Genomic DNA, 55,048 nt, shown 5'->3' with positions numbered 1-55,048 from the left:
CCACAATGACCTTGCCGAGACACACGCCCTGCACGAAGTATTCGGTGGCGTATCGCCCGGACCGTGGATCACCTCCATCAAATCCGGTGCGGGCCATACCTGTGGCGGTTCCGGACTGCTCAGCCTCACCACCGCGGTGCAGGGGCTTCGGCACGGTGCGGTGCCGCCGATCCGCAAACTGAGCCGGCCGATTCCGGAAGCAGAAGGACTGCGACTTGTCAGCGGCGCACCGGCGACCGGCGCACTACGCACCGCGCAGATCAATGCAATCGGATTGGGCGGAATCAATGCCGTCGCGATCGTGGAGGCGGCGTGACATGAGTGCAATGATCACCGGAACTGGTTGGGCGATAACAGGTCTCGCCGGTGGTGCCGATCTGCTGGCGCCCGGCTCGGATAACGGCCCGGCATTCGAACCTGACCGCGACATCACCGGGCGGGGATTACGGCACAAGGATCGCGCCTCACGCCTGGCTTTGGGTGCCGCAGAGCGGGCGCTGCGCACAGCGGGCCTGCTTGACGCCGACCTGGACACCGCAGCGGTCGTCGTGAGCAGCAACTTCGGCAATCTGGACACGGTCTGCGACTTCGTGGACACCATCGATGCGGACACGGTGACCGAGATCAGCCCGATCCGCGTGCCGCACATGTCGAGCAATGTGACCGCCTGCTGGGTGGCGCTGGCGCACGGTCTGCGCGGCCCGAATCTCACCCTGTGCAGCGGTACACCGAGCGGCCTGGACGCGGTCGCCTGGGCGCGCGCACTCATCGCAGCCGGGCGGACGGAAGTGGCCTTGGTCATCGGAGTCGAACCGGACACCGCTCCGGTGGCGCGGCTGCACCGGGAGAGCGGCGCCGATCGGTGGCTCGACGGCGCCGTTGCGCTGGTTGTGGAATCCAGTGGTCATGCCCGAGCCAGGGGTGCCGTCGTGTACGCCGTGATTCGCGGCTACGGCCGCACCCTCGACTCGGAATCGGCCGTCCGAGCCGCATTGTCGGAGCCTGGACCGGAATCCTGTGCCAGGGTCGGGCTGCGGCTCGGTGCCGGACCGAGTGACGCGTATCCACGGACGCTGGATCTGACTGCGCGACTGGGCCGTTGCTCCGGCGCACTCGGGGTACTGCAGTGCGCTGTGGGGGCCGAGTATCTGTCCGCGGAGCCGGCGCTCGACGCCGCCGTGCTCGCGGTCGCGGGTGGTCCCGACAATGAGGGCGAGGCCGGTGCGGTAGCCGCGGTGCTCTTGGAAAGTCTCTGTGGCAGAAAGGATTCCGACGGTGGACCGGAGAGCTGAGCCGGACCGGGTCGTGGTGACCGGGCTGGGCGCGATCTCCTGCCTGGGTGGCGGGCAGGCCGCTCACTGGCGTGGATTGCTCGACGGCGGTGCGACTCCGCGCGAGGTACCGCTGCCGCATCTGAACATGCGGGCCACCCGAATGTATCTGACCCCGGACACCGTCGTGCCCGCCGAGCCCGAGCAGCTGGGCGGGGTGCCGCTGGGCCGCGGGCCGCGCATGGCTGTCGCCGCCGCCCTCGAGGCTCTGGGTGATGCGGGTCTCACCGCCGATCGATGCCGGGAGCTGCCGGTGATCATGGGCGTCGAGATGGGCAACGCCGACACACACGAGGCGACCAGGGGCCCGGACGGTATGGGCGGAACAGCCTGGAGCGCACTGACACTCACCGCGGCTGCGGTCGGTGCGGCCATCGGGTCGTCGGCCGGCAATGTGAGTGTCGGCAACGCCTGCTCGGCCGGTGGTTATGCGCTCACGATCGCACTGGACATGATCCGTGCAGGGGAGACGGAGCGAGTATTGGTCGGCGGCGGAGAGGGCGTCACACGGGTCGGAATGGCCGGTTTCGACCGGCTGGGCGCGGCTGATCCGCTGCGCTGCAGGCCGTTCGACAAACAGCGGGCGGGCACCATGTTCGGTGATGGCGCAGCCATGGTGGTGCTGGAGTCGGCCACGGCGGCCCGGCGCCGTGGCGCCCGCCCGTACGCCGAATTGGCCGGGGCCGCATGGAGTTGCGACGCCTACCACCCGACCGCGCCCGATCCGGAAGGACGGCAGGTGGTGCGTGCGATCACCGAGGCGCTGGCCGCCGCGGGGTTGTCGGCGGACGACGTCGCTTGCGTCATACCGCACGGCACCGGCACCCCGGTGAACGACGTGGTGGAGAGCCGGGCTCTGCGACGGGTTTTCGGCGCGCGCACCGACCGGCTGCCACTGCTGTCGTTGAAGGCGATGATCGGGCACACTGCGGGCGCGGCCGGGGTATTCGGTTGTCTCACTGCGGCATTGATACTGCGGCATGCGACCATGCCTGCCAATGCGCCCGTCGACCAGGACCCGGATTGCGACGTCTGGTTGCCCGGCAACGCCCCGGTGCCGTTGCACGAAGGCGCGGTGCTGGTCAACACTTACGCGTTCGGTGGCAACAACACCTCGTTCGTGCTCTGCGGGGCGGGGTGGAAATGACTGTCTCGCGCATCGTTCCGGCGACAGCACACCCTGCCGCGGCTATGGTCGCGGTAACGGCGCTCGGTGTCGTCGCGCCCGGCGTGGACGGGGCCGCCACCGCACTGCGGCCCGGGCCCGTCGCGGCGGATTGGTTCGATCTCGCGACCGCGCTGCCCGGTCGTGGTTACAAGAAGGTCCCCGCGGCCGGCCAGTATCTGCTGGCTGCCGCGCGGGCCGCGCTCGCCGCCGATGACGCGGCGGTGGAGGCCGCCGGTCCCGAAGGCACCGGAGCCGTGGTCGGAACCAACAATGCCGGCGCCGAAGTGCTGGAATCGATGGATCGCACCGTTATCGACACCGGGGCGGAGGACCTGTCGCCCGCCCGCGCGCCGTTCATGGCGATGAGCCTGTTCGCCAGCCGGCTCTCCCCGGAGTACGGAATCAACGGCTTCAACTTGACCACGAACTCACCCGCCACCGCCGGTCTCGACGCCGTCGCCATCGCGGCGCGCGCACTGGCTGCGGGCCGGGCATCGGTGCTGCTGGTCGGCGCTACCGAGGAGGTGCCGCCGGCGGAACGGTTCAACGGACCGGCCGATCGCGGTGCGGCCGTGCTGATCTGTGAGTCTCCGAGTGCGGCCAGGGCTCGCGGCGCTTATGTGTACGGCTGCTGCACGGCGCGTTCCGCCTACTTGGACCCGGTCGTTCCCGAGGTCGCACCGGTGCTCGAACGGCTGCTGAGCGATACCGGGCCGGGAGAACCGGCGGTGGATGCGGTCCTCGATGATTCGCCGGTCGGTGCTGCTGTCGCGAATTGGCTTGCCACACAGGTTCCTTCCGGCCTGTTGACCGTCACCCGGACCGTCCGGGACGCCGGCTGTCTCACACCGATCCGGGTGCTTGCCGGCCGTCTCGCCACCGATTCCGGACCGCGGCGGCGGTTGATTATCGCCGCATCCGCATACGGAAATCTTGCCGCGGTCGCTGTTCTCCGCGGACCCGGCTCACCCGAGGGGAGATGAATCATGCTGGTTCCACTCGAGGGAGCCTGGGCGCTGATCTTCGGTGTCTCCAGCGGGATCGGTCGTGCCGCGGCGCGAGCGCTGGCCGCCGCGGGCTGTCATGTGGTGGGTGTGCATTTCGATCTGGCAGCCGGCGAGGAGCAGGCCGAGGAGCTGGCCGCCGAGCTGCGCGCCACCGGGATACAGGCATGTCTCCTCAACCGGAATCTCACGGATCCGGAGGCGCGCACCGAGATTCTTTCGTTGCTGAGTAATCTGACCGGTCCTGCGGGCGTGCGTGTCGTGTTGCATTCGGTGGCCTTCGGCAGCCTGGTGCCGTTCGTTCCGGCGAACGGTGCGGGACGCGGCGGGGTGATCACGCTGAAGCAGCAGGCCATGACATCGGAGGTGATGGCGCACAGTCTTGTGTATTGGACACAGGATCTGCTCGCCGCGAGCCTGATCGGGCCCGGCTCCAAGATTTTCGCGATGACCAGCGCCGGCGGTGCCCGGGTGCTGGCGAATTACGGCGCCGTCTCGGCGGCGAAGGCCGCCCTGGAGGCGCATTGCCGGCAGCTGGCAGTGGAGCTGGCACCTCGGGGCATCGCGGTCAATGCGATCCGGGCCGGTGTCACCGACACGCCTGCAGTGCGCAAGATTCCGGGTTGTGAGGAGGTTTTGGCGCGGGCCTCCGCGCTCAATCCGCACGGTCGGCTGACAGCGGTCGGCGATGTCGCGGAGGCGATCGTCGCACTGTCGCTGTCGGACTCCTCGTGGGTCACCGGGAATGTGATCGGCGTCGACGGTGGTGAGGCCGTCGTCGGGTAGCAGGGTGGCCGAGCGCCACCCGAGTTTTGAAAAGTTTTTGCTCGCAATATTTTCGAAGGGAATACCGCTCATGTCGAATATCGAAGCCACCGTGCTGGATCGGGAAGAGTTGCGGGCCTTCGTCGCCGACGAACTCGAATTGCCGGTGGAGGAGGTCACCGACACCGCCCGATTCGCCGCCGACCTCGGCGTCGACTCGTTGTCTGCGATGGAGGTGATCGTGGTGTTGCAGAAGAAGTATCGGGTGAAGTTCAGCGAGGACGAACTGCCCGAAGTGACCGGTCTGGGCACCCTGTACGATCTGCTCGCCGGCAAGCTGCGCGCGGCGCGGGGATGAACCGGACGGTCACGGCTGCGCGCCCGGTGGCCGTGGTCAGCGGCGGTTCGAGGGGCATCGGCCGCGCCGTGGCGGAGCGTCTCGCCGCGGACGGATTCGATATCGCCTTCTGCTATCACACCCGGCCCGACGCTGCCGCGGAGGTAGTGGCGGTCGCCGAGCAAGCGGGGGCCAGAGTGCTGGCGCATCGTGGCGATATTGCGGAGCCGGGCGAAGCACGCTCGCTGCTCGAGGCCGCCGAGTCCGAGCTCGGTGAGGTAGCCGCTGTGGTCGCCTGTGCGGGGATTGTGCGGGATCGGCCGCTGGCTCGGATGAGTGATGCGGACTGGACGGATGTGCTGCACACCAATCTGGGTGGCACCTATCAGTTGTGCCGGGCCGCGGCCATGCCGCTGATGCGGCACGGTGACGCCGCGATCGTCACCATGTCCTCGGTCGCCGGCGTCTACGGTAATGCGACACAGGCCAATTACGCCGCTTCGAAGGCTGGCATCATCGGCTTCACCTTGTCGCTGGCCCGGGAACTGGGCCGGTTCGGGGTCCGGGCGAACGCGGTCGCTCCCGGCTTGATCAGCACCGATATGAGTGCGGCAGTGGCCGAGAAGGCCCGTGTGGAGCTGCTGGAACGGATTTCCCTGCGTCGCGCCGGTGAGCCGGCAGAGGTCGCGGACCTGGTCTCGTTCCTGGTGTCGGCGCGGGCTCGCTATATCACCGGACAGGTAATCGGCATCGACGGAGGACTGGTGCTCTGATGATCGATCTTTCCACTACTACGGTTCGCGCAGTGGCCGAGCGGGTCGCCACCACGGTTTCAGCGACGGCGATGGCGCCGGTGGCCGCTGCTCGCCTGGCGTATCTGGTCTGTCATCCACCGCGGCTGGGCAAGCCACCGAGGCTGTCGGAGCTGCCGGTACCGGTGGACCTCACCATCTCGGTATCCGGGCAGTCCGGGATGTTGCACGGCTGGCTGTTTCACGGTGATCCGCACCGTGCAGTGGTGCTCGGGCATTCGATCGGCGCTGACAAGTCGTTCAGTCTCTCGTACGCGAGGTACCTGATCGAGGCCGGATATACGGTGCTGCTCTTCGATTTTCGCAATCACGGTCGCAGTTTCGACGATCGCAGTGTCTCCGGGTTCAGCGGTCGGTTCGCTGATGATCTGGTGGCCGCGGTCGAACATGTGCGTGCGCTGCCGGAATATGCCGAAAGCCGTTGGGCGGTCTACGGGCTGTCGATGTCGTCGTTCGCCGCAGTACATGCGCTGTCACGCTTACCACAGGTCGACGCGGTCGTATGCGACAGCGGCCCGACTGTCGATCCCGGGGTCGCGATCCGGAACCTGATGCGGCAGGGCACCCTTCCGCTGCCGGATGCGCTGACCCGCCGCCCGGCCGCCGACGTGTTCGCGGCGGTGTTCGAACCCCTGGCCGCGTTCAGCATGAGCCGACCGCGGCCGTGGCCGCCAGCGGCGAACGGTCCCGGGTCGGCGACGCCGATGCTGTTCGTCGTGGGTGAGGACGATAAGGTCGTCGATCCGGACGATGTGGCGGCGCTGGCGGCGCCGTTCCCGCGGGCCGAGGTGTTCCGGGTGCCGGGTGCCGGGCATCTCAAGGCGATGAAAGTGGATCGGGCCGGCTATCAGGCTCGAGTGCTGGGATTCCTGGCCGGCAGCCTTGGTGCGCCGGAGACGGTGACATAGTGCGCCTGGGACTCAATCTGCGCTATCTCGGTGTGCGTGGTCGTCGAGATCACGAGCGTATGGCCGGGCTGGCCCGCTCCGCCGAGCAGCTCGGCTATTCCGTGTTGTGGACCGCCGAGCAGACCGGTTCGGATGCGGCGACTCTGCTGGCCTGGCTGGCCGCGCAGACCAGCCGGATCGAGCTGGGAACCGCGGCATTGCAGATGCCGGCCCGCACTCCGGCGATGACTGCGATGACCGCGGCCACGCTGGATGCGGTGTCGGAAGGGCGATTGCGGCTCGGGTTGGGGGTGTCAGGTCCTCAGGTCGCGGAGGGCTGGCACGGGCAGTCGTTCACCGATCCGCTGCCGCGTACCCGCGAGTACGTCCAGGTGGTGCGCGCGGCCCTGGGGTCGAACGGAAAACCGCTGCTCTACCAGGGGGAATATCATCGCCTGCCGATTCCGGGCGGCTCGGGAAAGCCGCTCGGGCTGGGCTTGCGGCCGGTCCGGGAGTCGGTGCCGATCTATCTGGCCGCCATCGGCCCGCGCAATCTGGAGTTGGCCGGGGAAATCGCGGACGGCTGGTTGTCGGTGCTGTTCGAGCCGGAGTCGGCGCCCGCGGCACTGGACCGATTGCGCGCCGGGCGTGGCGGTGACCTCACCGGGTTCGACGTCGCGGTGAGTCTGCCGGCTGTGGTGGGTGACGATCTCGACGACTGCCGGGAACCGGCGCGCGTCTATACCGCACAGTTCCTCGGCGGTATGGGCAGCCGGAGCCACAATTTCTACAATCGGCTCGCCGTGCGCATGGGTTATGGCGAGGCCGCGGCCCGGATTCAGGAGCACTATCTGGCCGGGCGGCTGCGCTCGGCGGTTGCCGCGGTCCCGGATCGATTGGTGGACCGCACGGCCCTGCTCGGTTCCGTGGATCGGATCGCAGACCGCCTGCCCGCCTTTGCGGCCGCGGGGGTGACCACGTTGTCGGTCATCCTGTTCACCCGCGAGCTCGCCGCCGGTCTCGCTACCTTGCGTACGGTGGCCCAGGCATTGGAAAAATCGGGTTTGGGTGAGTGAGCCGCATGTACGACGTGATCGTGGCGGGCGCCCGATGCGCCGGTGCTTCATCGGCAATGCTGCTGGCCCGCAGGGGCTTTCGAGTGCTCATGCTGGAGCGCGGGCGTTTTCCCTCCGATACCCTCTCCACCCTGTACATCCATCAGCCCGGGGTGGCGCTGCTGGATCGATGGGGTCTGCGTGAGCAGCTGGCGGCGACCGGCTGCCCGCCCATCACGTCCGCGCTGCACCAGGTCGGTGAGGTACGGGTGCAGGGCTGGGGAGTACCGGTGGCGGGCGTGGGTGCCGCCTATGCGCCGCGCCGCATCGTGCTCGACCCCTTGCTGGCGGCCGCCGCGGTCGAAGCCGGTGTCGAGTTCCGGGAAGGCTGCGCGGTCACCGGCCTGCACACCGAGAACGGGCGGGTGACGGGCGTGCAATGTGGTCCGGACGGGACGGTGATCGGTGCGCGGCTGGTGATCGGCGCCGACGGTATGCGTTCGACGGTTGCGGCCCTGGTGGGTGCGCCGATCCTGCTGACGCGGCCGAGGATGACCTGCATCTACTACGGTTTCTGGTCCGGCGTCGAGGCCGGTTTCGAGGCGTACGGGGCTCCGGGCCGCTGGGTGGGCTGTACTCCGACTCATGGTGGGCACACCCTGATCGGTGTCTACTTTCCACAGGACGAGTTCCCGTTGGTTCGTGGCCGGGCACTGCAGGCATATCGTGCGGCGATCGCTGCCACCGCACCCGATCTGGACCGCCGGATGGCAGCCGGGCGGCTCGAGGGGCGACTGTACGGTCACGGTGCACAACGTAATTTCTTCCGGCAGCCGGGCGGGCATGGCTGGGTCTTGCTGGGTGATGCTGCGCACCACAAAGATTCGATCAGTGCGGACGGCATAACCGATGCGTTCCGGCAGGCACAGTTGCTTGCCGACCACGTCGGCGGGCTGGGGCCCGAAGGTCTGGCCGATCCGCTCGTCCTGGACGCTGCGCTGCAACGTTATTCGATCGCGCAGCATGCACTGCTCCTGCCCCGCTTCCACGTGACGATGGCGACTGCACGGCTTGCGCCGCATCGCCGGCTCGGCGCGCTGGCGATGATTGCCGACGATCCGGTCCTCACCGAGCGGTTCTTCACCGGCCTTGCCGGTGCCGACCGCCCGCTCGACGACCGCGTCACCCTTGGATGCCCCAGTGACAACGATGTCCTCGCGACTACCGGGAAGGAAGTGCCCACGTGAACGCCACCAGTATCGGAATAGTTTTCCCCGGGCAGGGAACGAAACATGATCTCGTGGAAGAGGCACTGCTGCGTTATCGCACGCACTCGCTGGTGCAGCAGCTGTTCGCCACCTTCGGCGCGTTGGAAGTGGATGATCTGGATCTGTACGACACCGCCGTGTCCCAGCCGGTGACCTACGCCCTCGGTATCGCGGCTGTGGAGACCCGGTTCGGCTCGGGCGTGCGGCTGCCGGTGTCGTTCGGGCACAGCCTGGGTGAGCTCACTGCGGCCGCCTGCGCTGGAATCATCGATGTTTCCAGCGGTTTCGAGCTCGCGCTCAAACGCGGGCGGCTATGCCGCGACCGCAATGTGCACACTCCCGGCGCCATGGTGGCGGTGGTGGCGACGTCGCTCGACGAGATCGAATGGCTGCGCCGGCGCGCCTTGGCAGAGACGCCCGGAATCCTGGAGGTCGCCGGTATCAACAGCAGGCGTCAAGCCGTCCTGTCGGGTGATGCCCCGGTGGTGGCCAAGGCCGTGGAGCTGGCCGAGGAGGATTGTCTGCGGACCGAGCTGCTGCCGATCGGGGGCGCTTTCCACAGTCCGCGCATGAGCGCGGTGTTGCCGGCCTGGCGTCGTGCGGTGGCGGCGGTGAAGTTTCGGCCGGGGCATTCACCGTTCCTGTCGACGATCGACGCGCGGCGGCATACCGATCCCGAAGAGATCCGGGAACTGCTGATCCGCGCGCTGCTGATGCCGGTGCGCTGGAGCGAAACGATGGAAACTGCTCGCAGTGCGGGGATTACCGGCCTGCTGGATGCCGGTCCCGGGCAGACCTTGCTCAAGCTGGCTCGGCGGGATCCGATCATGCCCATCGCGTCGGTGGAGGACTACCAGCCGCGCGTGGGTGTCTCCGGGGAGCGGACCCCGCCGGGGGTGATTACCGGGTGACGTCGAACGGGATCAATTCCGTCAGCGGCATCGAGTAACCGCGCTCGAATTCCGCGAGGAATTCGACTTCGTACAGTTCGGTGCGGCATTTGGCTTCGGCGTATTCGTGTATTTCCCGCCAGGCCCGTGATCCTCCGAACCAGGCCTGTCCCATGGTGTCCCAGCATTGGTGTGCCGCGCCCAGTGCGCGGGCGGCCTTGTGCCCCTGACCGAGGTCCACCAATGTCCGGGCCAGTTGTTCGAAGGCGGTGGCCAGGCCGACCATATCGCGGAACAGGTGTTTGAGCTCCAGCGATTCCAGGGCGAGTGGCAGTGCCCGTTCCAGATTTCCCAGTGAGTAGGTCGCACAGGACAAGGCATAGAGCCCGTATGAGCGTATCCAGTCGTCTTCTACGGCGACACACAGTTGCAGCGCCTGCCGGAGGTATTCGATTGCGGTGTGCGGATTTCCGGAAAGGCAGTGTGCCATGGCGAGTTGAATGCCGCACAGGGTCGACAGGCTCTGATCGCCGCCGTATTCGCGATACCTTTTGAAGGCCTCCTGCAGAACGGATCTGGCCGTGTCCACCTGGTTGCCGATCAGGTGCCCGGATCCGCCGATATGCATGATGTAGGTCATTGTGCGCTGATCGCCGAGGCTGGTGGCCAGTTGCTCGGCCTCGTCCAGTTTGGCGCGTGCCTGGACCCTGTCGCCCTGCAGGAAATCGATGCGGGCGCTGACCCATAACGCGGCGACACGAGCGGATGACCCTTCAGCGGATGCGGCCAGCGCGGTATTGAGCCAATGCTGGCCTTCGGCCGTGTAATCGCATCCCGCCCACAGGAGGTGCAAGCCGGCGGCCAATTCTTGTGCGGCCTGGGTTCGGCCCGGGTAGGTGACGCAATGATCGAAGGCCGCCCGGAGGTTTGCCAGCTCCGTCCGGATTCTGTTCACCTGCTCCACCTGACCGGGGCCGAACCAGGATCGTTTGCTGGTTTCGACGAGCCGCAGGTAGTACTCGCGGTGCCGATCCAGGATCCGGACGTCCTCGCCATACCGGCGCAGGTGTTCCCGGCCGTATTCGCTGACGCTCTCCAGCATGCGAAAGCGGACGCCGACCGAGTGGGCTTCCCTGGTGAATACGGACTTCTCGACCAGATTCGCCATGAGCACGGTGAAATCGGCCGAGCCCAGCGTGTCGTCACGGCAGACGTATTCCGCCGCGGTGAGGTCGAAGGTGCCACGGAAGACGGAGAGCCGTGCCCACAGGATTTGCTCCGCGGGCGAACACAATTCGAAACTCCAGTCGATGGTGGCTCGCAGGGTGTGATGCCGTTTGGGTGCGCTGCGGTGTCCGGAGGCCAGCGCCTGGAAGCGGTCGTTGAGCCGTTGCAGGAGATCGTCGAGGGACAGTACCCGCAGCCGGACCGCTGCCAGTTCGATGGCAAGCGGAATGCCTTCGAGGCGCCTGCAGATCTGCACGGCGAGTTCGCGGTCTTCTACACCAGGTGATTCCAGCCCGCTCACCGTGGATATCGCACGGTGCCAGAACAGTTCGACGGCGGGGTTGTTGTCGATTTCGGGCGGGCAGCTGAGCGGCGGCACCGCCAGGATATGCTCGCCCTGCAGGGTCAGTGCCTGCCGGCTGGTTACGAGCACCCGGAGTTGCGGCAGGCTGCGCAGCAGATTGTCGACGAGTTCCGCGCAGGCGTCGACCATCTTCTCGCAATTGTCCAGGAGCAGTAGCGCATCGGAGCCGGCCAGCCGACTGATCAATTGCCCCAGCAATGTCGGTGCGGTGCGGTTGCGGATATCGAGAACTTCGAGGATTTGGTGGAGGAGTAGGTCGGGTTGGTCGAGTAGGGCCAGGTCGAGGTACCAGACTCCGTCCGGGGTGGTGCCCGAGACGCGGCGACCGACTTCCATGGCCAGCCGACTTTTCCCGACACCGCCGACTCCGGTGAGGGTAACCAGGCGGGAGGATCCCAGGAGTGTCACCAGCGTGGACAATTCACATTGCCGTCCAACGAAACTGGTCGGCGGGATGGGCAGGATATTGCCGGCTTGCCGGGGCTGCACGGCCGGCGGCGCGATGGGCTCGTCCAAGATTATGGCCGGGAGTGGTGCCGAGATCCCGACGAATTCGCCGTTGAGGATCGCGGTCTGCAGACGTTGCAGGTCGTGGCCGGGTTCGATGCCGAGTTCCTCGCTCAGGATCGTACGCGCCCGCTGGTATGCGGAGAGTGCTTCCGCGCGCCGCCCGGAGGCGGCGAGCGTGGTTATCAACAGGCCCCAGAAGCGTTCCTGGAAGGGAGAGTCGGCGACGAACTGCTCCAGCTCGCTCACGATCGCTTCGTGTTCGCCGAGTAATATCTTGGCTTGGAACTTGGTTTCGAGCATGCCGGTGCGGAGTTCGGTGAGCCGGGCGGATTCGGCGCGGGCCCATTCACTGGGCCGGCAGTCGGCGAGCGGATCGCCGCGCCATACCTCCAATCCGCCGGTGATGGCGATGATCGCGGCTGCCGGGTTTCCTGCGGTGAGCAGGTCTCGGGCGGATCGAGCGGTGCCCTCGAATATGTGGGCGTCGGAGTCGATACTCGCCGGCAGCGCGTACCAGCCTCCGTCGGTGGCGGCGAGTCCCTCGAACCCGGCCGCCGACAGCTGCGCTCGTAGTCGGGTGAGATGGCTGCGCAGGGTGTTGGCGGCGGTACGCGGTGGATTGTCGTCCCATAGTGCGCGAATCATCGTTTGCCGCGAGATCGGTTCACCTGGGCGAATGCCCAACCGTGCCATCAAGGTTCGCGGTACGCTGCCCTGCAAGTCCATCGGCCCGCGCGGCCCGTCCACTTGCACCTGACCGAGCAATCGGATGATGGGATGTCTTACTGGCTCAGTCTGCGAAGTCCTGTCATTTGGTTGTGCCACCCGGCCTGGCCCCCCTGGCGCTATGTGTCGCTGCGGATCTCGGAATCGTATGCCCCATGATAATTACAACCACGGTCCGGGCAAGTCCACAGTTCAGGGGTGGTTCGGCGTCAAGATGGCGTTATCGCTGTGCCTGTCGGGTACGAGATTCGCGAGTGATTGATGTGTTTCGGGGGTCATCGTTTCACTCGGAGGGTGTTGTCGCATTGCGGATTTGGTAGATATTTCAACCGCTTCGAACTCAATTCGCTGATTGTGTGCGGCGTACCCGGTGTGGAAGCGACTATTTGGTCTGTGGTGTTCCGGTATTCCGCCGCGTCATTCACTCCCTACGTGCAGCCACCGCCTTCGCGAGGCCATGGAGCTGGGTGACAGTGGTATCCCAGCCGAGGCAGGCGTCGGTTATGGACCTCCCGTAGGCGAGCTTGTCGGCGTGCCCGAGAGCAAGGTCCTGCCGCCCCGCTATAAGGAAGCTCTCCACCATGACGCCGGCCATGCCGCCCTCGCCGCCGGCAACGCGATCGGCGATATCGGCGATCACATCGATCTGGCGGTTGTGGTCCTTGTTCGAGTTGCCATGGCTGGCGTCGATCACCACGCGTTGTGGAAGCATCGACTTCTCCAGGCGGACAAGGGTTTCGGCGACGGACTCGGCGCCGTAGTTGGGGCCGGCGGCCCCGCCGCGCAGGATTACGTGGCAGTCCTGATTGCCGGTGCTGCGGATGAGCGCCGAGCGGCCGTCCAGATCGGTGCCGGGGAAGACGTGGCTGGCGCCGGCGGCGCGCACGCCGTCCACGGCCACCTGCACGTCGCCGTCGGTGCCGTTCTTGATGCCGACCGGCATGGACAGCGCGCTGGCCAGCTGCCGGTGCACCTGACTGGCGGCGGTGCGGGCGCCGATTGCGCCGTAGGACACCAGATCCGCGATGTACTGCGGGGTGATCGGGTCGAGGAATTCGCAGGCGACCGGCAGGCCGAGCGCGGTGATGTCGACCAGCAGCCGGCGGGCCTGGCGCAGACCGGTGTTGATGTCGAAGGTGCCGTCCAGGTGCGGGTCGTTGACCAGCCCCTTCCAGCCCAGTGTGGTGCGCGGCTTCTCGAAGTAGACGCGCATGACCACGTGCAGCTGATCGGCCAGATCGGCGGCGTGGGAGGCCAGGCGGCGCGCGTAATCCATGGCGGCGGCGGGGTCGTGGACCGAGCAGGGGCCGACGATCACGATGAGGCGGTCGTCGGCTCCGTTCAGAATGTCCACTGTTGCCTTGCGGCCGGTGCGGACGGTCTGTGCGTGGGTGTCGTCGATCGGATACGCACGACGCACCTCGGCCGGTGAGATCAGTGGGGACATGCTGACCGTGCGCTGAGCGTCCAGATCGGACGACTCGAGGTCGCGGCGTGGCAGCAGGAGTTCGGCAGCGTTCGCCATCGTCGGCACTCTCTGTCGGAATCGGTTCGCGGGCAAGATCTTCCGGAATTCGAAACGGATACACCGTGCACGCTGTATCCGCGGTCCCGGCGATCGACTCTTGCTCTGCATGACGATCTCGACGGATCCCGGTTCACCTCACTTCGACCTAGGCGGCGATGACCCGGTGCGAGCCGCCAACCGCCGGTCCGTTGCGACATATATGAATTGCCGTGGGCAGGACAGACTTCGACGGCATCTGTTGTTTACCGAGGACGGTACCGGCGGGCTGTGGACCACCGAGACCGGCGAGCCCATCATCATTTCCGGCCGTGATCGGCTCGGAGAGCATGCTGTGTGGTCGCTGCGTTGTTTTCCCGACTGGGTGTGGACGGATGTGGAGATCTTCGATACGCAGGATCCGAATCGATTCTGGGTCGAATGTGAGGGCGCGGGGGCGATCATTTTTCCCGGCTATGAGCGCGGCCATTATGTGAACCATTTCATCCATTCCTTCGAATTCGAGAGCGGTCTGATCAAGCGGCAGCGTGAATTCATGAATCCGTGCAGGCAATTCCAGGCCCTCGGAATCTCCGTGCCGGCCGTACGTCGCGAGGGAATTCCCACCTAGCGACGGCGGGACCACTCTGGAAGGAGGTATCCGATGACGGCCGAGTTGACCGACTCGGAGGATGGGCGGCCGGGTCTGCCGCAGATCGCTGCGTATCAACTGCCGCCCCCGTTCCCGGCGAGCACCGCGACGTGGACTCTCGACCCGGAACGTGTCGCCCTGCTGGTCCACGATATGCAGGAGTATTTCCTGCGGGCGATTCCGGACGAGATGCGTGCGCGTCTGATCGGCAATACGGCGGCGGTCCGGGCCTGGTGCGCCGAGAGGGGTGCCCCGCTCGCCTTCACTGCCCAGCCCGGCCGGATGACGACGATGCAGCGTGGTCTGCTCGCCGATTTCTGGGGTCCCGGCATGCGGACCAGTGCCGAGGATCGGCGGATCGTGCCCGAACTCGCACCGGCCGCGGGGGATTGGCAGTTCACCAAATGGCGCTACAGCGCCTTCCATCGCACCGACCTCCTCGCGCGGTTGCGCTCGGCAGGCCGGGACCAGCTGCTGATCTGCGGCGTCTATGCCCATGTAGGGGTGCTCGCGACCGCGATCGATGCGTTCAGCCACGATATTCAGCCGTTCGTGGTCGCCGACGCGACAGCCGATTTCACTGCCGTCGAGCATGCCCAGGCGCTGGACTATGTCGCTCGTCGCTGCGGTGTGGTTCTGACCAGCGATGAGGTCACGCTGTGAACGCGACGTCGGCGGTCCTGCGGGAGATCCTGCGGCCGGACCCACCGCCTTTCGCGCTGCTGTATCGGCGGACGGGCCCGGCCGGGCCGGGCATCGTGGAGGTGCGCACCGGCGATATCGTTCACCTCGAGCGGCTGGCTGATCTGCGTGCGCACACGTGTGGTGACCCGGATACGGCGGCGGATCTTGTTGTGGCCGTTCCCTATCGGCAGCTGGCCGAGCGCGGGTATCCCTGTCATGACGATGGTGCGCCGCTGCTCGCATTGCGGGTGCGAGGTGAGACGACCGTCGCGATCGACGAGTTCGCCACCTTGGTGCCCGATCGCCCGACCCGATTGCGGGACGCGGGATTCGACATGGATGACGAGGCCTATGCGGCGCGCGCCGAGCGAATCATCAGCGAGGCCATCGGCGCGGGTGACGGTGCGAACTTCGTTCTCAAACGTACATTCCGTGCCACGATTCCCGAGTATCGCCCGTTGGATGCGCTGGTGGTCTTCAGCAGGTTGCTGGCCGCCGAGCCCTCGTCGTACTGGACCTTCGTGTTGTACACCGGCGAGCGCACACTACTCGGTGCTTCACCGGAGCGACATCTGAGCGTGCGGGACGGGCGGGCCGTGATGAATCCGATCAGCGGCACCTACCGCTACCCCGAGGGCGGGCCGACGCTGCCCGGCATCACCGCTTTTCTGGGCGACCGGAAGGAGACCGACGAACTGTTCATGGTGGTGGATGAGGAACTGAAGATGATGGCCCGCATCTGTGATGCCGATATCCGCGTCCACGGCCCCTACCTGAAACCGATGTCGCATCTGGCGCACACCGAGTACATCATCGAGGGCCGAACCTCGGGCACGGTTCCGGATCTATTGCGGGAGACCATGTTCGCCCCCACGGTGACCGGCAGCCCCGTACAGCGTGCCACCGAGGTGATCTACCGTCATGAGCCGGAGGGCCGTGGCTATTACAGCGGTGTGGTCGGCCTGATCGGTCAGGACGATTCAGGTGCGAACCTCGATTCCGCGATCACTATTCGCACGGCCGATATCGATGCGGCCGGCAGACTGCGGATCGATGTGGGCGCCACCATCGTTCGTCATTCCGATCCGCAGGCAGAGGCACGGGAGACCCGGGTCAAGGCGGCGGGCCTGCTGGCGGCGATGACCCACGATCAGGCGGTGTCCTGGCAGCATCACCCGCAGGTGGTCGAAACGCTGGCGCGGCGAAACGACTCGATTTCCGGTTTCTGGCTCGGCCGGTCCGGGGGGGATTGCGGTTCCCCGCTGGGCGGTTTACGGGTGTTGATCGTCGATGCCGAGGACACTTTCACCGCGATGCTGGCACATCAGTTGCGCGCTCTGGGCGCGGTGGTGCTGGTGTGTCGCATCGACGAGGTGTGGCGTGCCGATCAGCACGACCTGGTGGTGATGGGTCCGGGGCCGGGCGACCCGCGCTCGTCCGAGGATGCCCGGATCAGCAGGTTGCGTGCGAGTGTGGACGGCCTTTTCGCGGCGCGCCGACCGTTCCTGGCGATCTGCCTGAGCCATCAGATAGTGTGCCGCCGTTTGGGTTTGGAACTGGTCCGGCGAGAGGTGCCCAATCAGGGTGTGCAGCGCCGGATCGAGTTGTTCGGCCGGCCCGAGACGGTGGGCTTCTACAACACCTTCGCCGCCCGCCACGGCGCTGACAAGGTCGAGGTCGACGGTGTCGGGATCGTGGAAATCTGCCGTGATCCGGCGACCGGTCAGGTGCACGCGACGCGAGCGGAGCGCTTTGCGTCCCTGCAATTTCACCCGGAGTCGTTGCTGACCGTCGATGGTCCGCGGATCACGGCGACCTTGATCGAGGAGGTGATGCAGCGATGATCGCCGATATCTCCTGGTGGGATCTCGCTGATTCCGGGGTGACGGTCGACGAATTGCGGGCCGATCTGACCGAGGAGCGATTGCGGGATTGGCGGCATGCCGGCGGGCTGTCGACGAAGCTGTGGCTCGCCGACGAGGAGCATCGGCGCTGGGGCGCGGTGATGCTGTGGACGCGGCCGCCGCGTCCGGATGCGCTGCCGCCCAACCGGGCTCGCGACCTCATCGGGTCCGCGCCTGCTCACCGGGTCCGTTTCCATGTCGTGGCCGCAGTGCGCGGACCGCAGGACCTCCACCGATAGGTACCCGTATGCTGTCCTACACCGTTGTCGACGCGTTCACCAGCGACCCGCTATCCGGTAATCCGGTAGCGGTCTTCTTCGACGCCGATCATCTCGATGCCGCCACGATGCAGCGCATTGCCAACGAAATGCATTTGTCCGAAACAACTTTCGTGTTGCACCCACGTTCCGGCTGGGATGCGTGGGTTCGGATCTTCACGCCGGTGAATGAGTTGCCGTTTGCGGGACATCCGATTCTCGGCACCGCGCTGGCCGTATCCCAGCGCCTGGGTATCCGGTCGCTTGCGCTGGAGACGGCGATGGGGATCGTCCCCGTCGATGTCGAGCCATACGACAATGGAGGCGGCCGGGTTCGGATGTCCCAGCCCATACCGGTGTCAGCGCCCTATAGCCGGGCCGGAGAGCTGCTGTCCGCGCTCGGCGTGTCCGCGGCGGCGCTACCGGTCTCGGAGTACCGCAACGGTCCCCGGCATGTACTGGTCGGGGTCGGCGGCCTGGATGAATTATCGGCGCTCACACCGGACCAGCGTCGCCTGGCCGCGCACGAGGATATGGCAGCAATCTGTTTCGCCGATGCGGGCGATCACTGGCGTATGCGGATGTTCTCCCCGGCCTACGGTGTCGTGGAGGATGCCGCGACCGGTTCCGCGGCAGGTCCGCTGGCAATCCATCTGGCTCGTTACGGATGGTCCCGTTTCGGCGATGAAGTCCGGATCCGTCAAGGTGTCGAGTTGGGCCGCCCGTCCGACATGTTCGCGACCGCGCGCGGCGATGACACGAGTGTCGAATCGGTGGCTGTCAGCGGTGATGCCGTGACCGTCGCGCGAGGGAGTTTGCTGTTGTGACTCGACCGGAGGACCGCGCTGTGCGCCCAGCCGACCATGAGACGTTGACCGCCGCCGCCGAGAGCGACTTTCCGGAGTATTTCGATCCGCCCGCCGATCCGTCGGAGGTCCTCGAGTCATGGCTGGCGGCGGCGCAGCGGCTCGGTGTGCGTGAGCCGCTGGCGCTGGCGTTCGCGACCGCCGACGCCGACGGTCGTCCGTCGACGCGGATGGTGGCGATCAATGCCTTCTCGCCCGGGGCACTGGTTTTCGCCACTCAGACCACCAGTCGCAAGAGCCGAGAGCTGGCGGTGAACGACCGCGCCTCCGGGGTGCTGTATTGGCGGGAGACGGGGCAGCAGATCGTGTTGTCCGGCTCGGTCGATCCGCTCGCTCTCGGTGAGTCCGACGTCATGTGGGCGACGCGCCCGAGGGCGTTGCATCCGATGTCGGTGGCCTCCGAGCAAAGCCGGGAATTGGCCGATCCCGAGTGGCTGGCCCGCCGCGCAGCCGAACTCGCCGTCCACGAGGACCCGCTGCCACGCCCGGCCCGATACTGCGGGTACAGGTTCGAGTTCCACGAGGTCGAGTTCTGGTGCTCGGATCCGTTCCGCCTGCATCGCCGGCTCGTATACCGGCGTACGGGCGGCAATTGGCAGTGGACCCGCCTGCAACCGTGATTGCTTTCCCCGCAATGGATATCAGCCTTCCGACAACCTCCTGGAGTCGACATGACCACCGCCCATCCCCGGTCCGTTGCCGAGCTGCGGATCCCCGACGGCGTCGGCCAGACCGCGCTGTTCGTCGCGTGGCAGCGGCACGCGGAGAGTGCCCGCGCCGACGCATTGTTCCGAGATCCGCTGGCCGACTGGGTGACCGGCACCCTCGCCGATCACCGCGACATGCGGCACTGCACGGGGATGGTGCGTGAAATGCTCGGTGAAGTACCCGATTACCCTGAATATTTCGCGATCCGCACCCGGTACTTCGACGACCGCATCGAGGCTGCGCTGCGAGGTGGTCTGCGCCAGATCGTCACGCTGGCAGGAGGTTTGGACGGCCGACCGTTCCGCCTGTCGTGCCCCTCCGGCGCCGATTGGTTCGAAGTCGATCTGCCGGATATGGTCCATTTCAAACGATCGATCGCCCCGCTGGCGGGCCTGCGACCGCGCTGCCACTGGTATCCGGTCGCCGCCGACCTGACCGGTCCGTGGTTGACGGAGCTGTCAGCCGCGGGATTCGACCCGGCCCGCCCGACGGTGTGGTTGGTCGAAGGCCTGCTGATGTATCTGTCCGACGCGGACTGCGATGCACTGCTCGCGTCCATCCGGCAAGCGGCCGCGCCGGGCAGCCGCCTGCTGTTGGAACATCTGCAGGCGCCGATGCTCGGTGAGTTCGGCCGTGCTGCCCGCGCACGGGTGGAATCGCAAGGTGCGCACTGGCTGTCGGCTCGTGATGACATCCCGGAGTGGCTGGCCCGGCACGGCTGGACAGGCGACGTGCACGCCGGCGACGATCCGGCCATCGGTCACGGTCGTGCGGTCGGTCCCCAGCCCGCTTGCTGGCTTGTCTCGGCGACCCCGGCCTGATCATCCCTTCCCGCACAACATTTGGACACCGATGGAGGTCGGACCCATGAGACTCCCCAATTCCGCCTACGCCGCACGTGCGTGGCGTTTATCCGAGATCGCGCCCGATTTCCGGGTCGAGGACGTGTGGGTATTACCGGCCCGCGGTAGCCACGACGAGTTTCCTGATCTGGTGAAGCAGATAGCTGAGGGCGACGACGCTTTCGACAGTGAGCGCCTGGCCATTCTGGTGTACGTGGCCCGGCAGAAGCTCGGTGCCTGGTTCGGCTGGGATAGTCCCGGCACCGGCACCGGCCTCGGTGCACGGGTCGCGACGCTTCGTGAGCGCTTGCCCGAGGGTGCGGACTACGGTGAGCGTGGCCCGGATCAGCGAGGCGCCCCGTGGATTTCGGTCTACCGGACCGATCGCGAGTGGGTGAGCGAGTACGCGAACCGCACCGTCCATGCGTTGATGCACGTCGGCTGGGTACCGGACGGCGCGACTGCCTATCGTGGTGAAATGACGGTGCTGGTGCGCCCGAACGGCCTACTCGGCCGCTTGTACATGGCCGGTATCCGCCCATTCCGCCGGTTCGTGGTGAATCCGGCGTTCTTCCGTATGGTTGCGCGCAACTGGCAGAGTGGCCGCAGGATCGAGTAAACGAACGTGACCTATCGATCCCGGCTCTCGATCGTTCACGAGCTGGGTGAAGCGCTGCAGCGCGCGTGAACCGTTGGCTGTGGTGAAGGCTGCTGGGTGGGTGGCCGCGCTGACTCGAAGTCGGCGTGTGCTGTCGAAATCTGCTACCGGCCAATAGCTTTCGGTCACCTCTGCCACTCCTTCCGGAAGCTTGCACGCGCTCTTGCCAATCGGGACTTGGCGGTGCCGACGGGCACGCCGAGTAAGTCGGCTGCGGCACGTTCGTCCATGCCCTCCATGCCCTCCATGCCCTCCATGCCCTCCATGCCCTCCATGTCCCGTAACAGGAGGATCGCGCGGCGGCGGAAGACCACGATCAATGCTTCTTGGACGGCGTCGGGCCCCGTCATCGAGTGCCCATGCCGCACAAGAGCAGATCCGTTGAGGACCGATCTGGATACACCGACTGGGCCATCAGATTTTCTGCTCGAGCAATTACGCAAATGGAAGGCTGGTGCATGGCCAGCCCGAGTAGCTGTTGATCGACGGTCCCTCATATTTGGGTGTCATAGCAACCTTTACCTTTCTTTAACCTTGGCGGACTCTGTCTTTGCTGCTGTGTTGCCACGCTGCGTTCGGACGTGATATAACGCATCAGTGCGTGAATTCTGGACACGCAGCTCGGGCATGCCGGTCTTATGAATATGAGGATTCACTGTGGTAGGGGCTCTCAACTCGAATCTCGCTCACGAGTTGATGAGACGACATGATCGGATCGTTCTTCGATATGGGCAAGCGCTGGAGGACAGCGGCAATCCGTTGATCTCCGATGGATCGTTGTGGGCCGAGTGTGCTGTGTCCGTCGTCCTCGACTGTGTGAACTCACTGGAGGCCGGTCTACCGGTCTCGGTGCACGATGACGGCGTGCTCTTCAAAAATCGGGACGAGGTAAGGTCCAATTCGGGAAGTCGACTCGGCTCTTCGGTGCGGGCGGCCATGCTGCTCTACGAGATCATTGTCGAAGAATTGCATGAGATCGATGAATCGTCGCCGATTCGGTCGGCCGAATGGAGCGCGGTGCTGGTTACGCTGGGGCGTAGTATGTTCGTGCGCTTGGAGGCCGGAGTGAATGCGTACGACTCGTTTCTGCTGAACCAGATCGGAGAGCTGTACGATTCCGTGCGAAGTCGATTGGCACGCGATCTGCATGATCGACTGGGAAGTTCCCTCAGCGTCTCCATGCGGCAACTGGAAACCTATGTCAGAACCACCGCTGCCGCTTGCTCCGAAATACGATCGGTGATCGTGACACTATCGGAGGCGATCGTTCAGATATCCGATTTGATAACGGACCTTCGACTGCGGGAGGATGGCGAAAGTCTGCGCAGTGCACTCGATGCATTCGTGGCGATGATGGGCTCGCCGCCGCCGGAGATCGAGATCGATATAAACGGCCCGGAACAATGGGTGGGCCGCGGAGTTCTCGACGAGATATTCCTGATACTTCGGGAGTGCCTTCGGAACGTGTACTCGCACGCTTGCGCGCGCCGAGCGGTTGTCACCGTCGATATCACGCCCCGAGAGATAGTCGCCTTGGTGGCCGACGATGGAATCGGGTTCGAGCCGTCGAAAACCGGGCGCAGCAACGGCTTGCAGTCGATGGTGGAGCGAGCGGAGATCCTATCCGGATCGGTCACGGTCGACACGGCACCGAAGCGAGGGACCCGCATCCATGTCAGGGTGCCGATTCGGCCGGTCTGCGGATGAGGTTGCCGAACGCCATTTCGGTCGTCGTAGTCGATGATCATACATTGTTGCGAGTTGCGCTCTGCAATATGTTGCGCGCAGAGGAAGGTATCGATGTCGTAGCCGATGTCGGCGACGGGTGGACCTGCATCGCGACCGCGGCTCGGTTGTTGCCGGACGTGATCATTCTCGATATCGAGATCCCCGGAGACGGCGTACATGCTACGCTCCGGCAATTGGCTGAAGTCAGTCCGAATTCCAGAATTCTGATTCTAAGCATGCACCGGGATGTCGATCTCATCCGAGAACTATCTGATTCGGGGATAGCGGGCTATCTGCACAAGAGTGCGAGTGGCGAATCGTTGGTCGCTGCAATCCGGGGTGCCGGTGTCGGTCCTCGCGATCCTGTCCTGGTTGTTTCGGCAGGGGAACTACACATATTCTCGCAGGACTGCAATTACGGACTCACCGGTCGTGAGATCGAAGTAATAAATCATGTTGCAGATGCGCTGAGCAACCGTCAGATCGCTTCACAACTCGGTATTTCGGAGAGTACCGTCAAGCGGCACATGGGTAGAATCTTCGAAAAATTAGGTGCGGTCTCACGGCTGGATGCGGTGAATCGGGCGGTGGCGGCTAAAGTCATCAAACCGCGCATGGGCCAGTAGGATACCAGGCAAGTTGAACCTTCCATATGGAACTTTAGGCCCATCGGCCTGACCCATTGGTCGGCTGTCGGTGATGCTTTCGGCGAAATAGCCTCGATCTCGATACAACGTTCGAGACGGTGGAGGTCTGATGACGATAGCTGCTGATGTTTCGAGGGATTCCGATTTCGAGTCCCCCGGTTGGGCGCAGCAGAGTATCGATGAGTCCGAGCGCACACGGCGACTCGTGGCAGCCTGCCGCAACGACTGCCCGATGGCCTGGCGGGCCTTGATAGAGCAGTATTCACCATTGGTCTGGGCGATCACCCACTCTTTCCGGCTGTCCAAGCATGATTGTGAAGATGTATTTCAATCGAGTTGGGCCAATATCGTTGCGCACCTGACGGATCTACAGTCGCCCGAGCGATTACGGGCATGGTTGGCGACCACCGTTCGCAGGGAATGCCTCAAACATCTGCAGCGCGGCACTCGGCACGTGCTCGTCGAGGACGATGCGGCATTGGAGGTCGTCGGAGCCGACTCCGACGCCACGGCCCACCAAGTCTTCCGCCGAGTCGCCGGACATCAGGTGCGCGTCGCGTTCCAGCAGCTTCCCGAGCGCGACCAGCGCCTGCTCGGACTGCTCATGTCCGACAGCGCGCCGGATTACACGACGGTCAGCGGACAACTCGGACTGCCCCGCGGCTCCATCGGCCCCCTGCGGAGCCGGGCCCTGAACCGGCTCCGCGGACTGTTGCCGCCGGCTGCCGAGGGATGGATGACATGACTTCGCCCGGCCCATCACCGAAACCGCTCGAGGCGCGCGGGGTGCTCGGTGTCCGACATTGTCGGAAATCGAGCATGGATTGCTGATGGATTGCCTTGTTAGCGTCGAAAGAATGATCGTGTCATATCACCGGCTCACTCGCGTCGGGCCGGAAGTAATGGAGAATGGGTAAGTTGCGAAATCTTCTACATGGAATCCTTGCCGGCACTGTCATTTTCGGCAGTTACGCCGCAATCGCTCCGGGCGTCGCGCATGCAACGCCGGCGCGCGGGATAACGGGGACCACGCTCGGTGCGTTCACGAGCGGCAATACCGATTACACCCTCCGTGAACTGACGATTGCGCCCGGCGGCAGTACGGGCTGGCATTTCCACGACGGGAATCTGTACGGGGTGGTCCGCAGCGGCACGTTGACGCACTACGACTCGTCGTGCGCAGTGGACGGAACCTATGGGCCGGGGGCAACGATCGTGGAACCGAGCGGGCATGGATACATCCATATGGGCCGGAATGTGGGTCGAGAGCCGGTCGTCCTCGATGTGCTCTACGTCCTGCCCAGTGGCAGCCCGATGTTCGAGGATGCGCCGAATCCGGGCTGCCCCTTTGATTGATCTGGATTCGCTGACCGTGTCTTACCCGGGAGCCAATGGCGATCACGTCGCTGTATCCGGACTGGATCTCACGATCGGAGCAGGAAAGTTCGTCTCGCTCGTCGGTCCCACCGGTTGTGGCAAATCGACTGTGCTGGATATCGTGGCGGGCTTGTCGGCGCCCTCGGCCGGAGCGGTGCTCATCGATGGGCAGCCGTTGCGGGGGCGCAATCATCGGGCCGGTTATCTGTTCCAGCGAGAACCCCTGCTGCCGTGGAAGACTGTGCTGGACAATGTGGCGTTCGGACTGCACCTGCGCGGTATGCGGAGAATCGACCGAGAAGCGCTGGCGTGCGACTGGATCGCCCGGGTAGGTCTGGCCGGCTTCGAAGACGCCTTCCCGCATCAACTTTCTGGCGGTATGCGTAAACGTGTCGCCGTCGCGCAGACCTGGATCGTGGACCCGCAGATCCTGCTGATGGATGAGCCCTTCGCCGCACTCGACGCATTGACGCGGCAGGCGATGCAGAACGAGCTGCTCACATTGTGGACCGGCACCGGTAAGACGGTGCTGTTCGTGACCCACGATCTCGACGAAGCCATTGCGCTGTCCGACGAAGTGGTGCTGATGTCGGCCGGGCCGGGTAGCCGGGTGGTCCGCCGCTATCGAGTGGATCTGCCACGACCGCGCGACTCGTTCGCGATCCGGGCGTGCCCACAGTACACCGAGCTGTATCAAGCGATCTGGTCGGAACTACGAGACCAGGTCGAGAGGACCTTCGCTGATGTCTTTCCGGCACAATGATATTCGTGCGCGCGTGACGGTGATCCGGATAGCTCAGCTGGTGCTCGCTGTCGTACTGATACTCGGCTGGGAACTGGCTGCCCGCTATGGACTCATCGACGATTTCTTCTTCTCGCGGCCCAGTGATATCGCCGTTCGCCTCGCCGACTGGTTCGGTTCCGGTGCGATTTGGCGGCATTTGAGCATCACCTTGACCGAGGCCGCGCTGGCGCTCGGTATCGGCGGCGCGGCCGGGACGATGATCGGATTCTTTTTGGCTCGAACGCAATTCGCTGCAGCAGTGTTCGAACCCTACGTGCGTATGGGCAATGCGCTGCCGCGGGTGGTGCTCGCGCCGATCTTCTTGCTCTGGTTCGGACTGGGCATCTGGTCGAAGGTCGCACTCGGTGTGTCGCTGGTCTTCTTCATCGTTTTCTTCAATACATACCAGGGCGTGCGAGAGGTCGACCGGGTACTCGTCGACAATGCGCGGATGCTCGGGGCGAGCGAGCGGCAATTGCTCCGGCATGTGCTGTTGCCCAGCGCGCTTACCTGGATCCTGGCCAGTCTGCATCTCAGTGTCGGCTTCGCGCTGATCGGTGCCGTGATCGGGGAGTACCTGGGCGCCTCCCGCGGTGTGGGCTATCTGATCTCGCAAGCCGAAGGGACATTCGACACCACGGGAGTCTTCGCGGGCATGACTGTGCTGTGCGTGGTCGTCGTGGTCGTCGACATCGCTATCAACCGTGTCGAACGGTACCTACTGCGCTGGAAGTCGTTCCACGGCACAGCAATTACGAAAGAGAGATAGGCCAATGGGAAGGCACAGATACACCGCCGTGCTGGCGGTGGCCATGGCGATGCTGGTATTGGCACTGAGTAGTTGTGCACGGAAACCGGATACGGGCCAGAGCATCACCATCGGAGTCGGCGGGCGGACGCTGCCGGTGTACTTGCCGCTGACCTTGGCTCACCAACTGGGCTATTTCAAGGATCAGGGTCTGTCGGTCGACATCCAAGGTCTGCAAGGCGGCTCGAAGGCGTTGCAGGCGTTGGAGGGCGGCAGCCTCGATGTCGTCGCCGGATACTACGACCACACCATTCAGATGCAGGCCAAGAACCGGGCGCTGACCTCGTTCGTGACAATGCTGAACCGTCCCGAGATCGTGCTCGCGGTATCACCCGCGGCGAGCAAACGGATCACCTCGATAGCCGATCTCGCCGGTGCGAATGTCGGTGTCAGCTCGCCGGGTTCGTCGACCGACTTCTTTCTGAAGTACGTATTGAGCAAGCACGGCCTGGCGGCCGATTCGGTCAGCGTGCAGGCGATCGGTACGGCGGCGACGGCCGTTGCGGCGATGGAGCACGGCCGCGTCGACGCGGCCGTCATGGTCGATCCCGCGTTCTCGGTGCTCCAGCAGCGCGCGGGCGCGGACAAGGTCGCGGTTCTGCTCGACTCCCGAAGTGGCGAGGGTGTCGAGCAGACCTTCGGTGTGTCGAAATACCCTGCATCGGTTCTGTATTCGACACGAGAATGGCTCGACGCCAACAAGACGACCGCCACCGGCCTCGCCACGGCGATCGTACGGACGTTGCACTGGATCCAGCAGCATTCCGCCGAGGAGATCGCCGCACGGATGCCCGCCGAGTTCGCACAGGACAGCCGAGCGGTCTACATCGAAACCATTGCCAAGATCAAATCGGGCTTCTCGGATGACGGGGCGATGCCCGTCGACGGAGCCGAGGCCGTTCACAAGGTGCTGGCCCAGTTCGACCAGGCCGTATCCGGGGCGAATATCGACCTGTCCCGGACATACTCGAACGACTACCTGCCCGGCCACGACTGATGGATCCTCGGAGGCAAACCGATCGGGTGGCGGCCGAAATGCTTCACCCCACTGTGGATTTCGAGGCGGAGGGAATCTCCAAAGTCTTCGTGTCCGGTCAGCATCCGGTGTGGGCGCTGCGAGACGTTTCCCTGCGCGTGGCTCCCTCGTCGTTCGTCTGCATCGTGGGTCCGTCCGGGTGCGGAAAGTCCACTCTGCTGCGGATATTGGGCGGACTGGACACGGCGAGCTCGGGGCGGGTGACGATGCCGGCAGCGCGCGGCAGGGCACCGGCTTCGGCCTTCGTATTCCAGGAGCAAGGCGTATTTCCGTGGTTGAACGTCCTCGACAACATCACCTTCGGTTGCCGCATGGCCGGCGTGAGACGTGCGGAATGCACTCGTCGTGCGCGGGAGTGGATCGAGCGCACCGGTCTGTCGGGATTCGACAAGGCGTATCCGCATCAGTTGTCCGGCGGCATGCGTCAGCGGGTCGCTTTGGCGAGGGCCTTTGCCGTCGATTCACCGGCGCTGCTGATGGATGAACCACTCGGCGCATTGGATGCGCAAACCCGGCTGCTCATGCAGGAGCAACTCATCGGACTGTGGGAGGCCGAACGGAAGACCGTCATTCTCGTCACCCACAGCATCGACGAGGCGTTGTTTCTCGGCGATCGCATCATCCTGATGTCTGCCCGACCCGGCCGGATCAAGGCCGAATTGGCGGTGCCCTTCCCGCGTCCCCGGCGGCTGGAGCTGGAGCGGACACCCGAATTCGGCGCGTTGCGGCATCGAATCTGGGAGGCGCTGCGGGATGAGGCCGAGACTTCGGCGATGACGCGATGAGTACGAATATCGAAGCGTCCCTGGCGAAGAGTCGTCGTCGGCGTTGGCGTGACCTGCTGCTCGCGGTGTTCACCCCGATTGTGCTGCTGGCTGCCTGGCAGGTCGCGGCGTGGACCGGCAGCATCGATGCCCAGCTGTATCCTCCGCCGTCGGCGATCGTTGCTCGATGGATTCAGCTGGCGTGTAGTGGTGAGCTGCTCGAGCATCTGAAGGCCACGATGGGGAGACTGTCGATCGGCTATGTCCTCGGCGCGCTCGGTGGTGTCGTCGTGGGCACGGCGATGGGATGCTGGCGTCCGGTCGCCGCGGCGCTCGGACCGCTGTTCTCCGCCCTGTACGCGCTGCCGAAGGTGGCCGTTCTTCCCTTGCTGCTGTTGATATTCGGGCTGACGGAGACACCGAAGATACTGGCGGTCGCGATCACGGTGTTCTTCGTGCTCCAGATCAACACTCTCGCCGGAGTCCGCCAGATCGATCCTCGGACACTGGAGGCGGCACGGGCCTATCGGGCCACCGGATGGCGGTCAATCCGCTTCGTGCTGTTTCCTGCGTGCCTGCCCGCCGTATTCACCGGTCTTCGCGTCGCGGCCGGTCTCGGGATAGCGGTGGTCATCGCCGTCGAATTCGTAGCCTCCGACAGCGGTGTCGGCTACCTGATCTGGAACTCATGGCAGCTGTTCCAGCCCGAACGCATGTACGCGGGCCTGTTGACCGCTGCTCTGCTCGGGGCCTGTATCACCGGCCTCATTGCCGCGGTGGAGCTCCTTGTCATGCCGTGGCGTCGTACTCAGAGGAAGTAACGATGATCGTGAAACGTATTCTCTCCCTAATCATTCCCGTGCTCGTTCTCGCCGTAGCCGGCTGCGGTGGCAAGGCGCCGGAAACTGCTTCGCCCGGCAAGGTCACCGTGGCGCACGTGCCGTCCACATTGTTCGCGCCGCTGTATGTCGCCCGCGCCAAAGGATATTTCGCCGACCAAGGACTGACTGTCGATCTGCAAACCATCAGAGCAGGCCAGGATGCCGTCGCCCTGGCCGCGGCCGGCAAGGTCGATGTGGTCGCCGCCGGGTTCTCCGCCGGGATGTTCAACGCTGTCCACAGCGGTTTGCGGTTGAAAGTGGTCGGGTCCATGGGCATTGCCACCGGCGATCCGAAATCCTCGCCTTCGGCACTGGAAGTGTCGAAGAAACTGGTGGACGCGGGCGAGGTGAAAACCTCGGCCGATCTGCGTGGCCGTAAGGTCGCGGTGGCAGGCGGTGCGGCCGCCGCCGGGGGCTACCAGTTGGCGACGGTGCTGCGAGAGTCCGGGCTCTCTCTGCGTGATGTCCAGATCGTCAATATCGCCATTCCCGACCAGCAGACCGCTCTGGCCAATGGCGGTGTGGACGCCGCTCTGACGCCCGCGCCCTTCACCACACGGATCGAACAGGCCGGGATCGGCGTCCCGCTCGCCGTACCTCCTGCGGGCACCTCGGCGACCGGGATCATTTTCGGCGGGGCGTTCACCGAATCCGCTGCCGCACAGAAGTTCTTCAGCGCCTTGCAGCGGGCGAGCAAGGACCTGCAGGGCGCGGCCGCCACCTCCCCGGAGAACCTCGCCATCCTCGCCGAGGCGACCGGACAAGATCGCGCAGTACTCGAGTCCGTGCCCTCGTATCGGTGGAGGCCCGATCTGAGCCCGGACGCCGACCAATTGACTGCCCAGCAACAGGTTTACCGCGACGCCGGACTCCTCGACTATACGGACCTCATGGAGCCCGGCGCCTATGTCTCGACGACGTTCTCCGCCAACTGATGTGGATCCTTCGACAGCATCGCGACCATGGCCTGCCAGGTCCGATACGTGTCGGCTCGTGCACTCGTCGCGGGCGTGGGTTCCCATCGTCCGGCCGGTTTGATATTGCGGTGCAAGGCCTTCGGATCCGACCAGTAGGTCGCCGACAGGCCCGCGGCATAGGCCGCGCCGCGGCTGATCGACGCCGACACCGAAGGCCGGACCACCGGCCGCTCGAGTGCGTCGGCAACCAGCTGCATGAGCAGATTGTTGGCTGCCATGGCGCCATCGATCCGCAATGTCTCTATCTCCGGCTGGAAGTCGGCGTCGACTGCGTCCACCACCGACTTGGTCTGCCACGCAATCGCTTCCAGCACAGCTCGCGCCAGATGCGCCTTGGTGACGTACCCCGTCAGTCCGACGATTGCGCCACGCGCGCTCGATTCCCAGTGCGGTGCGAAAAGACCGGCGAAGCCCGGGATCACGTGGCAGTCGGCGCTGTCGGGTACCGAGCCTGCCAGCGTTTCGATTGCCGGCGGTGAATCGATCATTCCCATCTGGCGTATCCAGTCGACCAGGCCACCCGCCGGGCCGATACTGCCTTCGAGGGCGTAGTGGACCGGTTGCCCTTCGATTTGATAGGCGACCGTCGTCAACAGTCCATGATCGGATCGAACGGCGACACGACCGGTGTTCATCAACAGTGCCGCGCCTGTCCCGTAAGTACATTTGGCCTCGCCCGCGCCGAAACACGCCTGACCGAACAACGCCGCCTGCTGATCGCCCAATAACGCGGTGATCGGGATTCCGGTGCCGCGCTCTGTTCCGAAATGTCCGGTACTGGCCAGGATTCGCGGCAACATGGCGGCGGGGATATCGAATTCGCGGAGCAGCTCGGCATCCCAGTCGAGGGTCTCCAGGTTCATCAGCATTGTCCGACTCGCATTGGTGACGTCGGTAGCGTGCACCCCGCCCTGCGGCCCGCCTGTCAGGCGCCACAACAGCCAGCTGTCCAAGGTGCCGGCCAGGACGAGTCCTTGCTCGGCGGCATCCCGCAGCTGCGGATGCTGCTCCATCACCCAGGCGATGCGTGAGGCCGAAAAGTATGGTGACAGCGGCAGCCCACATCGGCGTCGTACAAGCTCGCGGAGACCGGAACCGGCACGCTGTGCGAGCAGACCGCCTGCGCGCGTGTCCGCCCATCCGATCGCATTTCCCACCGTCTCACCGGTACGCCGATCCCAGACGATAATCGCTTCACGCTGGTTGGCGATGCCCATCGACACCACCTGTCGCGCATCGATACCCGCACCCGCAATCGTCTGCGGAATTATCGCCGCGATATTCGCCCATAATTCGGCGGGATCGTGCTCGACCCGGCCCGGTGCGGGAAGCACCTGCCGGTGCCCGCGCTCAACCGCGGCGACGATCTGGCCGCGACGATCGAAAAGCTTGCACCGGCTACGAGACGTGCCCAGTACCAACGACATGACATACCGCGGCGCCATACATTCCTTTCAACGTGTGCTCGATGTCGGCGGCCGCGAGACGCACTCTCGGGATCAGCGACGCCTGGCCGGCCGGGCTCGCGATCTCCTCGACCGGGCCGGTCACCGAAATCGCGGCGACGACACTGCGATTCGGAAACCTGATGGGTGCGGCGATCGAAGCCCGATCCCGCCGATACTCGCCGATTTCGGCCGCCCATCCCCGGCCGCGCACCATCGCGAGTTCGCGGGCCAGTACCGCCGGGGTGGTCAGTGTGCGTGCCGTGAATGCCTCGCGGGTGCAGCCGGTTTCATCCTGCCGGAACCCTGGGCGATAGGCGATCAATATCTTTCCGAGCGCGGTTGCGTGCAGTGGCAGTTCGCCGCCCGATTCCATCGTCTGACTCATGCCATCCGGCCGGAGAACATGGTGGACGATCATTGCCCGATCGAGGTCCGGCACCGCAATGTGCACGGATTGCCCGCTGCGATCGGCCAACCCATCGGCCCAGCTCATCGCCGCCGAGCGCAGCAGATTCGGATCGATGGGCCGAACCCGGGACCCCGGCGGATACGGGCTCACTGCGTATCGGCCGTTCCGAGTGGGTTGGTATACGAAGCCCACCTCACGCATTGTCTGCAGCAGGCCGTGCACCGTACTACGCGACAACCCGAGCGTCGCAGCGATGTCGCTGATCGCAGCACCATCGGAAGTCTCCGCGAGCACGGTGAGGATCGCCGCTGCACGCTCGATGGATTGAATGGGACCCGGCACAGGTCGACCGTAGATAGGCAGCCGATTCTCCGACAATGTCGACTGTCCGACATTGTCGAACGCTCCGCGTCACTCCACCGCGCGCGGTTGCGTCCGCCAGAGTGGTGTAGCAGCTCGTAGCTCGGCCGGTGAGGCCGAACCCCGGACATGAGGGTGGTCACCGCGTGCCTTCGGGATTCCTGGCCGGCTGCTGCATCGTGTGCCCAGCCGCTGGCAGCATGTGGTGTCCGGTCTCGGCTGTGCGATTGTGGCGCTCGCCTACGCCGGCTTGGGCGTGACTCTGTTCGCCGGCGTGCTTTCCACACCTGTCATGTTCGTCCTGCTCGCTGTCGGCGGGTTCGGGCTCGGCGCCAGTTACAGTGCGATGATCGTCCACCTCACGACCGTCGCCACCCCCAGCCACGCGGCCGATATCAGTGGCGTCTTCACCACCGCACTGCAGATTGCCGGGGCGATCGGTGTGGCGACTTTCGGTGCGTTCTACCCGAATTCGGGTGTTCGCAGCATCGCCGAGCACCAATTCGGTTGGCTGTGCTTGGCATTCGCACTCACTGCGCTGCTGGCAGCGTTCGCGTCCGCACTGTCAACGCGCTCGCGCGTCGGTGTGGGAGAACGGGTGTCCGTCCCGGCCTGAGAAGTTCCGCAAACGCGAGAAGGCTTGATCGGATTCGTCCGATCAAGCCTTCTACTGCGTCGAGCGGGCGTACTCGATGGGGGTTTGGCCGTAGCGCTTTTTGAAGGCGCGAATGAAGTGGCTGCTATCGGAGAATTGCCAATGCGCTGCCAGTTCGGAGACGTTCGGCCGAGGGGACGGTGCCGTGAGGGCACGTCGCGCTTGTTCCAGCCGCCGGTTCCGGATGTATGTGGTCACCGAATCTCCTGCCGTGGTGAACGCTCGTTGCAGGGTGCGCGTCGAGACATTGAGCTCACGTGCCAGCATCGCCGGGGACAGTTCAGGGTCGGTGAGATGCCGGTCGGCCAGGACTTTCGCTGCTTGGACGAGCGCGGGCCCGAGACCGGGCTCCGTGTCGTCGAACCGGCCCGCCACGACTGCCTTGGCCAGCTCGATGAGGGCGCCGTGCGCGGCATGCAGGCCGGCCGGGCCGAGGGCTCCGACCGTGCTGTGGACCATGTTCGTGTGGGCCGCCAGCAGGCGCATTTCGGCCGAGTTCGCGGACTCGGTGATGCTGCGGTTCCGGAGCCGCGGCTCGAGCATCGCGGAGGGCAGCGTGAGAATCTGCACCGTGGTGTCCAGCGCTGCGCCGAAGTGCAACGGCGCCCCGTGCCGCAGGAGGAATTGCCCGGCTGCCACGGTGTATTCGGCGCGATCGGGTGAGCCGCCCAGAAACCAGGTGCCGCGCCGGACTACATAGATTCGTACCTGATCGTCGTAGCCGAGGGGAGTGCCGCCCGTTCGGATGACGCTCGCACTGTCGAGGTCGGTGATCGCCACATCGAGCACTTTCGCCACGCGGGTCCGGACGCGGAAGTCGCCGGTCGTGAGCGTGCTGAAGGTCGGCAGCGGGAACGCGTCGCCGACCTGCGTGTGCCATCCGTGCCGGAACACATCGAAACCATGCGATCCCGCGCCGGGGACGGTGGAATCCAGCGAGAAGGCCCCGCGCGTCTCGGCGATTTCCGCTGCAGTGTTGTTCATCGCGACCGATCCACTCCGCGTTCGTTTCCCGATCTCTGTGAGCCCATATTCGCCCTCGGCCCGAGCCGAGTCAAAATGTTCCATTCACGTGGCGCGCTCGTTCAATTGTGTGTCGTGGGCGTTTTTCTAGGGTTTCGACATGGCTTCTTTCGGTGATCCGGTGTTCCCGGTTCAGTGCGATATCCGGGTGCGGCAAGGTGATCTCGGCCGGGACGACGTTGTGAGCGCGATCGGGATGGCCCGCTGGCTCGAGGACGCTCGGATACGGGTGAAGATGCCGCAATTCGAACGACTCGTCGGAGCCGGTGAGTTCGGTTCCCACCAGATCATTTTCGTCAGCCAGAGTGTCGAGCGGCTGGCCCAGGTCTACCGCGACGACCCCGATATTCAGGTGTGCACCGGGATTCGGCGCATCGGGCGGTCGTCGTTCACTTACGAGCAGGCAGTCTTCGCCGGCAGCGAACGGGTGGGTCGAGGTGAGGCCACGGTGCTGCATCTCGGTCCCGCGGGGCCGCTCGAGCTTCCGGGCGAGCTGATCGCGGATCTCACCGATCTAGCTCTGCCGGATTCAGATGCTGCAGCGGCGCCCCGTCCGGGTGCCGAACGCAGGCAACGGGACTACTACGCGTTCTTCGTCCGGCTACCTGCCCGGATTGCCGATGTCGATACCAATCAGCATGTCAATTACCTCGCCCTGGCCACCTGGTACGACGAGGCGATCGCGGTCTTCACGGCGGCAGAGCTCGGCGAAAGCGGTCTGGTGCCCGCCGATCTGTCACCGTCGTCGTATCGCATCGACTACCTCGGCGAAGTCACCTATCCCGGCGACTACGAAATCGGTGTGCGCGTCAGCGCTTTCGGCGAGGACTCCGTGGATTACGAACTCGGACTGTTCCGCGGCCACACCTGCTTGGGGCTCGCCGACGCCCGTGGTGCACGAGGTGCGTTGTCCGCCAAGTCCTTTAGTGGTCTCCGTTGACGCACCACGAACCCATAGTTCTGGACATCACCGGCGCCGACATCCAAGCCGAATCGGCCCGGATCCGCCGAACCGGTCCCATCACCCGAATCATGCTGCCCGGCAACGTCCCCGCATGGTCGGTGACCGACACCGCCGTACTGCGCCGCCTGCTGACCGACCCCCGAGTATCCAAGGACGCCCGCCGGCACTGGCCGGCCTTCGAAAACGGCGAGATCCCCCAGGACTGGCCGCTGCGCTCATGGATCGCCGTCGACAATATGTTCACCGCCTACGGCCCCGACCATCGACGACTACGAAAGCTCGTGTCCCCAGCCTTCACCCACCGCCGGACGACGGAGATGCGCCCACGAATCGAAGCCATCACCACCGGCCTGCTGGACGAGTTGTCGGCCATCTCGCCAGGCACCGTGATCGATCTGCGGCAGCGCTTCGCCTACCCGGTACCCATCCGGGTGATCAGTGAATTGATCGGTGTCCCAGCACATTTGGCCCCCGCCCTGCACGCTTGCGTCGACAGATTCTTCGACACCTCGGACACCCACAAGGACCCACCGGCCAACTACCTCGAAATGTACCGCCTGGTCAGCGAACTCGTCGCCCACCGAAGAGCCAACCCCGGCGACGACATCACCACCGTCCTGACCGCCACCCACGACGAAGCCGGCGCCCAGCTCACCGAGAAGGAACTGGTCGACACCCTCATGCTGATCATCAGCGCCGGCCACGAAACCACCGTGAACCTGCTCGACCACGCGATCTTCGCGCTACTGACCCACCCACAGCAACGAGCCGACGTACTCGAAGGCCGATCGACCTGGACCGACGTGGTGGAAGAAACGCTGCGCCACCAAGCCCCTCTCGCGCACCTACCCCTGCGATACGCGGTCGAAGATCTCGACATCAACGGCACACGCATCCCGAAAGGCGACGCGATCCTCGCCTCCTACGCCGCAATCGGCCGCGACCCCGAGATCCACGGCCCCACCGCCGACCACTTCGACATCCACCGCCCCACCAAAGACCAACACCTCACCTTCGGCTACGGCGCCCACCGCTGCCTCGGCGCACCCCTGGCCCGCCTCGAAGCGCAGATCGCCCTACCCGCCCTGTTCACCCGCTTCCCAGCCCTGCACCTCGCAGCCGACCCGACGGACCTGACCCCGGTAAGCAGCTTCATCTCCAACGGCCATTCCCGCCTACCGGTCCACCTCACCGCCGAAATTTGAGTGATACACTCCGTATCAGAAAATGCTAGGCAAGCAAGATTTCAGGATGTGAATCTCATGCAGAATCTTGTTACCCGCGTACTACCAGCGACTTGCTCACTGATCGCGATTGCCGCGGCGGCAGCCACCGCATCAGCCACTCCGCCCGGCAATGCGCAGCAAGCGCAGGACGTATGCATCGGATATCTCCTGCAGACGATCCGGGCAATGCCCGATGGCATCTACCTCGCCGCGCCACCCGACAACTCGGGACCGCCGGGCAGCGTCCTCCAGCAAGGTACGGGCAGCGGCGCCGGCATCTTCCATCTCCCCGAGTCCTACTCGATCGCCTACCGAGTCCAAGGCAGTTCCCCGTGGGCAGCCTTCTCCGATACCGAGTCCGCATGGCAAGCCATCGGCTGGCCGACCGACCCCCAACCGCCGGACTCCAAAGGTATTGCCATAACCTACGCTTCGCCCGCAGACGGATACCAACTCAGCATCCTCCACAGTCTGGCTACGACCCTGTCCTGCGACACGACAGGCACATTCCCCGGCGGCGGCCCCGCCCCCATCCCGGCCCCGGACACCCTCGGCCAATAGCGAGGCGGACACAGCGAAACCGCCCTTGGTAAGGGCGGCTTCGTCTTTATTGTTGTGGGCTTTCGTGTTTCGGCTGGGGTCAGGTGCGGGGGAGTGGTTGGCGGGTTGCCGTGGTGGTGAGGTATCCGGCGCTCAGGAGTAGGAGTAGTCCTTGGGCGGCCGGGACCGGGTTGAAGCCGTGGCCGGTGGTCGGGCCGATGATGCTGTCGGCGAGTTGGTTGGCGCCCAGTAGGGCGATGGTGGGGATGATTGCGGGGCGGACCCGGGTGCTCAGTGCGGCCAGGGTGATTGTCGAAAGTGTCACTGCGCGAGCGACGTACAGGTATAGGTAGAGCTTGTCGCCGGGGTTGACCGGGGTGGTGCTCACCGGGGGAGAGGCTGGGTTGTTCAGGATGAGTAGGGAGACGGCGGCGCTGCTGATGGCGACGAGGGCGCTGCTGCCGAGGATTACTCGCCAGAGGATGCGTTGAGTGCTGGGGGAATCGAGTGTGATGGTCATGACGGGTTCCTCGGTGACTGTGTCGCCAGGTCGGGGCGCAGGACGGTTTTGCCGATCGTGGCGCGTGTTTCGACTGCGATGTGAGCGGCCGGGGCGTCGCTGAGGGCGAAGCGTTGTCCGATGATCGGCGTGATCTGTCCGGTGGCGGCGGCCTGCAATGCTCGGGTCTGGAATGGGTGTAGGGGAGGGGCGAAGGTTCGGGCGCCGATTGCCGCGGAGACGGTGATGCCGCGGGCGTAGATGTCGGCCGCCGAGAGTGGTGTGAGTTCGCCGGAGGCGGAGCCGAACATCACCAATCGTCCACCGACGCCGAGCAATTCGAGAGCGCTGCGGCCGATTTCACCACCGACACCGTCGAGCACGAGGGTGATCGGCCGCTTGTCCACGGCCTCGCGAACTGTCTGTGGCCAATCGGGTTGGTGGTAGTCGACGGCTGCGCTGCCGAGTTCACGGACCATGGAGATCTTGTCGGGCCCGCCGGCGACGCCGACGACGGTGGCGCCGACCGCACGCAGCATCTGCACGAGCAGGGTTCCGATACCCCCGGCAGCCGCGGTGACCACGACAACATCCTCGGACTTCGGCTGCGCGAGTTCGAGAATCGCCATTGTCGTCGCGCCGGTGCCCACCATCGCAACAGCTTGGTCGGCAGTCACGCCTTCGGGTATGGCGTGCACGGTCTGCGCCGACGCCACAGCCAGTTCGGCGTAGCCGCCGCCGGTGGCGGCCAGGTCGGCCACCACCAACTGTCCGAGCAGTGCCGCATCGACCGAGTCGCCGACCTCGTCGACTATCCCGGCGACCTCACGTCCAGGAGTAACCGGCAGCTCCGGCCGCATGTTCGGACTGCCCGCCCCGCGGCGAACAGTGGTGTCGAGCAAATGGATTCCGGCCGATTCCACCCGGATCCGAACCTCACCGGCACCAGCGTGTGGGTCGGGCACATCGGTGAGCTGCAGCTCCGCCGGCGCACCGAATTCGCGTTGCACGATCGCTTTCATCACTGATCACTTCTCCCGCAGCTGGTGCTTGTCGGCCCAAGTGCTGATCGCCGCGGCGATCGCGTCGGGCTGATCCTCGGGAGCATGATGACCGGCTTCCCCACAGTCGCTGATCTCGAGCGCGGCGATATTCTCGCGGCACCACTGAGCCATCGCCGCCCCGACCATCAACCCGCGCCCCTCGAAGGTGAGCAGCAGTTTGGGCATCTCGAGACTGTCGGCAAGCCAGCGATCGTATTCGCGCACGCGCGCAACGAAATCGGCCGGTTTCCCCGCGATGGGAAGCTCGCGTGGCCAGGCCAGCAGCGGCATTCTGCTCTCGCGAGTGGGGTAAGGCGCGAAGTAGATCGCCTTGTCCTCGTCCGACAGTCCGCTGCGTACCCCGTTCGGCAAACTGGTTTCCAGGAACTGGTTGTTGTCGAGAATCATGGACTCCCCGATCCCGGGCGTGCGGAACGATTCGAACAGCGGCCGCGCCTGTTCGGGGAAGTCCGACCACTCCATGGGCCGGATGATCGTCTCCAGGAACACGATCCCGCGCACCTTCTCCGGATGCCGCGCGGCCCAATCGAAGGCCAGCGCGCCACCCCAGTCGTGCCCCACGAGGATGACCTGGTCGAGTTGCAGCGCTTCGAACCAAGCGTCGAGGTAGCGGGCGTGGTCCGCGAACCGGTAATCGATTGCGGGCTTGCCGGATTCACCCATCCCGATCAGGTCGGGCGCCAGCAGCCGCCCCGATCCGATCTTCGGCAGCACATTGCGCCACAAATGGGAGGAGGTGGGGTTGCCGTGGAGGAACACGATCGGTGTCCCGGTCCCGGTGTCTACGTATGAGATGAACGAATCGAAGGCGGTCACGGTGGCCATCGGATTCTCCTGTGGTTTCTGACTTTTCGACTATAGACAGGTACCTGTCCATAAGTAGGCCAGAAAGACAGGTGCCTGTCAATAGGCTCGGTGTAGCTCAGCGTTCCTGCTGCTCATCGAGCGTCGCGACGAGTTCGCGCAGCAGCGTGCGCAGCGTCTCGACATGCTCGGGACTGGTCAGCTCGGCCCAATGCCGCTCGACGCGGTCACCCGCTGTACGCGCCACCGGCTGCACCGAACGGCCGCGTTCGGTGAGAAAAACCAGCTGCGAGCGCCGGTCGTGCGGATTGGGCCGCCGCTCGACATAGCCGCTGGCGCAGAGCCGTTCGACGGCCTCGCCCATCGACTGCTTGCGCATCCCCGCGCGCTTGGCCAGCTCGGCCGTGGTGATGCCGTCCTCGGGAACGAACGGGAACACCTTGATATCGCCGGGTCGCATATCGTCGAAGCCCGCATACCGGATGGCCGCATCGACCTCGGCGGCGTAATGCTGATGCAGCAGCCGCGTCAGCAGGGTGATGCGCGGCTTCGGCGGAAGGGCAATCGACATCGGAACGGCCACCTGTCGTCGGCGAATTGCTGGGCAGGTACCTGTCTATCACGCCGAGCGCAGGGCCGGCCTCGGATATCGCCGGCGTACCGAGGGTTCATCATTACGTCCGCAAGCCCGCCGGAATCCCTTTCGCCGCATCGATTCTCAAACTCGCCTTCCGCTTGGTAGCTTTCCGGGAAGTCCGCGAGGAGCTGGAGATCTGGGATCACAAGATCCACCGCCCGCGCCCGGTCCTGCTGCCGCACGAGAAGGGCATCAAGGCGCTGCGCCGCTGGTACGCCCAGTTCTACCCCGCGGAATCGACGGGCGCGGACACACTTCTCCGCGAACTGGAGCCGACTATCTGAAACCACCCGCGGCTGCCTGTGGCGAGGGATTCCGGTTGTATCGCGCTCGAATTCGAGGTATTCCTGCATTTTCGCGGTAATCCCGCCGATCCGCCGCACTGTGATCTCTGTCATGCCCCATGCGATGAGGGAGTTCTCATGAGTCTTCGCACCTTGGCGGTCGCGGTAACCACCGCAGCGGTCGGCGTCAGCGCGGTGCTGGTCGCCGCGGCGCCCGCCGACGCCGCGCCGGATGTCTCGTATCATGCGGTGCTGCAAGGAAAGTCGGTGGTCGCAACGCTGGAAGGCGGGACTTTCGCGCTGAGCGGGGACGGCGCGGTGCAGATCGCCGATGCCGATGGGCGAGTGCTGGACTCGCTGCCGCTGACGGGCGCGTTCGACGGCCGCGGGCTGTCGATCCGCCCGCAGCTCTCGGCGGACGAGCACACCCTCACCCTGACCCCGGAGGTCAGCCCGGTCGCCGCGCCCGTCCTGCAGCCGGTGGCTTCGCCGGTGGAGAACCAGCTGGCCATGAACGATCTGATCAACGCGGTCAGCATCAGCACCTCCGTGGGCAGTCTCATCGGGACGGCCATCGGTGCGGTCGCGGGCATCGGGGTCGGACTCGCGCTGGCGGGTGCGTCGTGTGTGGTGCTGAGCCTGGGGTGTGTGGTGGCGGTGCTGCCGATCGTCACGGTGGTCGGCGCGGTGGGCGGGATCGCCGGACTGGTGCTCGCCGGTGGCCCGGCGACCGCGGTCGCCGCGTTCAACTACTTCAGCACGCTCAATGCCGCACCGGGGACGAGTATCTATGCCTCGCAGGTGCCGGGCCTGAATCACTGAGGACATCGAAATGCGCAGCAGTGCAACAGTCTTGGCTACCGGCATCGCGGCGGTCGCCGTGCTGGCGATGGGCGCGACACCGCCGGCGCGGGCCGACGCGGACGCGGGATGGCGGGCGACCGTGACGGCCGGCGCCGTCGTCACCACGATGGAATCGGGTGCCTTCGCGCTGTCCGCCGACCGGCGGGCGATAACGGTGCGCGCCGGCGACGGACAGGAAATGGCCTCCTTGCCATTGGGTTTCGAGTTCAACGGCAGAAGCTATCCGATCGCCGCGGACATCTCCGCCGACAGCCGGGAACTGACCCTGACTCCTGACCCGGCCGTCCGGCACGACCTCGCGCCGATCGCTTCGCCGACGGAAAACCAGCTGGCCCTGGACGATCTGGCCTCGGCGATGACGACCAATACCCTGATCGGCACGGTCGGTGGCACCGTCATCGGCCTCCTGGTAGGCGCGGTGATCGGTTTCGGATCATGCCTGGTGGTCGGCCCCGGCTGCCTCGCCACCGCCCCGGCCGCGCTGGTCGCCTTCGCCGGAGCCGGTGGCCTGGTGGGAACATTGCTCGCCGGCGGCGGCACGCTCGCCGCCGGACTGTGGCGATACCTCGCCACCGTGCAAGCCGCGCCTGGACAGAGCGAATATGCCCAGCGCGGTGGGCTGTTGGACCCGAACGGCGCCGGCGTGCCCGACGCCAACCTCCGATTCCCGAAGATCACCCTGCCCAGCGGTTCATCCTGACAGCCGGCATAGTCTGCCCGATCACGCACCCCGGCGGCATGCTGCGGAATACCATCCGCAGCATGACCGATCTGGCGGCGGGTGCGCCGGATACCAGCACCGAGGGTCCGCTGCCGCCGGGTTCCGGCATTTCCGAGCAGGACTTGGCGATCATCGATGCGCTGCAGGCCGCTCCGCGCGCGTCCTGGGCGCGTATCGGGCAGGCACTCGATATCGACGGCACCACCGCGGCCCGGCGCTGGGAACGTCTGCGTAGTGCGGGCGCGGCCTGGATCACCGCCTACGGATCCGCCCGGGTCGCCACCGTGGCCTTCCTCGAGGTGCGTTGTCGGCCCCGGCGGCTGGAGACGATCCGCGAGGCCGTCGCGCGCCTGCCGTGGGTGTTCAGTGTCGATGAGACCGCGGGCGAGTTCGACCTCATGTTGTCCTCCGCCGCAACGGATCTGCCCACCCTCGGCCGCTGGGTACGCGACGGTATCGGCGCCCTGCGCGGTGTCCGCGCGATCCGCATGCGAGTGGGCATAGACCTCTACAGCGAAGGCGGCGATTGGAGCATGGGCGCCATCCCGCCCGCCCAACGAGCACATCTGGCCACCCTGCGCGTGCCGAGCCGAAGCGCCTACGGCACCCGCGAATTCCACCGGCTCGCACCGGCCGATCGGGCCTTGATGCTGGCGCTGCACGCCGATGCCCGGATGAGCTACACCGACCTCGGCGCCGCCGCGGGCATGAGCGAGCACACCGCCCGCCGCCGCCTCGAACGACTGTTGCGCGACGGAGATGTGCTGATGCGCTGCGACTTCGCCTACCCACTGGCCGGGCTGCGGACCATGGTGATGTACCGCCTGTCGGTGCCGCAGACCCGGCAGTCGGTCACCGCGACCGCCCTCGCGCGCTTGCCCGAAGTGCGGCTCTGCGCGGCGGTGAGCGGCCGCCACGGTTTACTCGTGCACGTGCTGTTACCCGGCCCCGGCGGCATCGACCCGTTCGAAGAGCTACTGGCCGAACAGTTTCCGATGGTGGAGATCCGCGATCGCGCGATCGTGGTCCGCAATGTCAAACGCATGGGCTGGCTACTCGACGAGCAAGGCCGCGCGATCGATCGGGTGCCGCTGATGCTGTCGCGCCGTCGCACCCTCATCACACAGCATCGGACCTCCGGCCGGCCCACCGTTGCCGCCGCCACCCTGCCCGGTGTTACGCCGATGAACTGAGCCCGGGCATCGACGAGCGAAGGTTGGCGGTGGCCATGCGAGAGGCCCAGGTGATGGCGTCGGCCAATGCCGGGATTTGGTCGATGTCGATTGCGCTGGCGGCCAGGGCCGCTACGACGCGCCCGTCGGGGGCGAAAATCGGTGCGGCTACGCAGGATAGCGGGACGTGGCGTTGTTCGTAATCGTAGGCGAGGCCGTCGCGGCGGGTGTCGGTGATGCGGCGTTTCCAGTCGCGGGTCGTGTAGCCGTCGGGGTGGGGGAATGGTCGGACAGGGCGAAGACCAACTGGGCGGCGGTGTCCGGCGGGAGTTGGGTGCCCGCGTGCATGGGGAAGACTTCGTCGATTTCGCGACCCAAGGCCGTGAGGACGATGGTGGCGGGGCCTTCGGTGATGGAGACGCTGAAGCCGCCGGCCGTGGTCGATTTCGAGAGTTGATGCAGTGGCCGGCTGATCGCGGCACGGATGGCGTTTCTCGGCGGCCACGACCGGGTCAGCTGGAACAGCTTGGGGCCCAACGCATATCGAGTGCCTTGGACTTGCGTAGCACCTAGTTGGATGAGATGTCCGAGCGCATCATCGACGACGGTTGCGCTGAGATCGGATTCGGCTGCCAATCGGTCGGCATCCGCCGGTCCGGTATGTGCGAGCACCGTCATCAGCCGGAAAGCATCGTCCAGCGTGCGCAGTGAATCATGCTGCGTAGCAGGCACAATCGCCACGGGTCTGTGCTGGAGAACAGGATCGTGCCGCAAGACGACCGCGGAGAACGGCACTACGACCGCGCCGAGCGCGTCCGTGCCGGCGGGTGCGAAGGTGACGACACCGGCTGCCGCGCAGACGAATTCGAGCGGTGATGCCTGCACTGAGGTGCAGTACGAAATCGATTTGGCGCACTCGTTGCAGCAAGGGCAGGAGCCCAGTGATCCGCAGGGCGCGATTCAGCGGTTGAGTGCCTTCCAGCGGTCGGCGCCGACGGACGTCATTGCCAACTTCGCGCAGGCCGAGGCACTTATCGTCGGTCATCTCCAGCATCTCGGGCAGGATCAGATGAACCAGCCGTCCACCGATGCCATTCTCGGCAAGCTCGGTCAGTGGAAGAGCAGCCACTGCTGACGGGTGCGCTCAGGCGCACAAGGCGTGGTCGATCAGGGTGCTGGCCGTGTTCTCCTGGGCCAGAATGTGTTCCGGGGTGTCGCCGCGGGCCTCGGACATGGAGACGACGGCGCTGCGTTGTCCGTCGGCGGTGACTCCGTTGAGGGTGATGTAGCCGCCGTCTCCGCCCTCGTGGCTCCAATAGCTTCCGCCACAGCTCAGGGGGCGCTCGACCAGGCCGAGGCCGTACCGTCCACCGGGCCAGAGCTTTTGGACCTCTTCGCTCACGGGGACGGTGTGCTTCATCTCGGCCAGCTGTCGCGGTGGTAGGAGCCGGCCTGCGAGCAGGGCGCGGAAGAAGGTGTTCTCGTCCTGTGTGGTCGTGACCCATGAGAGGTTCTGGTAGTCCACCGGAATCTGGTCGGTCACGTCTACCGCGGAATCGGGGCCGAAGAGCTGGTAGGCGTCTGCGTGCGGTGCGGGCAGGGTGGGCGAGGCGCCCAGCCAGCGGGTCCGGTCGAGGCCGAGTGGGCGCAGGATGCGGTCTTCGATCTCCTGGTGGGCAGGGCGGCCGGTGATCTTTTCGATGATCATGGCGAGCAGGACGTAGCCGGTGTTGGAGTACGCCCAGTCCTGGCCGGGCGGGAAGTCGGGTGCGTGGGACATGGCGCGGGCGACGAGTTGCTCGGGGCTGTAGACGTCGTGACGCTGTTGGTAGTACTCCTGCGGGGTGGTGTAACCGGGCAGGTCGTCGTGAATGCCGCTGGTGTGCTGCAGCAGTTGACGCAGGGTGATCCGGTTGCCGTCGTTGCCATCTCCCTGCACCACGTCCGGCAGCAGGTGGCCGACCGTGTCGTCCAGCGAGAGTTTGCCTTCGGCCTCGAGCTCGAGAACCACGGCGGCGATGAAGGTCTTCGACGTGCTGGCCATGCGGAAGTAGCCGTCGGCAGGGACGGGCAGGCCGGTGTTCAGGTCCGCGGTCCCGCTGGTGGCGACCGCCTGGCCGTCGGGCGTGCTCACGCGGGCCTGCACGCCGCTGACACCGAGTGCGTGGATTGCCTCGGTGTCCCGGTGCAGCTGGTCCGTCGGTGCTGCGGTGGCCGGGCCGGCGGCGAGCAGCGCGACGACACCGGCCGTGATGACTAATCCGCGTAGGTGCATGGTTGATACCGTTGCACTGCAAAGGTTTACATTGCATCGGGGACAACCCGGACTCGGTCCCCGAGATTGCTACGGGTCGGAGACCGAGGACAAGCCGGTACCGATCAGTTGGTGACCGGGTGGATCTGCAAGCGGCAGGGCTGGATCTGCTCCGGCATCCACTGGGTATCCGTGGTGTTCGGCGGCGTGGTCCAGAACCCCGGGTCGGTGACACAGCTGTTGCCGCTGTTGTCGACCGCCATCCACTCGACATCGGCCCGAGCCGGCCGGTCGGCGGTCACGAAGACGGTGTAGAGGGAGTTCTGGCCGTCCGGCAGGCCGCCCAGATATCCGCGGAACGTCCGCTCGGCCGATACGCCGCCGGTGTCGAGACCGGGGTAGCCGTACAGCGTGCACGGTCCCGCACCCGGTGCGAGGTTGTAGGTCAGCCGGATGCCGCGATGCTGCGACCCCGGGCTCAGTTCACTGATCGATGTTGCCAATTGCCCGTTCACACAGGGCTGGTTCCCCCAGTCACGGTGCGCGATGGACGGGACGGGAGCCGCGCTCGCCGTCGCCGTGAACTCCGCCGCCCCCACCGCTGCGATACTCGCCAGCGCGAATCCCATGCGAATCAACGTGTGCCTCATGACATCCCACAGTAGAAAAACAGCTACCGACCGGCCACGAACCCTAGGGGTGATCCCTCGAACCCTCCGGGTGATCACATCCACCCACCCCGGAGCGATAGTCGGATCGGGGCCGTTGAATGCGACTGGAGGGGAGCGGCATGAGCAACATCGAAGCGACCGGCTCGGCAGCGAGCGGCGAAGTAGCGGAAGTGGAGATCTCGGTGCTGGGAAATGTCCGGATCCACGCCGGGCTCGACCATGCTGACACCGCGCCACGGCACGATGTGATCCAGCGGATGCGGCAATGGCCCGATCAGCCCGGTAGCGAGCCACGCGTCATCGGGTTCGGCGCCGATGAACCCGGCCAGGGTATCGGCGCGGTCGGCGACGATCGTGACTCCGTCGATGCGGGCGTGGAACAGTCGCTGCAGCCCGGACGCCGAGCCGGGCAACGTGGTGCCCCGGGCTGCCCCGGCACCACCACCCGCGCCGGATCGCCGCAGCGGACGCTCACCTGATCGGCCGGTGCCTCCCCGACCAGCCACGGTCGCCCGGAACCATGCCGGGCGACCGGCGGAAGCCGATCCACGTGCGCCGCAAGACGCTGCGGCAGCACACAATCCGGCAGTGCGGCGAATCCGGTCGCAGTGCCGTCGGCGCGGGTGCTCGTCATCGCGTCGGCTTATCCGTAGTAGAAGGCCGGCCAGCCGTCGAGGTAGTAACCTCTCGGGCCGCCACAGGTCTCCACCCGGAGGTCACCGATCTCGATGATCGTCGGCCGCTGATAAGGCCGGTCGATATCTCGCATCTCCTGCTCCTCCTCTTGTCCCCGTGCGGATCTCGCGCGAGTACCGCAACTGTCCCCGCGCCGGGTTTCAACGGGCTTTCACTGTCCTGACCTGACGCGTTCCATGCGCCGGCCCTCGGCGCCGGCGCCGCCGTGACTCCCGTTGCGGGCCATATGGGTTGGATGCGTGTCTTGTCCGGTACCGGTTGGGAGGTGTGCGTCGAGGCCGGCACGATAATGTCGTTCCCATCGAAGCATCGGAGCTCGCCGGTGGTCGCGGTCGTGGTGTGGGAGGATCTTGCATGATGGTGCCGCACGAGGTTCCGCTGGGACCGCGGGTATTCGTCAACCGGCAGGCGGACTTCGAATGGATGGCCGGATTCTGGTCGGGCAGTGACCGCGGCGGCGCCCGGGTCGGTGTGTGCGCCGGACTGCCCGGTGTCGGCAAGACGGCATTCGTGCGGCGGTGTGTGGAGCAGGCCAGGGCGGCAAGCGCATTCGCCGATGGTGATCTGTGCGTCGAATTCGGGCCGATGCAAGGCGAGCGCATGTCGGTGTCGGACGCGTTGGGGGCGTGTCTGCTGGCGTTGGGGGTGTCGAAGGACGCGATTCCGGCGAGTCTGGCCGAGCGGGCCAATCGGCTGCGCAGTCTCACCGCCCGGAAATCGGTGCTGATCGTGCTGGAGGATGTCAGCGACGCGGCTCAGGTCCGGCCGTTCCTGCCCATCAGTGCGGCGAGCGCGGTACTGGTGACCAGTAACAGTCAGCTCAGTGAACTGGTGCTCGACGGCGCGGAGGCGCGCAGGCTGGCGCCGCTGGACGGTGCGGCGGGTGCGCATATGCTCGCCGAACTCGTCGGTGCGCGGGTGCAGGACGAACCTGCCGCGGTGGCCGAGCTGGTCCGCCAGTGCGCGGGGCTGCCGGTGGCCCTCCGGGTGGCGGCGGCCAAACTGGTCGCCCGGCCGAATTTGCGCATCGAATCCGTTGTGGCGGCGATCAATGCGGACGACAGCGGGCCGGCGCCGTTCACGGCGGCGGGCTGGGAGGCGGTCTCCGCGGTGTTCTCCGAGGCTTATGCCGAGCTGGACGAAGACGCGGCACGTCTCTACCGCCTGCTGGGACTCTTTCCGGGTCGGGATCTGACCGCCGACACCGCCGCCGCATTGGTCGCGCGTGACGCCGTCACCACCGGCAACGCCATCGGCACGCTGATCGAATCCGGTCTGCTGGTGGAGGATTCGGCGCAGCGATTGTCGCTGCACGCGCTGTTGCGCCGACACGCCGCGCAGCTGTCGGAGCGGGTGGACTCGGAGCGGATTCGCGAGGGCGCCTTGCGGGCGGTGTTTCACCACCTGCTGGTACGGGCGGCGTTCGCGGATCAGGCGGCATTGGGCACCAAGCGTTTTCGGTGTACGCCCGCCACTGTGACGCACGGCTACCGGTCGCCGTTCGAGGGCAGTGACGAGCGCCGTCTCGGGCTGGACTGGCTCGATGCCGAGCGAATGAATCTGCTGGCGGTGCAGCGTGCCGCAGCGGCACAGGGCTGGCACGAGTGGGCGTGGCAGTTCGCCGAGGCGCTCAGCGCGGTGTACGTGACCAGGCGGTACTACGTCGATTGGACGGTGTCGAGTGAGATCGGCGCGGCGTCGGCGCACGCGGCCGGTGACCGCCGGGCCGAAGCCCGCTTGCGCAGCTTCGTCTCTCGGGCCTGGATCGAACTGGGCAACCCCGATCGTGCTCGGGCGGAATTGCTGATCCAGGCGCTACCGCTGGCGGAGACATCGGGCGACAATCGCCTGCTGGCTTCGGTGTGGGAGTTCATCGGCCGCTACCGTGACGCGACGGAGCCGGACCGTGCCGCCGCAGCCTATGAACGTTCGATCGCCTTGTTCGGCGGCGAGAACGATTCCAGGGGAATCGCTTTCGTGAGCTACTTCCTCGCGCAGGCGCAATGGCGCGCGGGCGATCTCGATCAGGGCGAGCATACGATGCGCACGGCCTCGGACCTGATCCGGGCGCTCCCCGAGCCGGATCCCCGGATGGCGGGACGCAGCCTGACCGAACTGGGCCGGATGCTCGACGAACGCGGAGAATCCGATCGAGCGCGGGTGATGTACTGCGACGCAATCGATGTGCTGGCCACGAGCGGCGACGCCTTCTACGAGGCGGCGGCGCATGAGCGTCTGTTCCATCTCGCCGAGCGCACCGGCGATCAGGATGCCATGCGCGTCTCGCTCACGAGAATGCTACGGCTGCACCGTGAGCTGGGCAGCGACCGGCTCGATGAGCTCGCCACGTGGCAGGACCGGCTCACTCCTCCACGGTGAAGGTGACATCGACCGTGGTGATCCCGGCGTGAACGCCGAGCCGATCCGGCAGTGATCGATCGAGCAGCCGGTAGTACATCGCCGATGCGAGAAGCTGGACGTGCCCGGGGGATTCGGATCCGGTGACAGCGCGTACCGTCGCACCGTCGCGAACTACGGCCAGGTAGCCCTGCGGGACGGCTGCGACGGCGAGCCGGGCGCCGGGATAGGCGGACAGCATCGCCCGAGCCCAGCGGTGGGCCGCCGGCAAATCCTGCACCGTCTCGCGGGTCACGGCCGCGGCGCGTTCGATGATCTTGGGGTCCGGCTCGGATTCGTCGGCGACCACATGGGTTTCGTGGTGGTCTTCGCCGTCGGCGTAATGCCATACCGCGGCCGGAATCCGTTCCAGGGTCAGCTCCGAGCCCGATATCGCCGTGGCACGGACGACGTAGGACGTGATCGATCGAGCGTGGCAGTGCGGGATCGGAATTCGGGTCAGCGGGCCTGGATGTTCGAGCGGCGTCGATCCGAGCGTGCGGTAGATCAGATCTCGGACATTGCGGGTCGCGTCACCGACATGAGCGAAGACCCGATCGGTGATGTGCGCGTATTGCCCCGCCCGGTATTGCTCCCGGGCCACTTCGAGTTGCTTGCGTAGGTCACCGCCGGGACGGAGCGCCGGAACGGCTTCGGCCAGCTCGTCGGTCGGTGTGCCCGGAACGGTCTCGGGTGCGCGGCCGGTCATCAGCAGCGGCCGGTCCAGGGACGCGGCGAACAATCCGAGCGATCCGTGGTCGGAGATGACCTGATCGGCCGCGATGAGCGCGGCGTGCCAGCCGGACTCCGGTGGCATCAGGACGAGTCCGGCGTCGAGGGCGGACGACAGCCACACCGTGATCTGAAAAGCGCCGTAATATGCCCACACGTTCGGGTGCAGCACGAGAACCACCTGGTACGCATCAGCGTCGAGTGCACCGAGCAGCTGTGCCGGCAAGGTGTGCCGGCGACCGATCACCGACTGCCGGCCCCAAGTGGAAGCCACGGTCACCAAGGTCCGATCGCCCGTACCGAGTGCCTCCCGATAGCGGTCACGCAGGGCGAGGCTGGCCCGCAGCCGATCGAAGGTCGGGTCGCCGACGGTCTCGGTGTGGTCCGCCGTCTCGGCGCTCACCGCGAGGAGTTGTTCGCGCTGTTCGGGATGGGAGAGCGTGACCGTGACCCGGCCGGCGCGCAGCGCGTGCAGCGGAGGCAGCCCGGCCAGCCGCAATTCGGTCCCGGTCGCGCTGGGCACCAGCTTGTTGAATCCGAGTCCGTGTGGCAGTAGCACCGTGTGTGCGTCGATCGCGTCGAAATCGATGTTCTCGCTGGCGCTCAGCGCGAGGTGATACCGAAAAGCGCGTTCCCGCACCTGGTCCCACTCGACCAGGCGCACGCCCGACGCGCGAAGCAGATCGTGGACCCCGGCGCTGAATGCCGACGTGGCGTCGACGGTGAAGACGAGCCTGATCCGGAAATCGTCGCGGAACCAGTCGACGGCTTCCAGTAGCCGATAGGCGGAGGTCAGTGTGCGGGCAACGGCCAGAATGACATATTCGGTCTCGGAGAACGTTTCCCAGGCGGGGTCATCGTGGACCCGAGGTCTCAGGTCCGTCGACGAATTCGACGGTTCCCGGTTCCCGGTTCCCGGTTCCCGGTTCCCGGTTCCCGGTTCCCGGTTCCCGGTTCCCGGTTCCCGGCTCCCGGCTCCAAGTATCAGTATATGTCGCCGTAAGCGCCGAGAAATCAAGTCCTGCAAATGGACTCGACAATCTCGCCGTTTGCCCGGCCTCATCATCGAGCAGCGCGACGTCTCGACCACCTATTGCCACGCGCTGCCCGTTCCTCCTCGACTACCGATCGGCTCTACGGTAACCCACCGGGGTTCTCACTCCGGATGCACGCGACATCCCGGTCGGCTACGGTGACGACTCATCAACCCTGAAAACGGAGGTTTGCCCATGGAGACGTTGGTGGGTACGACCGGCGCGCTCGCGATCGCCTTGTTCCTCGCCGGTGCGCCGAACGCCAACGCCGCCGCTGACGGCATCCCGTTGCAGCCTGTGAGCCCGAGTTCGGCGACCGCGGATCAGATCACCAATGACGGTGTCGGCATCGGTCTCGGTTCCGTCGGTATCGGTGACGGCCGGGACACGCTGGGCCTCGGTTCGGTGCAGCTCATCACCGGCGGCGCCGGCTCGGTTCAGATCAAGCCCGTACTCTGACGGCTCGGGCCGATCAGGCCCAAAGTTCGCGCACCCGAGCGGCTTCGGAGCGGCCCTGGGCGAGTCCGGCTGCCGCGGAGGGTGTGCGGGAGGCGGGATCCAAGGGGTCCGGCCCGAAGGCGGCTATGGAGGCGGCATCGGCTCGGATCACCTCGACCCGGCTGCCGTGCGCACGCAGTACCGCGACCTGCGAGTCCAGGTCGATGCCCCACTGCGCGGCGCCCGGCATGTCCATGACGCTGAGCACCAGTACCCGATCGAATCCCGCGGCCAGATCGGCATTCTCGTTGGACCGGATGCCGCCGTCGAGATAACGCCGGCCCTCGATCGAGGTCGTCGGCCAGATCCCCGGCACCGCACAACTGGCGGCTACCGCATCGACCAGACCCACACCCGAGTCCTTTTCGAAGATGCGCGGCCGCCCCGTCTCCGCGTCCACGGCCGGAATCACCAGGCGCTGCTGCGGCCACTCGTGGTTCGGCAGCCGTTCGAGAATCACCGCGCGACGCTCGGCCTCGCTCACGGTCTTCGCCGACCTCGCCAGCTCACCGAACCGGCGTCGCGCGTCATCGACGTCGGTGGCGTCGGCGCCGATCTTCCCGATCGTCTCCCACAATGCCGGAAGCGAGATCTCCGGCACCAGCTCGTTCACCTGCAACGCCGGATCCGTCTGCCGCGCAAGCAGTTCCGTGAGCGTGAGCCCGCTGGTCACCTGCGCCGCGACGGTCGATCCCGCCGAGGTTCCGATCACCACGTCGGCATCGGTCACGGCAATCCCGGCCTCACCCAATCCGGCCAGTACGCCTGTCTCCCAAGCGATACCGGCCACCCCGCCACCGCCGATTACCAATGCTCGTGTCGTCATGTCCCTCATCCTCGTTCTCGTCTTCGTCCGTTGCGTTCAACTTTCGCAACGCACGGGACCGGAAACAATTACGCGCGAGGTAATGTTCCGCCCTCCTCCGAGCCGGGTCCGCCAATGCAAAAGGGCGGCTCCCGGTCGAGGGGAGCCGCCCTTTGTGGCGACGATACGGTCAGTGTCGCTCGGCGATAAGGCCGTCAGTGTTTCGCGGTCTCCGATGCCTTCGCGGCCTCGGCGACCATCTTGGCGGTGTCGGCCACGATCTTGGCGGTCGCCGCGACCATCTTCGCGGTGTCCGCCGACTTGTCGGGTTCCTGCCCGGCGAGCAGGGCCGCGAGTTCCTGGTCCGGGTCGCCGAATTCGTAGGCGGATTCGCCGTGCAGGGCCTGGTCGAGGCCGAGTTCCTCGTCTTCCTCGGAGACTCGGTTGCCGGTGATCTTCTTCAGGATCAGCATCAAAGCGACGGTAACGATTGCCGCCCAAGCCATTACGGCGATCAATGCGAGGGCCTGGTTGCCCAGCAGGCTCAGGCCGCCGCCGTAGAAGAGGCCGTTGGCGCCCGCGGGGTTGATGGTCTTGTTGCCGAACAGGCCCAGCATCAGGGCGCCGACCACACCGCCGGCGAGGTGGACGCCGACGACGTCGAGCGAATCGTCATAGCCCAGTTTGCCTTTGAGCTCGACCGCGAAGCAGCACACGATGCCGGAGACCAGGCCGATGGCGAGCGCGCCGAGCACGTTCACGTAACCGGCGGCCGGGGTGACGGCGGCCAGGCCCGCGACGGCGCCGGCCGCGGCGCCCAGGGTGGTGGCCTTGCCGTGGCGCAGGCGTTCGACGCTCAGCCAGGCCAGCATGCCGATGGCGGCGGCGGTGTTGGTGTTGACGAAGGCCTGGATGGCAACGGAGTTGGCGTCGAGGGCGGAGCCGGCATTGAAGCCGAACCAGCCGAACCACAGCACGCCGGCGCCGATGAGCATCATCGGAAGGTTGTGCGGGCGGGCGGCTTCGCGCCAGTTCTTGCGCTTGCCGAGCATGACGGCGAGGACGAGGGCGGCGGTGCCGGCCGAGGCGTGGATGACGATACCGCCGGCGAAGTCCTCGGCGCCGCGCTTGGCGAGCCAGCCGACGGGGGAGAAGATCCAGTGCGCGGAGGGGCTGTAGACCAGGATCGACCAGAGCACGATGAACGGCACGAACGAGCTGAATTTCCAGCGGTCCGCGGTGGATCCGAGGAACAGCGCGGGGGTGATGATGGCGAACATCATCTGGAAGATGACGAACACCATCGGCGCGATGACCATCGCCGCGGTCCCGGTGAAGCCGGGCACGACCTGGTTCATATGGGACAGGAAGGCGAAGTGGAAGTCGCCCCAGAAGCCGTTGCCTTTACCGAACGCGAGGGTGTAGCCGACGGTCACCCAGGTGACCGAGACCAGCGCCATACACATGAAGTTCTGCATGAGCATGGCGAGAACGTGTTTGGCGCGGACCATGCCGCCGTAGAAGAACGCCAGGCCCGGCGTCATGAAGAGGACGAGTGCGGACGCGATCAGCATCCAGGCGGTGGCGCCCGCGCTGATGGTCGAGAAGTCGAAACTCATGCAGAGACCCGTTAAACCTATCTTGAATGAGATTCCGGAATACGGAATCGGCATTCCGGTCTTCGGAAAGGTAGAGCTCGGGCGCACATCCGTCAAGGCTTTCCGGCCGGATATATGTCAATGCCGGAAATGTTGAAACGGGCGAGTTGCACGCGACTGGTTGTTCATCCAAGAAATGGATCGTGCGCGATCGGTAATTTCGTGTGAAACGAAGGGCCGCAGCCGTATTCCCCGGACCGGCGCGGCGAGTTCATCGGACCGAGGCGGCGAGCACCGCGTGCACGGTATTGCGGATCCGATCGGCGACGAGCTGCGGGGTCGAACTGTCGAGCTTGCCGTCCAGGTGCAGGAAGGCGAGACCGTGCACCAGTGCCCACACCCCGGTTGCCAGGTTTTCGCTGTCGGAGTCCGGAAATGCTTGCTGGACGGTGTATTTGACGTAGGCGTCGATGGCGTCGACCGCCGCCACGCGTTCGGGACTGGTCGGATCGCACGGTTCCGCGAACATCACGCGGAACAAGGCGGGACGCTGCAGCGCGAAGTTCACGTACGCGGTCGCGATGGCGGTCAGATCATCGGGCGTCCGCGGTGCGGGATGCGCGGCGACCAGGTGCTCGGCCAGCTCGCGATAACCGACGGCCGCCACCGCGGACAGCAGGGCGGTGCGGTCGGCGTAGTGGCGATAAGGCGCGGCGGTGGAGACGCCCGCGCGACGCGCCACCGCGCGCAGGGACAGTTCGGCCGCGCCGCTCTCCTCGAGCAGGTCCATGGCCGCGCGCAGCAGGGCGGCGCGCAGGTCGCCGTGGTGGTAGGGCGCGGTCGTGGGTGACATGTCTCCAACCTAACAAGTGTTGACACTGCTTACATCGACTCCTAATGTTAGCGCTGCATACTTAATGTGAGTGGCTGTAAACATTCGAGGAGAGGAGGGCCGCTATGGCGAACGACCTGTTCTCGCCGCTGGTCCTGAAATCCGGCGGCGTCATCGGCAACCGGATCGCCAAGGCGGCCATGGAAGAAGGCATGGCGAGCGCCGGACAGCTGCCCGACCAGCGGCTCATCAGGCTGTACCGGCGCTGGGGCGCCGGCGGTGCGGGCGTGCTGGTCACCGGCAATGTCATGGTGCACGCCGAGGCGCTGACCGGTCCCGGCGGCATCGTGCTCGACGCCGACGCGCCCTCGGCGCCGTTCGAGGACTGGGCACGGGCCGGCAAGGAGGGCGGCGCGGCCATGTGGATGCAGATCAGCCATCCCGGCCGTCAGGTACAGGCGAATATGCCCGGCGTGGTGTGGGGTCCGTCGGACAAGGCGGTCGATCTGGGCCGCCTCAGTAGCCGCTTCGGCCGCCCGGTCGCGATGACCGTGGCACAAATCAAGGCCACTATCGCCCGTTTCGCCACCACCGCGCAGCGCGCGGAAGCGGTCGGATTCGACGGCGTCGAGGTGCACGCCGCGCACGGATACCTGTTGTCGCAGTTTCTGTCTCCGCTGGTCAACACCCGCACCGACGAATGGGGCGGCACGCTGGAGAATCGGGCCCGGTTGCTGCTCGAGGTCGTGCGGGCGGTGCGCGCGGCGGTGTCACCCTCCTTCGCGGTCGCGGTGAAACTGAATTCCGCGGACTTCCAGCGCGGCGGATTCGATGCCGAGGATGCGCGCAGGGTGATCGCCATGCTCGCACCGCTCGGGGTGGATTTGGTCGAATTGTCCGGTGGCAGTTATGAAAGCCCCGCAATGGCGGGCCGCCCTGCCGATGCGAGCACCTCCGCCCGCGAGGCCTATTTCCTGGACCTGGCCGCCGAATTGGCTGCGACCAGCCCGCTTCCGCTGATGCTGACCGGCGGCATCACCCGCCGTGCGACGGCCGAACGCGTGCTCGCCAGCAATGTGGCGCTCATCGGCATGGCCACCGCCCTGTCGGTAACCTCGGACTTGCCCGCCCGCTGGCGCGACGGCGGCGAGGGCGAGCGCACGCTGAAACCCGTGACCTGGAAGGACAAGTCGATCGCCTCCAGCGCGGGCATGGCCCAGGTCCGCTATCAGATGCGGCGCATGGCCCGTGGCAAGCAGCCCGCACCCGGCGTCGGCCCCGCCTACGCGCTGGCCGCCGACCAGCTCGTTCAATATCGCGCACTGCGCCGGTATCGGACCTGGCTGACCGCGCGAACCACCACCCGGGCCGACCTCGAACCGGCTGCGGTGATGCGGTAATCGCCGCGGAGTGGGGCACCATGATTGGTCACCCCACGAG

General features: G+C 65.8%; 60 protein-coding genes and 2 pseudogenes (1 of these 62 only partly in view). 42 read left to right on the top strand and 20 right to left on the bottom strand.

Going from position 1 to position 55,048, the window contains the following annotated elements:
• From ACH438_RS34925 to ACH438_RS34875, 11 genes are all read left to right on the top strand, one after another.
• A protein-coding gene (locus ACH438_RS34925; RefSeq protein WP_397013206.1) for a beta-ketoacyl synthase N-terminal-like domain-containing protein crosses the window boundary here: on the top strand, positions 1 to 316 show its 3' portion. It extends 818 nt beyond the left edge of the window; 316 of the gene's 1,134 nt are visible here — the last part of the coding sequence; its start codon lies beyond the left edge, outside the window; it ends in the stop codon at positions 314 to 316.
• Position 317: 1 nt separating this feature from the next.
• On the top strand, positions 318 to 1,292 hold the full coding sequence (locus ACH438_RS34920) for a beta-ketoacyl synthase N-terminal-like domain-containing protein (protein ID WP_397013204.1): 975 nt from the start codon (positions 318 to 320) through the stop codon (positions 1,290 to 1,292).
• Positions 1,276 to 2,478: a beta-ketoacyl-[acyl-carrier-protein] synthase family protein gene (locus tag ACH438_RS34915; protein WP_397013202.1), complete on the top strand. Its 1,203-nt coding sequence runs from the start codon at positions 1,276 to 1,278 to the stop codon at positions 2,476 to 2,478. The genes ACH438_RS34920 and ACH438_RS34915 overlap by 17 nt, the downstream gene beginning before the upstream one ends.
• A gap of 44 nt (positions 2,479 to 2,522) precedes the next feature.
• On the top strand, positions 2,523 to 3,482 hold the full coding sequence (locus tag ACH438_RS34910; protein ID WP_397013200.1) for a beta-ketoacyl synthase N-terminal-like domain-containing protein: 960 nt from the start codon (positions 2,523 to 2,525) through the stop codon (positions 3,480 to 3,482).
• 3 nt (positions 3,483 to 3,485) lie between these two features.
• Positions 3,486 to 4,289: an SDR family oxidoreductase gene (locus ACH438_RS34905; RefSeq protein WP_397013198.1), complete on the top strand. Its 804-nt coding sequence runs from the start codon at positions 3,486 to 3,488 to the stop codon at positions 4,287 to 4,289.
• A 70-nt stretch (positions 4,290 to 4,359) separates the two neighbouring features.
• Positions 4,360 to 4,626, top strand: coding sequence for an acyl carrier protein (locus ACH438_RS34900; RefSeq protein ID WP_397013196.1), 267 nt, complete (start codon positions 4,360 to 4,362; stop codon positions 4,624 to 4,626).
• On the top strand, positions 4,623 to 5,378 hold the full coding sequence (fabG, locus tag ACH438_RS34895; protein WP_397013194.1) for a 3-oxoacyl-ACP reductase FabG: 756 nt from the start codon (positions 4,623 to 4,625) through the stop codon (positions 5,376 to 5,378). Before ACH438_RS34900 ends, fabG begins: the two co-directional genes overlap by 4 nt.
• Positions 5,379 to 5,410: 32 nt before the next feature.
• The gene (locus ACH438_RS34890) at positions 5,411 to 6,325 is read left to right on the top strand and encodes an alpha/beta hydrolase (protein WP_397013192.1); all 915 of its coding nucleotides are present in this window, start codon (positions 5,411 to 5,413) and stop codon (positions 6,323 to 6,325) included.
• The gene (locus ACH438_RS34885; protein ID WP_397013190.1) at positions 6,325 to 7,380 is read left to right on the top strand and encodes an LLM class F420-dependent oxidoreductase; all 1,056 of its coding nucleotides are present in this window, start codon (positions 6,325 to 6,327) and stop codon (positions 7,378 to 7,380) included. The genes ACH438_RS34890 and ACH438_RS34885 overlap by 1 nt, the downstream gene beginning before the upstream one ends.
• A gap of 5 nt (positions 7,381 to 7,385) precedes the next feature.
• A complete protein-coding gene (locus ACH438_RS34880) occupies positions 7,386 to 8,606 on the top strand; it encodes an FAD-dependent oxidoreductase (RefSeq protein ID WP_397013188.1) in 1,221 nt (406 codons plus the stop codon).
• The gene (locus ACH438_RS34875) at positions 8,603 to 9,538 is read left to right on the top strand and encodes an ACP S-malonyltransferase (protein ID WP_397013186.1); all 936 of its coding nucleotides are present in this window, start codon (positions 8,603 to 8,605) and stop codon (positions 9,536 to 9,538) included. The genes ACH438_RS34880 and ACH438_RS34875 overlap by 4 nt, the downstream gene beginning before the upstream one ends.
• Here ACH438_RS34875 and ACH438_RS34870 read toward each other — a convergent pair.
• Positions 9,528 to 12,311: a BTAD domain-containing putative transcriptional regulator gene (locus ACH438_RS34870; RefSeq protein ID WP_397013183.1), complete on the bottom strand. Its 2,784-nt coding sequence runs from the start codon at positions 12,309 to 12,311 to the stop codon at positions 9,528 to 9,530. The genes ACH438_RS34875 and ACH438_RS34870 overlap by 11 nt on opposite strands.
• Before the next feature lie 454 nt (positions 12,312 to 12,765).
• Positions 12,766 to 13,869 carry a 3-deoxy-7-phosphoheptulonate synthase gene (locus ACH438_RS34865; protein WP_397013180.1) on the bottom strand — a complete coding sequence of 368 codons (1,104 nt, stop codon included), beginning with the start codon at positions 13,867 to 13,869 and terminating at the stop codon, positions 12,766 to 12,768.
• A 109-nt stretch (positions 13,870 to 13,978) separates the two neighbouring features.
• Between ACH438_RS34865 and ACH438_RS34860 the strand changes: the two genes are divergently transcribed.
• Genes ACH438_RS34860 through ACH438_RS34825 form a run of 8 tightly spaced genes read left to right on the top strand, consistent with a single transcriptional unit; the run spans position 13,979 to position 20,380 of the window.
• Positions 13,979 to 14,479, top strand: coding sequence for a PhzA/PhzB family protein (locus ACH438_RS34860; protein ID WP_397013176.1), 501 nt, complete (start codon positions 13,979 to 13,981; stop codon positions 14,477 to 14,479).
• Positions 14,480 to 14,512: 33 nt separating this feature from the next.
• On the top strand, positions 14,513 to 15,163 hold the full coding sequence (locus ACH438_RS34855) for an isochorismatase family protein (RefSeq protein WP_397013172.1): 651 nt from the start codon (positions 14,513 to 14,515) through the stop codon (positions 15,161 to 15,163).
• A complete protein-coding gene (locus ACH438_RS34850; protein WP_397013169.1) occupies positions 15,160 to 17,028 on the top strand; it encodes an anthranilate synthase family protein in 1,869 nt (622 codons plus the stop codon). The genes ACH438_RS34855 and ACH438_RS34850 overlap by 4 nt, the downstream gene beginning before the upstream one ends.
• Entirely contained in the window at positions 17,025 to 17,327 is a 303-nt protein-coding gene (locus ACH438_RS34845; RefSeq protein ID WP_397013166.1) for a hypothetical protein, read from the top strand. Before ACH438_RS34850 ends, ACH438_RS34845 begins: the two co-directional genes overlap by 4 nt.
• Positions 17,328 to 17,335: 8 nt before the next feature.
• On the top strand, positions 17,336 to 18,172 hold the full coding sequence (locus ACH438_RS34840; RefSeq protein WP_397013163.1) for a PhzF family phenazine biosynthesis protein: 837 nt from the start codon (positions 17,336 to 17,338) through the stop codon (positions 18,170 to 18,172).
• The gene (gene phzG / locus ACH438_RS34835; RefSeq protein ID WP_397013161.1) at positions 18,169 to 18,831 is read left to right on the top strand and encodes a phenazine biosynthesis FMN-dependent oxidase PhzG; all 663 of its coding nucleotides are present in this window, start codon (positions 18,169 to 18,171) and stop codon (positions 18,829 to 18,831) included. The genes ACH438_RS34840 and phzG overlap by 4 nt, the downstream gene beginning before the upstream one ends.
• 51 nt (positions 18,832 to 18,882) lie before the next feature.
• A complete protein-coding gene (locus ACH438_RS34830; protein WP_397013159.1) occupies positions 18,883 to 19,740 on the top strand; it encodes a class I SAM-dependent methyltransferase in 858 nt (285 codons plus the stop codon).
• Positions 19,741 to 19,786: 46 nt separating this feature from the next.
• Positions 19,787 to 20,380, top strand: coding sequence for a DUF2867 domain-containing protein (locus ACH438_RS34825; RefSeq protein ID WP_397013157.1), 594 nt, complete (start codon positions 19,787 to 19,789; stop codon positions 20,378 to 20,380).
• 164 nt (positions 20,381 to 20,544) lie between these two features.
• Here the strand turns inward: ACH438_RS34825 and ACH438_RS34820 are convergent, their stop codons facing one another.
• Positions 20,545 to 20,787 carry a sigma factor-like helix-turn-helix DNA-binding protein gene (locus ACH438_RS34820; RefSeq protein ID WP_397013155.1) on the bottom strand — a complete coding sequence of 81 codons (243 nt, stop codon included), beginning with the start codon at positions 20,785 to 20,787 and terminating at the stop codon, positions 20,545 to 20,547.
• A 448-nt stretch (positions 20,788 to 21,235) separates the two neighbouring features.
• On the opposite strand from ACH438_RS34820, the gene ACH438_RS34815 reads away from it, so the two are divergent.
• From ACH438_RS34815 to ACH438_RS34770, 10 genes are all read left to right on the top strand, one after another.
• On the top strand, positions 21,236 to 22,126 hold the full coding sequence (locus ACH438_RS34815; protein WP_397013153.1) for a sensor histidine kinase: 891 nt from the start codon (positions 21,236 to 21,238) through the stop codon (positions 22,124 to 22,126).
• Positions 22,123 to 22,773, top strand: coding sequence for a response regulator (locus ACH438_RS34810; protein ID WP_397013151.1), 651 nt, complete (start codon positions 22,123 to 22,125; stop codon positions 22,771 to 22,773). Before ACH438_RS34815 ends, ACH438_RS34810 begins: the two co-directional genes overlap by 4 nt.
• A 130-nt stretch (positions 22,774 to 22,903) precedes the next feature.
• A complete protein-coding gene (locus tag ACH438_RS34805) occupies positions 22,904 to 23,539 on the top strand; it encodes an RNA polymerase sigma factor (protein ID WP_397013149.1) in 636 nt (211 codons plus the stop codon).
• Positions 23,540 to 23,712: 173 nt separating this feature from the next.
• Positions 23,713 to 24,150, top strand: a complete 438-nt coding sequence (locus ACH438_RS34800) for a cupin domain-containing protein (protein WP_397013147.1) — start codon at positions 23,713 to 23,715, stop codon at positions 24,148 to 24,150.
• A 16-nt stretch (positions 24,151 to 24,166) separates the two neighbouring features.
• A complete protein-coding gene (locus ACH438_RS34795) occupies positions 24,167 to 24,934 on the top strand; it encodes an ABC transporter ATP-binding protein (RefSeq protein ID WP_397013145.1) in 768 nt (255 codons plus the stop codon).
• The gene (locus tag ACH438_RS34790) at positions 24,915 to 25,724 is read left to right on the top strand and encodes an ABC transporter permease (protein WP_397013143.1); all 810 of its coding nucleotides are present in this window, start codon (positions 24,915 to 24,917) and stop codon (positions 25,722 to 25,724) included. Before ACH438_RS34795 ends, ACH438_RS34790 begins: the two co-directional genes overlap by 20 nt.
• 4 nt (positions 25,725 to 25,728) lie before the next feature.
• Positions 25,729 to 26,760, top strand: coding sequence for an ABC transporter substrate-binding protein (locus tag ACH438_RS34785; RefSeq protein ID WP_397013141.1), 1,032 nt, complete (start codon positions 25,729 to 25,731; stop codon positions 26,758 to 26,760).
• 38 nt (positions 26,761 to 26,798) lie between these two features.
• On the top strand, positions 26,799 to 27,584 hold the full coding sequence (locus ACH438_RS34780) for an ABC transporter ATP-binding protein (protein WP_397013140.1): 786 nt from the start codon (positions 26,799 to 26,801) through the stop codon (positions 27,582 to 27,584).
• Complete coding sequence (locus ACH438_RS34775) at positions 27,581 to 28,384, top strand: ABC transporter permease (RefSeq protein WP_397013138.1); 804 nt, start codon at positions 27,581 to 27,583, stop codon at positions 28,382 to 28,384. The genes ACH438_RS34780 and ACH438_RS34775 overlap by 4 nt, the downstream gene beginning before the upstream one ends.
• Before the next feature lie 2 nt (positions 28,385 to 28,386).
• Positions 28,387 to 29,379, top strand: coding sequence for an ABC transporter substrate-binding protein (locus ACH438_RS34770; RefSeq protein ID WP_397013136.1), 993 nt, complete (start codon positions 28,387 to 28,389; stop codon positions 29,377 to 29,379).
• Here the strand turns inward: ACH438_RS34770 and ACH438_RS34765 are convergent.
• The 3 genes and pseudogenes from ACH438_RS34765 to ACH438_RS34755 form a co-directional block, all read right to left on the bottom strand.
• Entirely contained in the window at positions 29,349 to 30,848 is a 1,500-nt protein-coding gene (locus ACH438_RS34765; RefSeq protein ID WP_397013134.1) for an FGGY family carbohydrate kinase, read from the bottom strand. The two genes, ACH438_RS34770 and ACH438_RS34765, sit on opposite strands and share 31 nt — an antisense overlap.
• On the bottom strand, positions 30,820 to 31,344 hold the full coding sequence (locus tag ACH438_RS34760; RefSeq protein ID WP_397013264.1) for an IclR family transcriptional regulator: 525 nt from the start codon (positions 31,342 to 31,344) through the stop codon (positions 30,820 to 30,822). Before ACH438_RS34760 ends, ACH438_RS34765 begins: the two co-directional genes overlap by 29 nt.
• Positions 31,345 to 31,464: 120 nt before the next feature.
• Positions 31,465 to 31,620 (bottom strand): annotated as a pseudogene (locus ACH438_RS34755) (helix-turn-helix domain-containing protein); the annotation flags it as partial.
• Between the two features lie 199 nt (positions 31,621 to 31,819).
• On the opposite strand from ACH438_RS34755, the gene ACH438_RS34750 reads away from it, so the two are divergent.
• Entirely contained in the window at positions 31,820 to 32,254 is a 435-nt protein-coding gene (locus ACH438_RS34750; RefSeq protein WP_397013132.1) for a hypothetical protein, read from the top strand.
• A 51-nt stretch (positions 32,255 to 32,305) separates the two neighbouring features.
• Here ACH438_RS34750 and ACH438_RS34745 read toward each other — a convergent pair whose 3' ends face one another.
• Positions 32,306 to 33,277, bottom strand: coding sequence for a helix-turn-helix domain-containing protein (locus ACH438_RS34745; protein ID WP_397013130.1), 972 nt, complete (start codon positions 33,275 to 33,277; stop codon positions 32,306 to 32,308).
• A gap of 139 nt (positions 33,278 to 33,416) precedes the next feature.
• Here ACH438_RS34745 and ACH438_RS34740 point away from each other — a divergent pair, with 139 nt between their 5' ends.
• From ACH438_RS34740 to ACH438_RS34730, 3 genes are read left to right on the top strand one after another with little or no spacing between them, the layout of a single operon-like run.
• On the top strand, positions 33,417 to 34,256 hold the full coding sequence (locus ACH438_RS34740) for a hypothetical protein (protein WP_397013128.1): 840 nt from the start codon (positions 33,417 to 33,419) through the stop codon (positions 34,254 to 34,256).
• Complete coding sequence (locus tag ACH438_RS34735; RefSeq protein ID WP_397013126.1) at positions 34,253 to 35,485, top strand: cytochrome P450; 1,233 nt, start codon at positions 34,253 to 34,255, stop codon at positions 35,483 to 35,485. The genes ACH438_RS34740 and ACH438_RS34735 overlap by 4 nt, the downstream gene beginning before the upstream one ends.
• 57 nt (positions 35,486 to 35,542) lie before the next feature.
• Complete coding sequence (locus tag ACH438_RS34730; RefSeq protein ID WP_397013124.1) at positions 35,543 to 36,067, top strand: hypothetical protein; 525 nt, start codon at positions 35,543 to 35,545, stop codon at positions 36,065 to 36,067.
• A 79-nt stretch (positions 36,068 to 36,146) separates the two neighbouring features.
• Here ACH438_RS34730 and ACH438_RS34725 read toward each other — a convergent pair whose 3' ends face one another.
• From ACH438_RS34725 to ACH438_RS34710, 4 genes and pseudogenes are all read right to left on the bottom strand, one after another.
• Positions 36,147 to 36,566: a hypothetical protein gene (locus ACH438_RS34725; RefSeq protein WP_397013122.1), complete on the bottom strand. Its 420-nt coding sequence runs from the start codon at positions 36,564 to 36,566 to the stop codon at positions 36,147 to 36,149.
• Complete coding sequence (locus tag ACH438_RS34720; RefSeq protein WP_397013260.1) at positions 36,563 to 37,567, bottom strand: zinc-binding dehydrogenase; 1,005 nt, start codon at positions 37,565 to 37,567, stop codon at positions 36,563 to 36,565. Before ACH438_RS34720 ends, ACH438_RS34725 begins: the two co-directional genes overlap by 4 nt.
• Positions 37,568 to 37,573: 6 nt before the next feature.
• A pseudogene (locus ACH438_RS34715) lies at positions 37,574 to 38,440 on the bottom strand (haloalkane dehalogenase); the annotation flags it as partial.
• A 91-nt stretch (positions 38,441 to 38,531) separates the two neighbouring features.
• On the bottom strand, positions 38,532 to 38,984 hold the full coding sequence (locus ACH438_RS34710; RefSeq protein ID WP_397013120.1) for a MarR family winged helix-turn-helix transcriptional regulator: 453 nt from the start codon (positions 38,982 to 38,984) through the stop codon (positions 38,532 to 38,534).
• Positions 38,985 to 39,010: 26 nt separating this feature from the next.
• Here ACH438_RS34710 and ACH438_RS34705 point away from each other — a divergent pair, with 26 nt between their 5' ends.
• The 4 genes from ACH438_RS34705 (at position 39,011) to ACH438_RS34690 (ending at position 42,112) form a co-directional block, all read left to right on the top strand.
• Positions 39,011 to 39,334: a hypothetical protein gene (locus ACH438_RS34705; RefSeq protein WP_397013118.1), complete on the top strand. Its 324-nt coding sequence runs from the start codon at positions 39,011 to 39,013 to the stop codon at positions 39,332 to 39,334.
• 138 nt (positions 39,335 to 39,472) lie between these two features.
• The gene (locus tag ACH438_RS34700; RefSeq protein ID WP_397013116.1) at positions 39,473 to 40,156 is read left to right on the top strand and encodes a hypothetical protein; all 684 of its coding nucleotides are present in this window, start codon (positions 39,473 to 39,475) and stop codon (positions 40,154 to 40,156) included.
• A 10-nt stretch (positions 40,157 to 40,166) separates the two neighbouring features.
• Entirely contained in the window at positions 40,167 to 40,898 is a 732-nt protein-coding gene (locus ACH438_RS34695) for a hypothetical protein (RefSeq protein ID WP_397013114.1), read from the top strand.
• A 62-nt stretch (positions 40,899 to 40,960) separates the two neighbouring features.
• On the top strand, positions 40,961 to 42,112 hold the full coding sequence (locus ACH438_RS34690) for an Lrp/AsnC family transcriptional regulator (protein WP_397013112.1): 1,152 nt from the start codon (positions 40,961 to 40,963) through the stop codon (positions 42,110 to 42,112).
• Here the strand turns inward: ACH438_RS34690 and ACH438_RS34685 are convergent.
• Complete coding sequence (locus ACH438_RS34685; protein WP_397013256.1) at positions 42,096 to 42,329, bottom strand: IclR family transcriptional regulator C-terminal domain-containing protein; 234 nt, start codon at positions 42,327 to 42,329, stop codon at positions 42,096 to 42,098. The genes ACH438_RS34690 and ACH438_RS34685 overlap by 17 nt on opposite strands.
• On the bottom strand, positions 42,260 to 42,976 hold the full coding sequence (locus ACH438_RS34680) for a hypothetical protein (RefSeq protein ID WP_397013272.1): 717 nt from the start codon (positions 42,974 to 42,976) through the stop codon (positions 42,260 to 42,262). The genes ACH438_RS34685 and ACH438_RS34680 overlap by 70 nt, the downstream gene beginning before the upstream one ends.
• Between ACH438_RS34680 and ACH438_RS34675 the strand changes: the two genes are divergently transcribed.
• Positions 42,927 to 43,226, top strand: a complete 300-nt coding sequence (locus ACH438_RS34675; protein ID WP_397013110.1) for a hypothetical protein — start codon at positions 42,927 to 42,929, stop codon at positions 43,224 to 43,226. The genes ACH438_RS34680 and ACH438_RS34675 overlap by 50 nt on opposite strands.
• A 9-nt stretch (positions 43,227 to 43,235) precedes the next feature.
• Here the strand turns inward: ACH438_RS34675 and ACH438_RS34670 are convergent, their stop codons facing one another.
• Both ACH438_RS34670 and ACH438_RS34665 read right to left on the bottom strand, forming a co-directional pair.
• On the bottom strand, positions 43,236 to 44,366 hold the full coding sequence (locus ACH438_RS34670) for a serine hydrolase domain-containing protein (RefSeq protein WP_397013108.1): 1,131 nt from the start codon (positions 44,364 to 44,366) through the stop codon (positions 43,236 to 43,238).
• 104 nt (positions 44,367 to 44,470) lie between these two features.
• Entirely contained in the window at positions 44,471 to 44,995 is a 525-nt protein-coding gene (locus tag ACH438_RS34665; RefSeq protein WP_397013106.1) for a DUF4232 domain-containing protein, read from the bottom strand.
• 140 nt (positions 44,996 to 45,135) lie between these two features.
• Between ACH438_RS34665 and ACH438_RS34660 the strand changes: the two genes are divergently transcribed.
• Positions 45,136 to 45,495 carry a hypothetical protein gene (locus ACH438_RS34660; RefSeq protein ID WP_397013104.1) on the top strand — a complete coding sequence of 120 codons (360 nt, stop codon included), beginning with the start codon at positions 45,136 to 45,138 and terminating at the stop codon, positions 45,493 to 45,495.
• A gap of 164 nt (positions 45,496 to 45,659) precedes the next feature.
• On the opposite strand, the gene ACH438_RS34655 is transcribed toward ACH438_RS34660, so the two are convergent.
• Positions 45,660 to 45,785: a hypothetical protein gene (locus tag ACH438_RS34655; protein WP_397013102.1), complete on the bottom strand. Its 126-nt coding sequence runs from the start codon at positions 45,783 to 45,785 to the stop codon at positions 45,660 to 45,662.
• A gap of 281 nt (positions 45,786 to 46,066) precedes the next feature.
• Between ACH438_RS34655 and ACH438_RS34650 the strand changes: the two genes are divergently transcribed.
• Entirely contained in the window at positions 46,067 to 48,091 is a 2,025-nt protein-coding gene (locus ACH438_RS34650; protein ID WP_397013100.1) for a hypothetical protein, read from the top strand.
• On the opposite strand, the gene ACH438_RS34645 is transcribed toward ACH438_RS34650, so the two are convergent.
• Entirely contained in the window at positions 48,075 to 49,505 is a 1,431-nt protein-coding gene (locus ACH438_RS34645; RefSeq protein WP_397013097.1) for a hypothetical protein, read from the bottom strand. The two genes, ACH438_RS34650 and ACH438_RS34645, sit on opposite strands and share 17 nt — an antisense overlap.
• 565 nt (positions 49,506 to 50,070) lie before the next feature.
• On the opposite strand from ACH438_RS34645, the gene ACH438_RS34640 reads away from it, so the two are divergent.
• Positions 50,071 to 50,334, top strand: a complete 264-nt coding sequence (locus ACH438_RS34640; RefSeq protein ID WP_397013093.1) for a hypothetical protein — start codon at positions 50,071 to 50,073, stop codon at positions 50,332 to 50,334.
• 13 nt (positions 50,335 to 50,347) lie between these two features.
• On the opposite strand, the gene ACH438_RS34635 is transcribed toward ACH438_RS34640, so the two are convergent.
• The 3 genes from ACH438_RS34635 to ACH438_RS34625 all read right to left on the bottom strand — a co-directional run bounded on the left by ACH438_RS34635 (position 50,348) and on the right by ACH438_RS34625 (position 53,629).
• Complete coding sequence (locus ACH438_RS34635) at positions 50,348 to 51,199, bottom strand: patatin-like phospholipase family protein (protein ID WP_397013090.1); 852 nt, start codon at positions 51,197 to 51,199, stop codon at positions 50,348 to 50,350.
• 194 nt (positions 51,200 to 51,393) lie between these two features.
• Positions 51,394 to 52,797, bottom strand: a complete 1,404-nt coding sequence (locus tag ACH438_RS34630; RefSeq protein ID WP_397013087.1) for an ammonium transporter — start codon at positions 52,795 to 52,797, stop codon at positions 51,394 to 51,396.
• A 250-nt stretch (positions 52,798 to 53,047) separates the two neighbouring features.
• Complete coding sequence (locus ACH438_RS34625) at positions 53,048 to 53,629, bottom strand: TetR/AcrR family transcriptional regulator (RefSeq protein WP_397013083.1); 582 nt, start codon at positions 53,627 to 53,629, stop codon at positions 53,048 to 53,050.
• Between the two features lie 104 nt (positions 53,630 to 53,733).
• On the opposite strand from ACH438_RS34625, the gene ACH438_RS34620 reads away from it, so the two are divergent.
• The gene (locus ACH438_RS34620; RefSeq protein ID WP_397013081.1) at positions 53,734 to 55,008 is read left to right on the top strand and encodes an NADH:flavin oxidoreductase/NADH oxidase family protein; all 1,275 of its coding nucleotides are present in this window, start codon (positions 53,734 to 53,736) and stop codon (positions 55,006 to 55,008) included.
• Positions 55,009 to 55,048 lie beyond the last annotated feature (40 nt).

This window comes from Nocardia sp. NPDC020380, from assembly GCF_044386975.1.
In the GTDB taxonomy this organism is placed as follows: domain Bacteria; phylum Actinomycetota; class Actinomycetes; order Mycobacteriales; family Mycobacteriaceae; genus Nocardia.
This window is presented reverse-complemented; position numbering and strand designations above follow the sequence as displayed.

Excerpts from the sequence above, each read along its gene's own strand:
- ACH438_RS34920 (WP_397013204.1), top strand. The coding sequence starts at position 318 with ATGAGTGCAATGATCACCGGAACTGGTTGGGCGATAACAGGTCTCGCC.
- ACH438_RS34910 (WP_397013200.1), top strand. The coding sequence starts at position 2,523 with ATGGTCGCGGTAACGGCGCTCGGTGTCGTCGCGCCCGGCGTGGACGGG.
- ACH438_RS34905 (WP_397013198.1), top strand. The coding sequence starts at position 3,486 with ATGCTGGTTCCACTCGAGGGAGCCTGGGCGCTGATCTTCGGTGTCTCC.
- ACH438_RS34900 (WP_397013196.1), top strand. The coding sequence starts at position 4,360 with ATGTCGAATATCGAAGCCACCGTGCTGGATCGGGAAGAGTTGCGGGCC.
- fabG (WP_397013194.1), top strand. The coding sequence starts at position 4,623 with ATGAACCGGACGGTCACGGCTGCGCGCCCGGTGGCCGTGGTCAGCGGC.
- ACH438_RS34880 (WP_397013188.1), top strand. The coding sequence starts at position 7,386 with ATGTACGACGTGATCGTGGCGGGCGCCCGATGCGCCGGTGCTTCATCG.
- ACH438_RS34870 (WP_397013183.1), bottom strand. The coding sequence starts at position 12,311 with ATGGCACGGTTGGGCATTCGCCCAGGTGAACCGATCTCGCGGCAAACG.
- ACH438_RS34865 (WP_397013180.1), bottom strand. The coding sequence starts at position 13,869 with ATGGCGAACGCTGCCGAACTCCTGCTGCCACGCCGCGACCTCGAGTCG.
- ACH438_RS34860 (WP_397013176.1), top strand. The coding sequence starts at position 13,979 with ATGACGATCTCGACGGATCCCGGTTCACCTCACTTCGACCTAGGCGGC.
- ACH438_RS34855 (WP_397013172.1), top strand. The coding sequence starts at position 14,513 with ATGACGGCCGAGTTGACCGACTCGGAGGATGGGCGGCCGGGTCTGCCG.
- ACH438_RS34845 (WP_397013166.1), top strand. The coding sequence starts at position 17,025 with ATGATCGCCGATATCTCCTGGTGGGATCTCGCTGATTCCGGGGTGACG.
- ACH438_RS34840 (WP_397013163.1), top strand. The coding sequence starts at position 17,336 with ATGCTGTCCTACACCGTTGTCGACGCGTTCACCAGCGACCCGCTATCC.
- ACH438_RS34830 (WP_397013159.1), top strand. The coding sequence starts at position 18,883 with ATGACCACCGCCCATCCCCGGTCCGTTGCCGAGCTGCGGATCCCCGAC.
- ACH438_RS34825 (WP_397013157.1), top strand. The coding sequence starts at position 19,787 with ATGAGACTCCCCAATTCCGCCTACGCCGCACGTGCGTGGCGTTTATCC.
- ACH438_RS34810 (WP_397013151.1), top strand. The coding sequence starts at position 22,123 with ATGAGGTTGCCGAACGCCATTTCGGTCGTCGTAGTCGATGATCATACA.
- ACH438_RS34805 (WP_397013149.1), top strand. The coding sequence starts at position 22,904 with ATGACGATAGCTGCTGATGTTTCGAGGGATTCCGATTTCGAGTCCCCC.
- ACH438_RS34790 (WP_397013143.1), top strand. The coding sequence starts at position 24,915 with ATGTCTTTCCGGCACAATGATATTCGTGCGCGCGTGACGGTGATCCGG.
- ACH438_RS34785 (WP_397013141.1), top strand. The coding sequence starts at position 25,729 with ATGGGAAGGCACAGATACACCGCCGTGCTGGCGGTGGCCATGGCGATG.
- ACH438_RS34780 (WP_397013140.1), top strand. The coding sequence starts at position 26,799 with ATGCTTCACCCCACTGTGGATTTCGAGGCGGAGGGAATCTCCAAAGTC.
- ACH438_RS34775 (WP_397013138.1), top strand. The coding sequence starts at position 27,581 with ATGAGTACGAATATCGAAGCGTCCCTGGCGAAGAGTCGTCGTCGGCGT.
- ACH438_RS34770 (WP_397013136.1), top strand. The coding sequence starts at position 28,387 with ATGATCGTGAAACGTATTCTCTCCCTAATCATTCCCGTGCTCGTTCTC.
- ACH438_RS34765 (WP_397013134.1), bottom strand. The coding sequence starts at position 30,848 with ATGTCGTTGGTACTGGGCACGTCTCGTAGCCGGTGCAAGCTTTTCGAT.
- ACH438_RS34745 (WP_397013130.1), bottom strand. The coding sequence starts at position 33,277 with ATGAACAACACTGCAGCGGAAATCGCCGAGACGCGCGGGGCCTTCTCG.
- ACH438_RS34740 (WP_397013128.1), top strand. The coding sequence starts at position 33,417 with ATGGCTTCTTTCGGTGATCCGGTGTTCCCGGTTCAGTGCGATATCCGG.
- ACH438_RS34730 (WP_397013124.1), top strand. The coding sequence starts at position 35,543 with ATGCAGAATCTTGTTACCCGCGTACTACCAGCGACTTGCTCACTGATC.
- ACH438_RS34725 (WP_397013122.1), bottom strand. The coding sequence starts at position 36,566 with ATGACCATCACACTCGATTCCCCCAGCACTCAACGCATCCTCTGGCGA.
- ACH438_RS34720 (WP_397013260.1), bottom strand. The coding sequence starts at position 37,567 with ATGAAAGCGATCGTGCAACGCGAATTCGGTGCGCCGGCGGAGCTGCAG.
- ACH438_RS34710 (WP_397013120.1), bottom strand. The coding sequence starts at position 38,984 with ATGTCGATTGCCCTTCCGCCGAAGCCGCGCATCACCCTGCTGACGCGG.
- ACH438_RS34700 (WP_397013116.1), top strand. The coding sequence starts at position 39,473 with ATGAGTCTTCGCACCTTGGCGGTCGCGGTAACCACCGCAGCGGTCGGC.
- ACH438_RS34695 (WP_397013114.1), top strand. The coding sequence starts at position 40,167 with ATGCGCAGCAGTGCAACAGTCTTGGCTACCGGCATCGCGGCGGTCGCC.
- ACH438_RS34690 (WP_397013112.1), top strand. The coding sequence starts at position 40,961 with ATGACCGATCTGGCGGCGGGTGCGCCGGATACCAGCACCGAGGGTCCG.
- ACH438_RS34670 (WP_397013108.1), bottom strand. The coding sequence starts at position 44,366 with ATGCACCTACGCGGATTAGTCATCACGGCCGGTGTCGTCGCGCTGCTC.
- ACH438_RS34665 (WP_397013106.1), bottom strand. The coding sequence starts at position 44,995 with ATGAGGCACACGTTGATTCGCATGGGATTCGCGCTGGCGAGTATCGCA.
- ACH438_RS34660 (WP_397013104.1), top strand. The coding sequence starts at position 45,136 with ATGAGCAACATCGAAGCGACCGGCTCGGCAGCGAGCGGCGAAGTAGCG.
- ACH438_RS34655 (WP_397013102.1), bottom strand. The coding sequence starts at position 45,785 with ATGCGAGATATCGACCGGCCTTATCAGCGGCCGACGATCATCGAGATC.
- ACH438_RS34650 (WP_397013100.1), top strand. The coding sequence starts at position 46,067 with ATGATGGTGCCGCACGAGGTTCCGCTGGGACCGCGGGTATTCGTCAAC.
- ACH438_RS34640 (WP_397013093.1), top strand. The coding sequence starts at position 50,071 with ATGGAGACGTTGGTGGGTACGACCGGCGCGCTCGCGATCGCCTTGTTC.
- ACH438_RS34635 (WP_397013090.1), bottom strand. The coding sequence starts at position 51,199 with ATGACGACACGAGCATTGGTAATCGGCGGTGGCGGGGTGGCCGGTATC.
- ACH438_RS34630 (WP_397013087.1), bottom strand. The coding sequence starts at position 52,797 with ATGAGTTTCGACTTCTCGACCATCAGCGCGGGCGCCACCGCCTGGATG.
- ACH438_RS34625 (WP_397013083.1), bottom strand. The coding sequence starts at position 53,629 with ATGTCACCCACGACCGCGCCCTACCACCACGGCGACCTGCGCGCCGCC.
- ACH438_RS34620 (WP_397013081.1), top strand. The coding sequence starts at position 53,734 with ATGGCGAACGACCTGTTCTCGCCGCTGGTCCTGAAATCCGGCGGCGTC.